Origin of the sequence: Kitasatospora sp. MAP5-34 (assembly GCF_029894335.1) — a bacterium.
In the GTDB taxonomy this organism is placed as follows: domain Bacteria; phylum Actinomycetota; class Actinomycetes; order Streptomycetales; family Streptomycetaceae; genus Kitasatospora.
The window spans coordinates 57672-104902 of sequence record NZ_JARXZC010000027.1 but is presented as its reverse complement, the minus strand read 5'-3'; the positions used below and the strand labels follow the sequence as shown (position 1 = coordinate 104902).

At 70.9% G+C, this 47231-nt stretch carries 40 protein-coding genes, 2 tRNA genes and 1 pseudogene; 6 read left to right on the top strand and 37 right to left on the bottom strand.

All coding sequences use genetic code 11. The features are described 5' to 3' along the window. From P3T29_RS21820 to P3T29_RS21805, 4 genes and pseudogenes are all read right to left on the bottom strand, one after another. Positions 1-200: pseudogene (locus tag P3T29_RS21820) on the bottom strand (hypothetical protein); the annotation flags it as partial. 16 nt (positions 201-216) lie between these two features. After that, positions 217-846 (bottom strand): nicotinate-nucleotide adenylyltransferase, encoded by a 630-nt coding sequence (gene nadD, locus P3T29_RS21815; RefSeq protein ID WP_280718243.1) that lies wholly within the window; start codon positions 844-846, stop codon positions 217-219. A gap of 84 nt (positions 847-930) precedes the next feature. Beyond that, positions 931-1077, bottom strand: coding sequence for a hypothetical protein (locus P3T29_RS21810; protein ID WP_280718242.1), 147 nt, complete (start codon positions 1075-1077; stop codon positions 931-933). A 144-nt stretch (positions 1078-1221) separates the two neighbouring features. Then, positions 1222-1368 carry a hypothetical protein gene (locus tag P3T29_RS21805; RefSeq protein WP_280718241.1) on the bottom strand — a complete coding sequence of 49 codons (147 nt, stop codon included), beginning with the start codon at positions 1366-1368 and terminating at the stop codon, positions 1222-1224. 206 nt (positions 1369-1574) lie between these two features. Here P3T29_RS21805 and P3T29_RS21800 point away from each other — a divergent pair, with 206 nt between their 5' ends. Beyond that, a complete protein-coding gene (locus tag P3T29_RS21800) occupies positions 1575-2624 on the top strand; it encodes a M48 family metallopeptidase (RefSeq protein WP_280718240.1) in 1050 nt (349 codons plus the stop codon). Positions 2625-2652: 28 nt separating this feature from the next. On the opposite strand, the gene P3T29_RS21795 is transcribed toward P3T29_RS21800, so the two are convergent. From P3T29_RS21795 to P3T29_RS21690, 22 genes are all read right to left on the bottom strand, one after another. Continuing rightward, positions 2653-3720 carry a hypothetical protein gene (locus tag P3T29_RS21795; protein WP_280718239.1) on the bottom strand — a complete coding sequence of 356 codons (1068 nt, stop codon included), beginning with the start codon at positions 3718-3720 and terminating at the stop codon, positions 2653-2655. 295 nt (positions 3721-4015) lie between these two features. After that, positions 4016-4600 (bottom strand): hypothetical protein, encoded by a 585-nt coding sequence (locus P3T29_RS21790; protein ID WP_280718238.1) that lies wholly within the window; start codon positions 4598-4600, stop codon positions 4016-4018. Between the two features lie 75 nt (positions 4601-4675). Beyond that, positions 4676-5983, bottom strand: a complete 1308-nt coding sequence (locus P3T29_RS21785; RefSeq protein WP_280718237.1) for a glutamate-5-semialdehyde dehydrogenase — start codon at positions 5981-5983, stop codon at positions 4676-4678. Positions 5984-6083: 100 nt separating this feature from the next. After that, a complete protein-coding gene (locus P3T29_RS21780) occupies positions 6084-6578 on the bottom strand; it encodes a hypothetical protein (protein ID WP_280718236.1) in 495 nt (164 codons plus the stop codon). A gap of 86 nt (positions 6579-6664) precedes the next feature. Further along, positions 6665-7801: a glutamate 5-kinase gene (gene proB / locus P3T29_RS21775; protein ID WP_280718234.1), complete on the bottom strand. Its 1137-nt coding sequence runs from the start codon at positions 7799-7801 to the stop codon at positions 6665-6667. Between the two features lie 199 nt (positions 7802-8000). Then, a complete protein-coding gene (obgE, locus tag P3T29_RS21770) occupies positions 8001-9473 on the bottom strand; it encodes a GTPase ObgE (protein WP_280718233.1) in 1473 nt (490 codons plus the stop codon). A gap of 152 nt (positions 9474-9625) precedes the next feature. Continuing rightward, positions 9626-9883: a 50S ribosomal protein L27 gene (rpmA, locus tag P3T29_RS21765; protein ID WP_280718232.1), complete on the bottom strand. Its 258-nt coding sequence runs from the start codon at positions 9881-9883 to the stop codon at positions 9626-9628. Positions 9884-9899: 16 nt separating this feature from the next. After that, complete coding sequence (gene rplU, locus P3T29_RS21760) at positions 9900-10214, bottom strand: 50S ribosomal protein L21 (protein ID WP_280718231.1); 315 nt, start codon at positions 10212-10214, stop codon at positions 9900-9902. 223 nt (positions 10215-10437) lie between these two features. Beyond that, positions 10438-13989, bottom strand: coding sequence for an Rne/Rng family ribonuclease (locus P3T29_RS21755; protein WP_280718230.1), 3552 nt, complete (start codon positions 13987-13989; stop codon positions 10438-10440). A gap of 425 nt (positions 13990-14414) precedes the next feature. After that, on the bottom strand, positions 14415-15179 hold the full coding sequence (locus tag P3T29_RS21750) for a TIGR03936 family radical SAM-associated protein (protein WP_280718229.1): 765 nt from the start codon (positions 15177-15179) through the stop codon (positions 14415-14417). 283 nt (positions 15180-15462) lie between these two features. Then, entirely contained in the window at positions 15463-16086 is a 624-nt protein-coding gene (locus tag P3T29_RS21745; protein WP_280718228.1) for a hypothetical protein, read from the bottom strand. A gap of 201 nt (positions 16087-16287) precedes the next feature. After that, the gene (locus P3T29_RS21740) at positions 16288-18213 is read right to left on the bottom strand and encodes a TIGR03960 family B12-binding radical SAM protein (protein ID WP_280718227.1); all 1926 of its coding nucleotides are present in this window, start codon (positions 18211-18213) and stop codon (positions 16288-16290) included. Between the two features lie 63 nt (positions 18214-18276). After that, positions 18277-19476: a rod shape-determining protein RodA gene (gene rodA, locus P3T29_RS21735; RefSeq protein WP_280718226.1), complete on the bottom strand. Its 1200-nt coding sequence runs from the start codon at positions 19474-19476 to the stop codon at positions 18277-18279. After that, complete coding sequence (mrdA, locus tag P3T29_RS21730; RefSeq protein WP_280718225.1) at positions 19473-21692, bottom strand: penicillin-binding protein 2; 2220 nt, start codon at positions 21690-21692, stop codon at positions 19473-19475. The genes rodA and mrdA overlap by 4 nt, the downstream gene beginning before the upstream one ends. A gap of 13 nt (positions 21693-21705) precedes the next feature. Further along, positions 21706-22362 (bottom strand): rod shape-determining protein MreD, encoded by a 657-nt coding sequence (gene mreD, locus P3T29_RS21725; RefSeq protein ID WP_280718224.1) that lies wholly within the window; start codon positions 22360-22362, stop codon positions 21706-21708. A 2-nt stretch (positions 22363-22364) separates the two neighbouring features. After that, positions 22365-23306 carry a rod shape-determining protein MreC gene (gene mreC / locus P3T29_RS21720; RefSeq protein ID WP_280718223.1) on the bottom strand — a complete coding sequence of 314 codons (942 nt, stop codon included), beginning with the start codon at positions 23304-23306 and terminating at the stop codon, positions 22365-22367. Positions 23307-23444: 138 nt separating this feature from the next. After that, positions 23445-24470, bottom strand: coding sequence for a rod shape-determining protein (locus tag P3T29_RS21715; protein WP_104820811.1), 1026 nt, complete (start codon positions 24468-24470; stop codon positions 23445-23447). A 375-nt stretch (positions 24471-24845) separates the two neighbouring features. Beyond that, the gene (gene ndk, locus P3T29_RS21710; RefSeq protein WP_280718222.1) at positions 24846-25259 is read right to left on the bottom strand and encodes a nucleoside-diphosphate kinase; all 414 of its coding nucleotides are present in this window, start codon (positions 25257-25259) and stop codon (positions 24846-24848) included. A 199-nt stretch (positions 25260-25458) separates the two neighbouring features. Then, on the bottom strand, positions 25459-25794 hold the full coding sequence (locus tag P3T29_RS21705) for a DUF4233 domain-containing protein (RefSeq protein ID WP_280718221.1): 336 nt from the start codon (positions 25792-25794) through the stop codon (positions 25459-25461). Further along, positions 25795-27162, bottom strand: a complete 1368-nt coding sequence (locus P3T29_RS21700) for a folylpolyglutamate synthase/dihydrofolate synthase family protein (RefSeq protein WP_280718249.1) — start codon at positions 27160-27162, stop codon at positions 25795-25797. It abuts the gene before it with no gap. A gap of 152 nt (positions 27163-27314) precedes the next feature. Continuing rightward, a complete protein-coding gene (locus tag P3T29_RS21695; protein ID WP_280718220.1) occupies positions 27315-27848 on the bottom strand; it encodes a hypothetical protein in 534 nt (177 codons plus the stop codon). 523 nt (positions 27849-28371) lie between these two features. Continuing rightward, positions 28372-31014, bottom strand: a complete 2643-nt coding sequence (locus P3T29_RS21690; protein ID WP_280718219.1) for a valine--tRNA ligase — start codon at positions 31012-31014, stop codon at positions 28372-28374. Positions 31015-31205: 191 nt separating this feature from the next. Between P3T29_RS21690 and P3T29_RS21685 the strand changes: the two genes are divergently transcribed. Next, a complete protein-coding gene (locus P3T29_RS21685; RefSeq protein ID WP_280718217.1) occupies positions 31206-32003 on the top strand; it encodes a hypothetical protein in 798 nt (265 codons plus the stop codon). Positions 32004-32084: 81 nt separating this feature from the next. Here the strand turns inward: P3T29_RS21685 and clpX are convergent, their stop codons facing one another. From clpX to P3T29_RS21655, 6 genes are all read right to left on the bottom strand, one after another. Beyond that, the gene (clpX, locus tag P3T29_RS21680) at positions 32085-33374 is read right to left on the bottom strand and encodes an ATP-dependent Clp protease ATP-binding subunit ClpX (protein WP_280718216.1); all 1290 of its coding nucleotides are present in this window, start codon (positions 33372-33374) and stop codon (positions 32085-32087) included. Between the two features lie 305 nt (positions 33375-33679). Further along, entirely contained in the window at positions 33680-34336 is a 657-nt protein-coding gene (locus tag P3T29_RS21675; RefSeq protein WP_280718214.1) for an ATP-dependent Clp protease proteolytic subunit, read from the bottom strand. A gap of 55 nt (positions 34337-34391) precedes the next feature. Beyond that, entirely contained in the window at positions 34392-34997 is a 606-nt protein-coding gene (locus P3T29_RS21670) for an ATP-dependent Clp protease proteolytic subunit (RefSeq protein WP_280718248.1), read from the bottom strand. A 283-nt stretch (positions 34998-35280) separates the two neighbouring features. Continuing rightward, positions 35281-36675, bottom strand: coding sequence for a trigger factor (gene tig, locus P3T29_RS21665; protein ID WP_280718213.1), 1395 nt, complete (start codon positions 36673-36675; stop codon positions 35281-35283). A gap of 238 nt (positions 36676-36913) precedes the next feature. Further along, positions 36914-38395 (bottom strand): MDR family MFS transporter, encoded by a 1482-nt coding sequence (locus P3T29_RS21660; RefSeq protein ID WP_280718212.1) that lies wholly within the window; start codon positions 38393-38395, stop codon positions 36914-36916. 276 nt (positions 38396-38671) lie between these two features. After that, positions 38672-38745: transfer RNA gene (locus tag P3T29_RS21655), tRNA-Pro, on the bottom strand. A gap of 174 nt (positions 38746-38919) precedes the next feature. On the opposite strand from P3T29_RS21655, the gene P3T29_RS21650 reads away from it, so the two are divergent. Continuing rightward, positions 38920-38993: transfer RNA gene (locus tag P3T29_RS21650), tRNA-Gly, on the top strand. A gap of 141 nt (positions 38994-39134) precedes the next feature. Continuing rightward, positions 39135-39911: a DUF6348 family protein gene (locus P3T29_RS21645; RefSeq protein WP_280718211.1), complete on the top strand. Its 777-nt coding sequence runs from the start codon at positions 39135-39137 to the stop codon at positions 39909-39911. Positions 39912-40019: 108 nt separating this feature from the next. Here P3T29_RS21645 and P3T29_RS21640 read toward each other — a convergent pair whose 3' ends face one another. Further along, the gene (locus P3T29_RS21640) at positions 40020-40214 is read right to left on the bottom strand and encodes a hypothetical protein (protein WP_280718210.1); all 195 of its coding nucleotides are present in this window, start codon (positions 40212-40214) and stop codon (positions 40020-40022) included. Positions 40215-40707: 493 nt separating this feature from the next. Next, entirely contained in the window at positions 40708-41853 is a 1146-nt protein-coding gene (locus P3T29_RS21635; protein WP_280718209.1) for a PP2C family protein-serine/threonine phosphatase, read from the bottom strand. Positions 41854-42079: 226 nt separating this feature from the next. On the opposite strand from P3T29_RS21635, the gene P3T29_RS21630 reads away from it, so the two are divergent. Continuing rightward, the gene (locus tag P3T29_RS21630; RefSeq protein ID WP_280718208.1) at positions 42080-43360 is read left to right on the top strand and encodes a GNAT family N-acetyltransferase; all 1281 of its coding nucleotides are present in this window, start codon (positions 42080-42082) and stop codon (positions 43358-43360) included. A gap of 37 nt (positions 43361-43397) precedes the next feature. On the opposite strand, the gene P3T29_RS21625 is transcribed toward P3T29_RS21630, so the two are convergent. Then, positions 43398-43883 (bottom strand): ribose-5-phosphate isomerase, encoded by a 486-nt coding sequence (locus tag P3T29_RS21625; protein ID WP_280718207.1) that lies wholly within the window; start codon positions 43881-43883, stop codon positions 43398-43400. Between the two features lie 123 nt (positions 43884-44006). Continuing rightward, on the bottom strand, positions 44007-44609 hold the full coding sequence (locus tag P3T29_RS21620) for a biotin transporter BioY (RefSeq protein WP_280718206.1): 603 nt from the start codon (positions 44607-44609) through the stop codon (positions 44007-44009). Between the two features lie 418 nt (positions 44610-45027). On the opposite strand from P3T29_RS21620, the gene P3T29_RS21615 reads away from it, so the two are divergent. Further along, positions 45028-46326, top strand: coding sequence for an amino acid permease (locus P3T29_RS21615; RefSeq protein ID WP_280718247.1), 1299 nt, complete (start codon positions 45028-45030; stop codon positions 46324-46326). Between the two features lie 65 nt (positions 46327-46391). Here the strand turns inward: P3T29_RS21615 and P3T29_RS21610 are convergent, their stop codons facing one another. After that, on the bottom strand, positions 46392-47027 hold the full coding sequence (locus tag P3T29_RS21610) for a DsbA family protein (protein WP_280718205.1): 636 nt from the start codon (positions 47025-47027) through the stop codon (positions 46392-46394). Positions 47028-47231: the final 204 nt, after the last annotated feature.

The following is a 47231-nucleotide window of genomic DNA, read 5'->3' as shown; positions in this document are numbered from 1 at the left end:
TCGTAGACCGGCTGCTGGTACGGGTCCTGGTACTGGCCCTGCGGCTGCCCATGGGGGTCCCCCCAGCCGGAGGCTGGGGGATGGTCGTACTGCTGCGCGTACTGCTGCTGCTCGTAGCCGGGCTGCTGCGGCTGGTACGGGTACTGCTGCGGGCGGTAGCCCTCGCCGTCCGGTCCGCTGTGGTCTGCCGTTCCGGTCACGCCGTCCCTCCCGGGATCAGGGCTGGGCCGGCGCGTAGAGCGCCCGCTTGTGGATGTAACGGACCACGCCGTCCGGGACGAGGTACCAGACGGGCTCGCCCTTGGCGACACGCATCCGGCAGTCCGTGGAGGAGATGGCCAGTGCGGGTACCTCTATCAGCGAGACCCCGCCCGCCGGAAGGCCCGCGTCCGAGAGGACGTGCCCGGGGCGGGTGCAACCGATGAAGTGGGCGAGCGAGAAGAGTTCCTCGGAGTCGCGCCAGGTGAGGATCTGGGAGAGGGCGTCCGCGCCGGTGATGAAGAACAGGTCGGCGTCCGGGTGGAGGGCGTGCAGGTCGCGCAGCGTGTCCACGGTGTAGGTCTGGCCCTGACGGTCGATGTCGATCCGGCTCACCGAGAACTGCGGGTTCTCGGCGGTGGCGATGACCGTCATCAGGTAGCGGTCCTCGGCGGGGGTGACCTCCAGGTGGCTCTTCTGCCACGGCTGCCCGGTCGGCACGAAGATCACCTCATCGAGGTGGAACGCGCTCGCCACCTCGCTCGCGGCAACCAGGTGCCCGTGATGGATCGGGTCGAACGTGCCGCCCATCACGCCGAGGCGCTTCTTCTTCACCGGTGCGCCGGGGGTCTCGGCCTGCTGTCCCATGCCGCGATACCTTACGCGACGTCCATTACGGCAGGGAAAGGCAGGCCGAGCGCTCCTGGCCGGGCCGGTCGGCCCGGGTGCGGCTCAGCGGTCGCGGTTGAAGCGCGTGGTCACGTAGAGCAGCAGCAGCAGGATGAAGAGCGCGGAGCCGCCGGTCAGGAACGGGTTCAGGCTCTCGTGGTTGCCGCCCTCGGCGATCGAGGACAGGGCGGGCAGGACGTGATGGCTCATGGTCGGCGGGACCTTCTCGGCTCGGGTGAGGGACCAGGACGCGGGCCGTGAGGCTCGCGGGCTCATCGTACGGGTGAGGCCACCGCAACCGCGCGGCGGCCCACCGCGTCTGACCCGGCGTAGAGAACCCGGGAGCGGGCGCCGTCAGTTGTCGCGGCCGGCCCGGACCAGGATCCAGCCGAGCAGGCAGACGCCGACGATCGACGAGATCACGATGATTCGCAGGAACAGACCGGGACCAGGACCGCTGGAGATCGGCGCAGCCAGGTTGACAAGGGTGTGGGTGGACATCGGTGGGACTCCTCGGTCTGGCGCTGTCTGTCCGGTGGAGCCAGCGTAGACCGGGGCGTACCGGACACCGGACAGCACCCCCGGGCGTACGGTGTCCGGCGGGGACGAGTACGCACGGACAGTCGTTGTAGCGATGTCGTTGTAGCGATACAGCACCGGGGGCCGGCCTGAGCCGGAGCCGCCGTCGACCAGGAGGCACTCAGACCATGACCGACACGACGAAGAAGAACAGCCCGAGCCGTCGCCGCCAGCAGTTCCCCGGGATCTCCACCCGGGCCTGGGAACACCCCGCCGACCGCTCCGCGCTGGTCGCCCTGCGCAAGCTGTCGGGCTTCGACGAGATCCTGCGCAAGCTGGCCGGGCTGGTCTCCGAGCGCAGCGTGCGGCTGATGTTCCTGGCCACGGCGGTGCGGACCTCGGAGCGGCAGTTCCCGGAGCTGCACGCGATGGTCCGCGACGCGGCGTACGTACTCGACCTGAAGAAGGTCCCCGAGCTCTACGTGACGCAGGACCCGACGGTCAACGCGATGTGCATCGGCATGGACACCCCGATCATCGTGGTGACCAGCGGTCTGGTCGACCTGCTCGACGAGGAGGAGCTGCGGGCGGTGATCGGCCACGAGGTCGGCCACGCGATGTCCGGGCACGCGGTGTACCGGACGATGCTGCTGATCCTCACCAACATCGCGGGCCGGATCGCCTGGATCCCGCTCGGGAGCCTGGCCATCACCGCCGTGATCACCGCGCTCAAGGAGTGGTTCCGCAAGGCCGAACTCTCCTGCGACCGCGCCGGGCTGCTGGCCGGCCAGGACCTGCAGGCGTCGATGCGCGGGCTGATGAAGCTCGCGGGCGGTCACAACCTGGCCGAGATGAACGTGGACGCCTTCCTGGAGCAGGCCGAGGAGTACGACAAGGCCGGTGACCTGCGTGACGGCGTACTGAAGCTGCTCCAGGTGCTGCCGCAGACCCACCCCTTCGCGGTGGTCCGGGTGGCCAAGCTGAAGAAGTGGGCGGAGAGCGAGGAGTACCGCTCGATCCTGGCCGGGGCCTACCCGCGTCGCGCCGACGACCCCGACACCTCGGTCGGTGAGCAGTGGAAGGCCGCCGCCGACTCGTACTCGAAGTCCGTCAAGGAGAGCAAGGACCCGCTGATGGGCCTGCTCCGCGATGTCGCGGGCGGTGTCGGCAACGTGGGCGGCAAGCTCCGCGACACCTTCGCGGGCAGCGGCCGCACCCCGGGCGACGACAACAGCTGACCGCCGGCCTGCCTACCCGGTGATCGAGTTACCCGGTGATCGAGCCGAGCGTGCCGCAGAGTTGCCAGGCCGGGCGGGAGTGGTCGCCGGGGCTGACGGCGGGCGCCGGTGAGGCCGGCGGCACCGGGGCGGGGGCGGCGAGGACCGGCTGGAGGTAGTCCGCCTGCCGGCTGCCACAGGCCGTCGGGCCCGCCTGCACGACGGAGTCGACCAGGCGGGCCCGACCGGCGCCGAGATCGGTGCGGTCGAATTCGAAGCGCAGTTCCCGGCGGACGGAGAACAGGTCGACCGGGGCGGAGCCGTCCGTCCCGGCGGGCCGTAGCGCGTAGACGAAGGTGTGGTCGGTGGTGATCTCCAGCGTGCCGCTGTCCGCCTCGGTGACCTGCATGGACCCGGCGACCTTGACGTTGCCGGCCGCGAGCGCGACCTGACCGGGGTCGAAGCGCACCAGCCAGCCGGTGGCGGCGTGGTGCTGGTCGTCGCGCGGGTCGGCGATGCTCTGGTCGTACTGCGCCTGCTCACCGGGAGTGATCAGGGTGCGCACCACGCTCGTCTCGCCCTGCACCAGCTCGGCCGGGGTGAGCGCGGAGGCCACCAGGAACTGCTGGGCGGTGTTCAGGGCCTTCGCCACCTCAGGCTTGGTGAAGTGGGCCGTCGCCGAGGCCGCCGGAACGCCCAGACCGGCGGCACCGTCGGCGTAGCCGGCGGGCAGCCGGGCGAAGGGGTTCTTGGTGTCCGGGACGGCGGTGACGGGCGAACTCGGGGCGAGGGCGACCAGGCTGACGGTCAGTTGGTTCCCGGTGGGCTGGGCGCTCAGCCGGCGCGGTGAACTCACCCCGAAGTACACGGCGGCCGCGAACGCCATCGCGACGAGCAGCAGCAGTACCACGGCCTGCCGGGGCAGCGTACCGAGCGGCCCGAAGAAGATCCGGGGGCGGACAGCCCTGGTGTACTGGCCGCCGAGCCGCTCGCGGGCCGACAGTTCCTGGATCCGGGCCGCACGGACGAACGACTCGTCGAAGACGACGGCCCCGTACTCGTCGTCGTTTCCGGCACCGTCGGGCGTCCCCTCCGGAGGCTCACGCGGGTCACCCATACCACCAGAGTAAGGCGGGGGTACGGCCGCTACGAGAGTCCCGGCACAACTTCCGCAGACCGGCGGCCCGTCGCGTCCCACTAGGCCCTGTCTGACAATTCCCGTCGGATCAGCGCGCGGCGTTGGGCGCCCGCCTGGGCGTGCCGGCGGATCGGCCTCGTACTCGGTCGTACGTGGCTGATCCGCCGGTGCGTCCAGGCGGGATGGCTGGGGGTACCTCCCGGCCGAAGGCTGGGGGCGCGCCGTGCGCCCGGCGGGAATTGTCAGACAGGGCCTAGGCCCTCACGTCACTCCGTCACCCGGGCAGCAGCACCATCGGAGAGGCCGACGGGCTCACCTGGGCGCCGGTGCTGCTGGCTCCGGTCTCCGGCCTGCGCGGCGACTCGGTGGCTCCGCCGCCGACGCCCCGGTAGATCGCCGCGACGGCCACCGCGACCAGGCTGACGCCCATCACCACGGCCAGCACCAGGGCGACCGGCCGGTGCCAGCGCTGGTGCGCGACCCGGCGGCCGCTCCCCCGCCGGACGGCCTCGTACCGGGCCGCACGCCCCCAGCGGGAGCGCCGCCAGGCCCGGCCGGGGCGGTGCCCGCCGGACCACGGGTCGGAGTACAGGCGGTCGTCGTCGAAGCCGCTTGGGTGCGGGCGCAGCTCCAGCGGCAGCCCGTCCGCCCCGGACACGTCGTAGCTCCGGGCGAGCGCGGAGGTGTCCGGCTCGAATCTGGCCTCGGCGGCGGCGAGCTGTCGCTCGCCGGCGCTCGGCTCGTGCACGGCCGCAGACCGGACGAAAGCCTCGTCGAAAACCACGGTGGCGAACTCGTCGTCCGCATCACCGTGGTCGGCGCCGTCGGAGTACGGCAAGCCCCCCACATCCTCAGCCACGGGATTCAGCGTATTACCGGGCGGGCGTTTTGTCTGTGGCTCCCACCATTTGCCGGTCGCTCCGTGACCGACCGGTCAGGAGCCGACGGTCTGCGTCGCCTCGTCCCGGACGTGGCCGTCGCCGGTGACGATGTACTTGCTGGAGGTCAGCTCCGGCAGGCCCATCGGGCCACGGGCGTGCAGCTTCTGGGTCGAGATGCCGATCTCGGCGCCGAAGCCGAACTCACCCCCGTCGGTGAACCGGGTGGACGCGTTGACGGCCACGGTGGCGGCATCGACCAACTGGGTGAACCGGCGGGCGGCGGCCTGCGAGGTGGTCACGATCGCCTCGGTGTGCCCGGAGGACCAGCGGCGGATGTGCGCGACGGCCGCGTCCAGCGACGGGACCACGGCGGCCGCGAGGTCGTACGAGAGGTACTCCGTCTCCCAGTCCTGCTCGGTGGCGGGGACGACGGTGGCGCCGGTGCCCTCGGCGGCCTTCAGGACGGCCTCGTCGCCGTGCACGGTGACCCCGGCCCCGGCCAGCGCGGCCAGCGCGAGCGGCAGGAACTCCTCGGCGACGTCCTGGTGGACGAGCAGGGTCTCGGCGGAGTTGCAGACGCTGACCCGCTGGGCCTTGGAGTTGAGCAGGATGCCGACGGCCATCGCCAGGTCGGTGTGGGCGTCCACGTAGACGTGGCAGTTGCCGGTGCCGGTTTCGATCACCGGGACGGTCGAACCTTCGACGACCGTACGGATCAGCGAGGCCCCACCGCGCGGGATCAGCACGTCGACCAGGCCGCGGGCGCGCATCAGCTCCTGCACCGAGTCGCGGCTCTCACCGGGGACGAGCTGGATCACGTCGGCGGGCAAGCACGCCCCGGCCACCGCGTCCCGCAGCACGGCGATCAGCGCGGTGTTGGAGCGGTACGCGGAGGCCGAGCCGCGCAGCAGTACGGCGTTCCCGGACTTCAGGCAGAGCGCGGCGGCGTCGACGGTGACGTTGGGGCGCGCCTCGTAGATGATGCCGACCACGCCGAGCGGCACCCGGACCTGGCGTACGTCCAGCCCGTTGGGCAGCGTGTAGCCGCGCAGCACCTCGCCGACCGGGTCGGGCAGGCCCGCCACGTCCCGGACGTCGGAGGCGATCGCCGCGACCCGCTCCTCGGTGAGGGTGAGCCGGTCGATCACCGACTCGGCGGTGCCGGCCGCGCGGGCCCGCTCCACGTCCTCGGCGTTGGCGGCCGTGATCTCCGCGCTCCGGGCGACCAGCGCGTCGGCGATCGCCAGCAGCGCCGCGTCCTTCACCCTGCGCGGCAGTGGGGCGAGCTCGGCGGCCGCCTCACGGGCACGGCGCGCGACGGCGAGGACGGGGCTCTCGGTGGTGGCCTGGTTGCTGGTCATGCCGGAAAGGGTAGCGACTTCGCCGCTCACCCACGGCTCGCATGTCACCCGGTGAGATCGCGGTGGCCGCTGGGGGCGCGCGCCCCTGGCCGTGGTCGACTCAGTACGGCTCCACGCCACCCAGCCTCGGCGGTGGATCACTGAAGCCCTCGGCGACCCGCTTGTGGTACGTCGGGCGGTCCACCACCTCGAGGCCGACGATCTCCCACGGCGGTAAGTTCGCCGTCACCTTGTGCTCGCCCCAGAGCCGCAGGGCTATCGCCGCCGCGTCGTGCAGGTCGCGGGCCTGCTCCCAGTAGCGGATCTCGGCATGGTCGGCGGCATAACGGGCCGTCAGGAAGAACGAGTGGTCGTGCGCCAGACGCTCCAACCCGGCGCGCAGCTCGGCCAGCGGCGTGACCTTCCCCGCGACGCTGAGCACCACGTGCCAGAGCCGGGCCTGGTCCGCCTCCACGCCCGCCGTGGCGTGGTTCAACTCCCTTACCGCGTCCGGCTGCCCCTCTACCGGGCCGCCCTCGTCACGCCCGCCCGCGATGCTGGTAAGCCTCCGCTGGGGCGGCTGCCCGGGCAGCGCTCCCTGGCGCCTGCGTCCCACCGGCTGCCTCCTGTTCGGCGACGTCGTGTCCGGGGTCGGCCGCAGCTCGGCCCCACCCCCGAGGGCGGACCCCTCGGGGCCGCGCGTCAGCCCCGCAGGACGACCAGGTCGTCGCGGTGGATGACCTCGCGCTCGTACGCGGCACCGAACTCCTGGGCCAGGTCTCGGGTGGACCGGCCGAGCAGACGGGGCAACTCCCTCGCATCAAAGTTGACCAGTCCACGGGCCACGATGTGGCCGTTTTCGCCAAGAAGGTCCACCGGATCGCCTGCGGCGAAGTCCCCGTCGACCCGGGTGACCCCGGCGGGCAGCAGCGACTTCCGGCCCGAGACCACCGCCTCGACCGCTCCCGGGTCCAGCTGGAGGGCGCCCCGGGGGCTGCTGGCGTGCTCCAGCCAGAGCAGCCGGTCGGCGGACCGGCTGCCGGTCCGCAGGAAGAGCGTGCCGGTCGGCCGGCCCGCCAGCGCGTCGGCGGCCTGGCTGGCGGCGGTGAGCACCACCGGGATGCCCGCGCCGGTGGCGATCCGGGCCGCCTCGACCTTGGTGACCATGCCGCCGGTGCCGACGCCCGCCTTGCCCGTGCTGCCGATCTCGAGGCCCTCGAGGTCGTGCGCGCCGCGCACCTCGGCGATCCGGCTGGTGCCGGGCTTGCTCGGATCGCCGTCGTAGAGGCCGTCCACGTCGGAGAGCAGGATCAGCAGGTCCGCCCGGACCAGGTGCGCCACCAGCGCCGCCAGCCGGTCGTTGTCGCCGAACCTGATCTCAGCGGTGGCGACGGTGTCGTTCTCGTTGACGATCGGCATCGCGCCCATCGCCAGCAGCTGGTCGAGGGTGCGGTAGGCGTTGCGGTAGTGGGCCCGGCGGCTGGCGTCCTCGGCCGTCAGCAGCACCTGGCCGACCCGTACGCCGTACCGGGCGAAGGAGGCCGTGTAACGGGCCACCAGCAGGCCCTGGCCGACGCTCGCGGCCGCCTGCTGGCGGGCGAGGTCCGGCGGGCGCTTCTCCAGGCCGAGCGGCGCCAGCCCGGCGGCGATCGCACCGGACGAGACCAGCACGATCTCCGGGGCGTCCGGCCTGGTCCGGGCCTTGGCGAGGGCGTCCACCAGCGCGTCCACCCGGTCCGCGTCCAGCCCGCCGGCGGCGGTGGTGAGCGAGGAGGAACCGACCTTGACGACGATCCGCCGTGCGATCAGGACCTCCTGACGCAGTGTCCGATCGGTCATCAGTGTCCTCCGCTGGTGCCAGGGGCGGGCCCGCCGGACCGTAATGTACGCGATCCGACCAGGTCACGTGCGGGGCGCTCGGCGACTGGACGCCCGCGCAACCGGAACCACCGAGGGGCGCGAGGCCCTGCTCGACGCGGTTCGTCGAGCAGGGCCTCGCGCCCCCGTTGTGGCTGATCAGATGCCTACCGGTGGACTCTTAGTCCTCTTCGTCGATCTCGACGGCCTGGCGGCCGCTCGACATGGCCTCGAACGCGAGGTACTCGGTCTCGGCCGCGTCGCGCCCCTTCTCCTTGTCCCGGCGGCGGTCGACGGCCGGGCGGTGGGTCTCCAGGCGGTGGTCCTCGCCACGGCGGCCGAGCATCTCGGCACCGGCGGCCATCGTCGGCTCCCAGTCGAAGACGACCGCGTTCTCCTCCGCACCGATGATGACGGTGTCGCCCTCCTTCGCCCCGATCTTCCAGAGCGTGTCCTCGACACCGAGCCGGTTGAGCCGGTCGGCGAGGTAGCCGACGGCCTCGTCGTTGGAGAAGTCGGTCTGGCGGACCCAGCGCTCGGGCTTGAGGCCGCGCACGCGGAACGCGCCGTCCTCCTCGGTGACGGTGAAGCCGGCGTCGTCGACGGCCGTGGGCCGCAGGACGATCCGGGTCGCCTCCTCGATCGGCTTGGCGGCGCGGGCCTCGGCGACGATCTGCGCCATCGCGTAGTTCAGCTCGCGCAGACCGGAACGGGAGGCCGCAGAGACCTCGAAGACCCGGTAGCCGGCCTCCTCCAGGGAGGCGCGGGTGATGTCGGCCAGGTCCTGGCCGTCCGGCACGTCCACCTTGTTGAGGGCGACGATCCGCGGACGGTCGTCCAGGCCGCCGTACTGCGACAGCTCGTCCTCGATGGTCTCGAGGTCGGTGAGCGGGTCACGGCCCGGCTCCAGGGTCGCGCAGTCCAGCACGTGGACGAGGACGGTGCAGCGCTCGACGTGGCGCAGGAACTCCAGGCCGAGGCCCTTGCCCTGGCTGGCGCCCGGGATCAGGCCGGGGACGTCGGCGATGGTGTAGATGGTGTCGCCGGCGGTGACCACGCCGAGGTTGGGGATCAGGGTGGTGAAGGGGTAGTCCGCGATCTTCGGCTTGGCGGCCGAAAGGACCGAGATCAGCGAGGACTTGCCCGCGCTCGGGTAACCGACCAGCGCGACGTCGGCGACGGACTTGAGCTCCATCACGATGTCGCGGGCCTCGCCCGGCTCGCCGAGCAGCGCGAAGCCGGGGGCCTTGCGGCGGGACGACGCGAGCGCCGAGTTGCCCAGGCCGCCACGGCCGCCGGCGGCGGCGATGAAGCTGGTGCCGTGGCCGACCAGGTCGGCCAGCACGTTGCCCTGCCGGTCCATGACGACGGTGCCGTCCGGCACGGGCAGGATCAGGTCGCCGCCGGTGGAGCCGGTACGGTGACCGCCCGCGCCCGGCTTGCCGTTGGTGGCCTTGCGCTTGGGCGAGTGGTGGTACTCGAGCAGGGTGGTCACCTGGGCGTCGACGAGGAGGATGACGCTGCCACCCTCACCACCGTTGCCGCCGTCGGGACCGCCGAGCGGCTTGAACTTCTCCCGGTGCACGGAGGCGCAGCCATGGCCCCCGTTACCCGCGGCGACGTGCAGCTCGACGCGGTCCACGAAGGTGGTCATTGGATGTGCCTCCAGAGCGAAGAAATGGGGTCAGGGCTGACAAACCGCCCCGGGGTAAAGCAGGAAGGGCGGACCGGCCCCCCGAATAGAACAGGGGTTCCGGCCCACCCTCCCAGAATCTCGCCGTTGCCGCTGATGCGGCGTCAGGAAGATCAGGCCTCGACGGCCACGATGTTGACGACCCGACGGCCACGGTGCGTGCCGAACTGGACCGCGCCGGCCTTCAGCGCGAACAGGGTGTCGTCGCCGCCACGGCCGACATCAGCACCCGGGTGGAAGTGGGTGCCACGCTGGCGGACGAGAATCTCGCCGGCGCTGACGACCTGGCCGCCGAAGCGCTTCACGCCGAGGCGCTGGGCGTTCGAGTCACGGCCGTTGCGGGTAGAGCTTGCGCCCTTCTTGTGTGCCATCTCGCTATCCCCTTACTTACTTCGCGGAGTCGATGCTGGTGATGCGGACGGCGGTGTGACGCTGGCGGTGGCCCTGGCGACGACGGTAGCCGGTCTTGTTCTTGTAACGAAGGATGACGATCTTCTCACCCTTGGTGTGGTCGACGACCTCGGCGTGAACCTTCACACCGGCGAGGACCCACGGGTCGGAGGTGACGGCTTCGCCGTCGACGACCAGGATGGTCGAGAGCTCCACCGAGTCACCCGGCTTGACGTCAACACGGTCGATCTCCAGCACGTCGCCAACGGCGACCTTGTGCTGGCGGCCGCCGGCGCGAACGATCGCGTACATGCGGTACCTGCTTTCCTTGCTCGGTCGGAACTCTCGATGCCAGCCGCTGGGTACGGACACAGCGGCCTCCCCCAGCCTCGGCCGTGAGGCCTGAACCAGGAGGTGATGTGCTCGGGAGCATGGCGTAGACACGCCAGAGGTCAAGAATACGGAACAGCCGCCTCGGGGGCAAACCGGCCCGTACGTACCCGGGGCGGGCGGCTGCCCGCCCCGGGTGATGGGCTTACTCAGCCGCCGAATCACCCTCGGCGGCCGCGGCCTTCTTGGCCGCCGCGCTCGTCCGCTTGGTGGCGGGCTTGCGGGCGGTGGTCTTCTTGGCCGCTGCCGTGGTCTTGGCGGCGGTAGCGGCGGTCTTCTTGGCGGCGGCCTTGCGCGGAGCCCGCTTCTTCGGCGCGGGCGCCTCGGCCTCCGGCTCGGTCTCGACCACGGGCTCGGCAGCGTTGCGCTCGCCGGCGGCCGCCAGGGCCGCCGCGACGGCAGCCTCGGCACGGGCCTGCAGCACCACGATCTCGGCCTCGCCGGGCGAACCGGCGGGGGCGGTCGCCTTGCGCACCGCGCGGCGGCGGACCCGGCCACCGGCGGCCGGTGCGGCCACCGTCTCGACCGGCGCGGGCTGCGCCCCGGGCGCGGCCTCGGCGACCGGAGCCGCCTCCGGCTCGGCCACTGGTTCCGCAACCGGCTCGGGCTCGGTGATGACGATCTGGAGCTGCTCGCCGTTCGAGATGATCTCGAACTCCTCGTGCTCCTCGTGTTCGTCGTGCTCCTCGTGCTCGTCCAGCTCATCGACCGGCTGGGCGGCCTGCGGCTCCTCGCCACCGGCACCACCCTTGCCCCGGCGACGGCGCTTGCCGCCCGAGATCTGCTCGCCCGAGGTGCCCACCGAGCCACCCCCGCCACCGGGGGCGGTCGGCTGCTCCATGTGCACGATCACGCCACGGCCGTTGCAGTGCACGCAGCTCTCGGAGAAGGACTCCAGCAGGCCCTGGCCGACCCGCTTACGGGTCATCTGCACCAGGCCCAACGAGGTGACCTCGGCCACCTGGTGCTTGGTCCGGTCCCGGCCCAGGCACTCCAGCAGACGGCGCAGCACCAGATCCCGGTTGGACTCCAGCACCATGTCGATGAAGTCGATCACGATGATGCCGCCGAGGTCGCGCAGCCGCAGCTGGCGCACGATCTCCTCGGCCGCCTCGATGTTGTTCCGGGTGACGGTCTCCTCGAGGTTGCCGCCCTGGCCGACGAACTTGCCGGTGTTGACGTCGACCACGACCATCGCCTCGGTCCGGTCGATGACCAGCGAACCGCCGCTCGGCAGCCAGACCTTGCGGTCCAGCGCCTTCATCAGCTGCTCGTCGATGCGGTACGTGGCGAACACGTCCACGTCGGAGGTCCAGCGCTGCAGGCGCTCGGCCAGGTCGGGGGCCACGCCGCCGACGTACTCGTGGATGGTGTTCCACGCCTCGGTGCCGGAGACGATGACCTTGGTGAAGTCCTCGTTGAAGATGTCGCGGACGACCCGGACGGTCATGTCCGGCTCGCCGTAGAGCAGCGCCGGGGCGTTGCCGGTGGTGGCCTTCTTCTGGATCTCTTCCCACTGCTGCTGCAGGCGCTGCACGTCACGCGTCAGCTCGTCCTCGCTCGCGCCCTCGGCGGCGGTGCGCACGATGACGCCCGCGTCCTCGGGGACGATCTTCTTGAGGATCTGCTTCAGGCGGGCGCGCTCGTTCTCGGGCAGCTTGCGGCTGATGCCGGTCATCGAGCCCTCGGGCACGTAGACCAGGTAGCGGCCGGGCAGCGAGATCTGGCTGGTCAGGCGGGCGCCCTTGTGGCCGATCGGGTCCTTGGAGACCTGGACCAGCACGGACTGGCCGGACTTCAGCACCGACTCGATCCGGCGCGGGCCGCCGTGGCCGCCCAGCGCACCGAAGTTGACCTCACCGGCGTAGAGCACCGCGTTGCGGCCCTTGCCGATGTCGACGAAGGCGGCCTCCATCGACGGCAGCACGTTCTGGACCTTGCCCAGGTAGACGTTGCCGACGTACGAGGTGGCCTGCTCCTTGTTGACGTAGTGCTCGACGAGCACGCCGTCCTCCAGGACGCCGATCTGGGTGCGCTCGCCGTTCTGGCGGACGACCATCACGCGCTCGACCGACTCACGGCGGGCCAGGAACTCGGCCTCGGTGATGATCGGCACCCGGCGGCGACCCAGCTCACGGCCCTCGCGGCGGCGCTGCTTCTTCGCCTCCAGACGGGTCGAGCCCTTGATGGACTGCACCTCGTCCGGGTCGAAGGACGGCTCGGTGGAGCGGCGGCGCGGCTCGCGGACCTTGACGACCGTACGGACGCCGTCCTCGGTGGTCTCGGCGGCCACCTCGACGCCACCGGCCTCACCGCTGCGACGACGGCGACGGCGACGGCGGCGCGACGACGCCAGGCCACCAGCCAGGTCGTCCTCGTCGTCCTCGTCTGCGGACTCCTCCACGGGCTCCTCGACGACCTGCTCGGCCTCGACAGGCGCCTCGGCCTCGAACTCCTCGGCCTCACCGCGACGGCGGCGACGGCCACCCCGGCGACGGCGGCGCGAAGGACGGTCGTCCTCCCAGTCGCCCTCGGCCTCGGGGCCGGTGGTGACGGCGGCGGTGGGCTCCTCGGCGGCCACCGGCTCGGCGACCGGAGGGGCGGTGACCGGCGGCGCCACCGGCGCGACGACGGCGGCGGGCTGGGCGGCCTGCGGGGAGACCGGCTGTGCTGCGGCGGTCTGCGGGGCGGTGGCCCGGCGCGAGCGCTTGGCCGGCTCCTTCGCGGCAGCGGCCTCGGCGCGGTTCTGCGGCTGCACCCGGACCGGCTGACGGCCGGTGCGACGGCGACGGCCGACGCCGCTGTACTCGAACTCGTCCTCGGGCGCGGCCTCGGCGACCGGCGCGACGGCCGGGGCAGCCTTGGCGGCGGGAGCCGTCCGGGCGGTGGACGGCGCCTGCACGGCCGGGGCGGCCTGCGGAGCGGCGGCGGCCGGGGCGGCGGGTGCCGTGAACGGCGCCGGCTCCTGGAAGACCGGGGCCTGGAAGATAGCGGTGGACGGACGGACCGCACGGCGGCGGGCGCGGGGCGCCGGAGCGTCCTCAGCGACCGGTGCGGCGGCGACCGGCGGCGCGGGGGCGACCTCGGGCTGCGGCGCCTCGACGGCGGCCTCGGGCTCCTCCTCCGGGGTCTCCTCGACCACGACGGGGGCGGGCTCGACCACGCGGCGCGAGCGGCGGGTCCGGCGAGCGGGCGCCTCCTCCGCGACGGGGGCGACGGGCTCGGCCGGAGCGGCCGGAGCCTCGGCGGCGGGGGCCTCGGCGGGCTCCGGCGCACCCGCCGGGGACTCGGCGCGCTTACGGGTACGGCGGGCCCGGACCGGCTTCTCGGCGGCCGGCTCGGCCGGCGCCTCGACAGGCTCCACGGGAGCGGCGGGGGTCACGGGGGCCGTCACGACGACCTCGGTGGCCTCCGGCGTACCGGCCGGGGACTCGGCGCGCTTACGGGTACGGCGAGCGCGGACCGGCTTCTCGGCGGCCGGCTCGGCCGGCGCCTCGACAGCGGTCGCGGGGGTCTTCTTCTCGGTGGGCTGGGCCTCGGCCGGCACCACGGTCTCCGCTGCCTCGGCGGCAGCGCCCTGCGGCGTACCGGCCGGGCGGGAGACCGCCCGGCGACGACGGCGCGGCGGTGCGGCTCCGTCGGTATCGGTGGTGGCGGTCCCTGCCGCAGCCTGCTGCGGTTCGGTGTTCTCGAGCATGCGGGTGGATCTCCCGTCAGGCCCCCGGGCTCCGCATCCGGGCACGGCGCGGCACCTGTGTTCCGGTCGGACGCGAGAATTCGCGGGCCGACTTCCACGGTGTCGCCGTGCGGACGCGAGGCCGCACAGGGGCTCGTAGTCTCGCTCGGCGCCCCGCACGGTGCGGGGTGTCGAAAGTCTTCTGGTGCTGAACCAGTTCTTCTAAGTTTTCAAAGCCGGGCCGACCCCGAACCGGATGGCTGCCGGAGGGGTTCCTCGGGCCACCGACCATCCGGGTCGACGGGCCACAAGGGGGCTGGCCTGCGTTCGACGGCGCTCGCTCCCCTGGGGAGCCGCGGGGGCCTGGCGAGCCGAGGCCCGGAGTTCGCTCCGAGCCCCGCTCGCCTCCCGCTAGGCGGACGCAGGTGCGCGCAGCCCTGCGGCCGCTAGAGGCCTGCCGGGGCCGCGGCGCGGTCGAGCGCCAGCGGGTCGGTCACCGTGCCGGACTCCTCGTCGAGCGGCCCCTGCGCCAGCCTGGTCACCTCAGCGGGGACCGGCGGCGCCAGGTCGGCCGTTGCACGGAGACCGGACAAAACGTCGTCGGGTCGTACGGCGGGTGTGACGTGTCGTACTACCAGCCGCAGTATCGCACAGGGATTGCCCGAACGAACATCGGCGGCACCTTCCGTGCCGGTGTCGTTACCATCGCCGACCTGCGACGGGAGGAGTTCGAGAGCCGCCACAGCACCGCGCGCGTCGAAGACCCGCAGGCCGTTCTTGGTCTGGCGCTGCACCTCCACCTGCTCGGCGGCGAGAAACGCGGCCACCGCGCGGGCGGCGTCAGCAGGCTCGACGGAGTCCAGGCGGACCTGCCACTCCGAGGCCTCCAGACGCTCGACGAAGTTCGGTGTCCGGACCTCGACGGCGTCGGTGATGTCCAGACCGATCGGCATCGACTCGTCGAGCTGCGCGCGCAGCGCCTCCGGGTCGCGGAACTCGGCGAGGCCGATCTCCAGGTACTCGGCCTCGCTGGCCACCCCGGTCGGGGCGGCGTTGGCGTACGAGACCTTGGGGTGCGGGGTGAATCCCGCCGAGTAGGCCATCGGGACGGCCGAGCGGCGCAGCGCGCGCTCGAAGGCCCGCTGGAAGTCACGGTGACTGGTGAAGCGCAGACGGCCACGCTTGGTGTAGCGGAGACGGATGCGCTGCACCGTCGGCGCAGGCGGCGGACCGTCGGGCGTGCGGCGTGCCAGAGTCGCTCAGTCCTTAGTTAAAGGTGTCCCCGTCCGGTCGGCGCGTAGTGGCTCTGGCCGGACTCTGTCAGGACAAGGGTACGCGCTGCGACTCACCCTCTCGCCTCCGAGCACTTTGACCCGGTGCCGACGCTCGCCCTCCTTGCCCGGCATCGGGCAGGAGGGGGCCACCCTCCGGCGCTCCTTCGTCGCTAGTCGGTCGTCCCTTTCGGCACCGGCGCACTCTTCGGCTCGGGGGGTGTCACCCGAGCAGCGCCCGCCGGACTTCCCGCAGCACCCGCCCGGCCTCCGCCTTCACCAGCCACCACACCTCACGCCGCACCCACCGGCACGGCCGCACCACCACGAAGCGCCAGACCCGCCGGCCGAGACACCAGGCCCAGACGATCGCCCGGCCGATCTCGCGCAGCACGGGGAACAGCGCCGTACGCCAGATCCACACCGAGGGGATCACCAGCAGGTACCGCCCCAGCCAAGCCGCCGCCCGCCCGACCGGCGCCAGCACGTACCGGTACAGCGCACGCACTGGGACGACCACCAGGTACCCGAACAGCCACTCGGCAGCGATCAGCACCGCCCGACCGACCGGCGCGAGCACCACCCGGTACAGCCACCGCAGCGGCGCGACCACCAGCACCCGACCGATCGGCCCGAGCACATACCGCCCCAGCATCACCAACGGCCACACGAACACCCCGTACAGCACCAGGCCGACCATCCGCCCGACCCAGTCCACCAGCACCCCGACCGGCCGCAGCACGACAGCCAGCAACTCCCACACGAACCGCACCGGCACCACGACCACCAACGCGACCGCCCGCACCACCCCGGTCAGGCACCCTGCGGGCTCCCGCTCACCAGTCACACGTTCCCCCGTGAATACCCGTCAGTCGATCGAACCCGGCTCCATCAGCCAACGGGCCTTCAGCTCGGCGTGCTTCGCGATCGTCTCGAAGTCGCGATCGTAGTGCAGCACCGTCAGCCCGTGATCCGCAGCCCGGCCACCACGAAGAGCACGAACGTCCCCGGTCGGGCATGGCCAACCGGGGACGTTCGATCTATCGGGCTACTTGACGACCGTCAGCGGCAGCAGCTTGACGCCGGTCGGGCCGATCTGGATCTCGGTCTGCATCTGGGGGCACACGCCACAGTCGAAGCAAGGCGTCCAGCGGCAGTCCTCGACCTCGACCTCTTCGAGCGCGTCCTGCCAGTCCTCCCAGAGCCAGTCCTTGTCGAGGCCGCTGTCGAGGTGGTCCCAGGGGAGGACCTCCTCGTAGGTGCGCTCGCGGGTGGTGTACCACTCGACGTCGATGCCGGTGCCGGCCAGGCCCTTCTCGGCGGCGGACATCCAGCGGTCGTAGGAGAAGTGCTCGCGCCAGCCGTCGAAGCGGCCGCCGTCCTCGTAGGCCGCCCGGATGATCTTGCCGGTACGGCGGTCGCCACGGGAGAGCAGGCCCTCTACGATGCCGGGCTTGCCGTCGTGGTAGCGGAAACCGATGTTCTTGCCGTATTTGCGGTCCTGGCGGATCGCGTCGCGCAGCTTGCCGAGGCGGGCGTCGGTGGCCTCGGCGGAGAGCTGCGGCGCCCACTGGAACGGAGTGTGCGGCTTGGGGACGAACCCGCCGATCGACACCGTACAGCGGATGTCGTTCTGGCCGGTGACCTCGCGGCCCTTCTGGATGACGTTCTTCGCCATCTCGGCGATCTGCAGCACGTCCTCGTCGGTCTCCGTCGGGAGGCCGACCATGAAGTACAGCTTCACCTGGCGCCAGCCGTTGCCGTACGCGGCGGCGACGGTGCGGATCAGGTCCTCCTCCGACACCATCTTGTTGATCACCTTGCGGATGCGCTCACTGCCCCCCTCGGGGGCGAAGGTGAGGCCCGAGCGGCGGCCGTTGCGGGTCAGCTCGTTGGCGAGGTCGATGTTGAAGGCGTCCACGCGGGTGGACGGGAGGGAGAGGCCGATCTTGTCCTCGGTGTAGCGGTCGGCCAGGCCCTTGGCGATCTCGCCGATCTCGGTGTGGTCCGCGCTCGACAGCGAGAGCAGGCCGACCTCCTCGAAGCCGGTCGCCTTGAGACCGCGCTCGACCATCTCGCCGATGCCGGTGATGCTTCGCTCCCGTACGGGACGCGTGATCATGCCGGCCTGGCAGAAGCGGCACCCACGGGTGCAGCCTCGGAAGATCTCGACGGACATCCGCTCGTGCACCGTCTCGGCGAGCGGGACCAGCGGCTGCTTGGGGTAGGGCCACTCGTCCAGGTCCATGACGGTGTGCTTGGAGACCCGCCACGGCACGCCCGGGGCGTTCGGCACGACGCGGGCGATCCGGCCGTCGGCCAGGTACTCGACGTCGTAGAAGCGCGGGACGTACACACCGCCGGTCTTGGCGAGGCGCAGCAGCACCTCGTCACGGCCGCCGGGCCGGCCCTCGGCCTTCCAGGCGCGGATGATCTCGGTGATGTCGAGCACGGCCTGCTCGCCGTCGCCGATCACCGCGCAGTCGATGAAGTCCGCGATCGGCTCGGGGTTGAAGGCGGCGTGGCCGCCCGCGAGCACGATCGGGTCGTCGATGGTGCGGTCCTTGGACTCCAGCGGGATGCCCGCGAGGTCCAGGGCGGTGAGCATGTTGGTGTAGCCGAGCTCGGTGGAGAAGGAGAGCCCGAACACGTCGAACGCCTTGACCGGGCGGTGCGCGTCCACCGTGAACTGCGGCACGCCGTGCTCGCGCATCAGCGCTTCGAGGTCCGGCCAGACGCTGTAGGTGCGCTCGGCGAGCACGCCCTCGCGCTCGTTGAGCACCTCGTACAGGATCATGACGCCCTGGTTGGGGAGCCCGACCTCGTAGGCGTCCGGGTACATCAGCGCCCAACGGACGTCGCAGGCGTCCCAGTCCTTGACGGTCGAGTTGAGCTCGCCGCCGACGTACTGGATCGGCTTCTGGACGTGCGGGAGGAGGGCCTCCAGGCGTGGGAAGACCGATTCGACTGTCATGTGACTGGGAACCTAACGACGTGAAAAGGGTGACCCTCAAGAGTAGCCGAGGGCCGGAAGTGCTCAGGTTCCTATCGGTCGCTGCGAGCGCACCGACTGCAACAGCCCCACCGCGATCCAGACCGCGAACATCGAGGACCCGCCGTAGGAGACGAACGGCAGCGGGATGCCCGCGACCGGCATGATGCCGAGCGTCATGCCGATGTTCTCGAAGGCCTGGAAGGCGAACCAGGCGATCACCCCGCCGGCCAGCACCGTCCCGTACAGGTCGGTGGCCTGCCGGGCGATCCGGCAGGCGCGCCAGAGCACCACGCCGAGCAGCAGGATCAGGGTGATGCCGCCGAGGAAGCCGAGTTCCTCGCCCGCGACGGTGAAGACGAAGTCGGTCTGCTGCTCGGGGACGAACTGGCCGGTGGTCTGGGTGCCGTGGAACAGGCCCATGCCGGTCAGCCCGCCGGAGCCGATCGCGATCCGGGCCTGGGCGGTGTTGTAGCCCACACCCGCCGGGTCGAGGGCGGGGTTGGCGAAGGCGGCGAAGCGGTCGATCTGGTACTTGCTGAGCACGCCGAGCTGCCAGATCGCCGCCGCGCCGCCGGAGCCGGCGACCAGCAGGCCGAAGACCCAGCGGTTGGGGGCGCCGGAGGCCAGCAGGATGCCCATGATGGTGACGGCCATCACCATCACCGAGCCGAGGTCGGGCATCAGCATCACGGTGCCCATCGGGATCGCGGCGATCACCAGGGCCTGGAAGACGCTCTTGTCGCCGGGCATCTCCCGCTCGCCCGCGTCGACCCGGGCGGAGAGCACCACGGCCATCCCGAGCACGATCGCGAGCTTGGCGAACTCGGCCGGCTGGAGCGAGAAGCCGCCGCCGAACTGGATCCAGGAGTGCGCGCCGTTGACGCGCGACCCGAGCGGGCTGAGCGCGGTGACCAGTATCACCAGTACGGCCAGGTAGAGGACGGGCACGGCGGTGCGCACCCGGCGTACTCCTATCAGCACCGTGACTGCGCAGAGCACCAGCCCGATCAGCAGGTTGGTGAGGTGCCGGTAGAGGAAGTACTGCGGGTCGCCGTGGGTCAGTGAGTCGCGTCCCCGGGTGGCCGACCAGACCAGCAGCGAGCTGCCGAGGGAGAGCGCCAGCGCGGCCAGGATCATGATCCAGTCGAGCCGTCGCAGCGGGGAGTCCTTGGCCAGCGCCCGGGCGACCGAGCCGCGCTGCGGGGAGAGCCGGACGGGCCGGTACGAGCCGTAGGAGGTCATGCCCGGCCCCTTCCGTTGACACTGCCGCTGACGCGGGCGGGTTCGAGGGCGGCGGGCAGGGCCAGGTAGCCACCGGAGGTACCGGCCGGCTGGACCGGGTCCAGGAAGGTCGCCTGGGCGAGGACGGCGGTGCCGTCGGGGTTGAACTTGGGCAGGTCGGTCTGCGGCTTGGGCAGCAGGGCCTTGCCGGTGTCCACGTTGCCCTTGTCGTCGACGCCGTACAGCGCCTGGTAGATCCGGCGGACGGCGTCACCGGAACCGCCGGAGCCGGTGCCACCCTGGCTGATCGTCATCACGACGGCGTAGTCGGCGCTGTAGGTGGTCAGCCACGAGGTGGTCTGCTTGCCGTAGACCTCGGCGGTGCCGGTCTTGGCGTGCAGCTCGATCTTGCCCTGCGGCCAGCCCGCGCCCGCGAACTTCCAGGCGGCGGTACCGCTGGTGATGACGCCCGCGGTGGCCTGGTCGATGTACTGCAGGGTCTTGTCGTCGTCGGGCAGCTTGCCGTCGACGTGCGGCGCGATGTCCCGGACGAGTTGTCCGCTCGGGCTCACCACGGCCTTGGCGATGGTCGGGCGGTAGAGCGTGCCGCCGTTGGCCAGCGCCGAGTAGATCCGGGCCATCTGGACCGGGGTGACCAGGGTGTCGCCCTGGCCGATGGCGTAGTTGACGGCGTCACCGGCGCGCATCTGGTAGCCGTCGATGCAGTTCTCGCGGGCGATCTGGTCGGCGTATGCCTGGCCGCCCTTCGCGGCCTGCGCGCACCAGGCGTCCTTGTTGCTGTCGTAGAACGACTGCTTCCACTGCCGGTCGGGCACCCGGCCGGTCACCTCGGCCGGCAGGTCGATCCCGGTCTTGGCGCCGAGGCCGAACTGGTGGGCGGTCTTGAAGAACCAGTCGCCGGGGTTGGCCTTGGGCTTGATGCCGCCGTCCTGCACCCACTGGTCGTACGCGAGACCGTAGAAGACGGTGTCGCAGGAGATCTCGAGGGCCTTCTCCAGGCTGATGTCGCCGAAGCTCTCGCCCTCGAAGTTCTTGAACTCGCGGCCGCCGATGGTCATGCTCGGCGGGCAGGAGTAGTGCCCGTCCAGCGAGTAGCCGGCCTGGACGGCGGCGGAGGTGGAGACCACCTTGAAGGTCGAGCCAGGTGCGGACTGACCCTGTATGGCCCGGTTCAGCAGCGGGTAGTTGGAGTCCTGGTTGGTCAGCGACTGGTAGTCGTTGGCGGAGATGCCGCCGACCCAGAGGTTGGGGTCGTAGGTCGGGGCACTGGCCATCGCGATGATCCGGCCGGTGTGGACGTCCATCACCAGGGCCGCGCCCGAGTCGGCCGCGAAGGGCTGGTTGGTCACCGTGTCGACCGTCTTGCGGGCGTCCGACATCGCCTGCAGCAGGTTGTCCTCGACGGACTTCTGCACCCGGGCGTCGATGCTGGTCACCAGGTTGTTGCCGGGCTGCGCGGGGGTGCCACCGGCACTGCCGATGACGCGGCCGAGGTTGTCGACCTCCAGCTTGTCGACCCCGGTGGTGCCGCGCAGGTCGTTGTCGTAGACGGATTCGAGCCCCGCGCGGCCGACCTGGTCGGAGGGCAGGCGGCGGTCCCGGCCGGTCTTGTCGGCGGACTTGGAGACCTCGTCGTCCGTCACCGGCGAGAGGTAGCCGAGCACCTGGGCGGCGTTGGCGCCGTCGGGCAACGGGTACTGGCGGACGGCGGTGGGCTGCGCGGTGACGCCGGGGAAGTCCTCGCGGCGTTCCATTATCTGCATCGCCTGCTGCGTGGTGGCCTGCTGGGTGACCGGGATCGGCTGGTACGGCGAACCGTTCCAGCACGGCTGCGGGGTCTTGGCGTCGCAGAGCCTGACCTTCTCCTGGACGTCCTTCGCGGGCACCCCGAGCACGTCGGCGAGCCTGCTCAGGACGGCCTTGCCGTGGTCCTTCTGCTGCAGCAGCGAGGTACGGCTGACCGAGACGACCAGCTTGGTCTGGTTGCCCGCCAGCACCCGGCCCGAGGCGTCCAGGATCTCGCCCCGGATCGCCGGTTCGACGACCTCGCGGATGTGGTTGCCCTGGGACTTGGCGACGTACTGGCTGCCGGTCCGGATCTGCAGGTACCAGAGCCGTCCGCCGAGGGTGGCGAGCAGCGAGAGCACCAGGATCTGCAGGACCACCAGACGGATCGTCACCCGGCGGGTGCGACCGGTCTCCGGGATATTACTCACGTGTCGTCGCTCCTCAGGGGCGCTTGGCCAGGCCGGGCACTCGCCTGCGCCGACCGAACGCCGTCCGGCCGTACGAAGGAAGCGGCGAGGCCTCGCGGGTGGTCCGGTAACGGGACAGGCTGCCGAGGCCTGAGCCGCCGGTATCGCCCGTCTCGGCGGCCATCGGGTCGCGGTCGAAGCGGCGCGCCAGCAGCATCACGGCGGGGACCACGAACGGCGCCAGCAGGACGTCGTACAGCAGGGCGCTGAACACCAGCCCGGTCAGGCCGACATGGCGGGCGGCGGTGTCACCGACCAGGGCACCGACCATCGCGTACAGCACGGTGGAGACGACGGCGGCACCGGCCACCACCACCAACGCGCTGACTGCGGAGCGTTGCCGGCCGCCCTCGGGGCGCAGCAGGCCGGTGGCGTAGCCGACCAGGCAGAGCACCAGCGCGTAGCGGCCGATGGCGTGGTCGGACGGCGGTGCGAGGTCGGCGAGCAGGCCGGCCGAGAAGCCGACCAGGCAGCCGCCGGACGGCCCGTACACCAGGGCCAGGCCGACCACGATCAGCATCAGCAGATCGGGGGTGGCGCCGGGCAGTTGGAGCCGGCCGAGCACGCTGACCTGGAGCACCAGGCCGAGCAGGACCAGGACGGCGGAGAGCAGGACGCGGGTCGGTCGCATGGTCAGTTCCCCCCTGTGGGACTGGCGGGTGGAGCGGCCGCGACGGGGGCCGACTGGGCGGCGGCGGGCGGGGCCGAGGCCGCCGGGGCGGGCGGCAGCACGGAGTCGCGCGGGTCGGTGCGCGGCGGGACGACCACCACGCCGACCAGGTCGAGCCGGGTGAACTGGACGAAGGGCTCGACCAGGACGGTCTTGGTCAGCTCGCCGGGCGTCGCCTCGACCGTGACCACCTTGCCGACCGGCACACCCGCCACGAACGGGCGGCCGCTCTGCGAGCCGAAGGTGACCAGCCGGTCCCCCGGCTTGACCTGGGCCTTGCCGTTGAGCAGCGAGACCCGCATCGGGCCGGTGCCCTGGCCGTTGGCGAAGCCGATCTCGCCGGAGCCCTCCAGCCGGGTGCCGGCGGTGAAGCCCGGGTCGGTGGCCAGCAGGACGGTCGCGGTGGTCGGGGCGACGGTGGTGATCCGGCCGACCAGGCCCTGACCGTTGATCACGGTCATGTCCCGGGTCAGGCCGTCGTCGCTGCCCGCGTCGATGGTGATCGTCCAGGAGAAGGCCTGGGCCGCGCCGATCGCGATGACCTGGGCGGCCTTGATGGTGTAGCCCCCGGCGCCGGCGGTGCGGAGCAGCTCGTCCAGCTGCTTGGTGCGGCCGGTCGCGGTGTCGGAGGAGGCGACCTGCTGGCGCAGGTCGGTGTTCTCGCGGGTGAGCTGGTCCCGCTGCCGCTGGTGGTTGCTCGCGTCCCGGACCGCCCGGACCGTCTCGGCGACCGGGGCGACGGCCCCGGACGCAGCCCGCTCGACCGGTCCGAGGAGGCTTGCGGCAGTCCGCCTGGCACCTCCGAGCGGCGAGCTCTCGCCGCCCTTGATATCGACGGTGATGAGCGCGAAGGCCACTGCGACCAACAGGATCAGCAGTAGCCGGCTCTCTCGGGTGTCCCTCACGGTGCTGGAGCTGCCCCTTCAGTTCCGGACCTCCCGCCCCGCGCTGTTCCGAGCGCGGGGCGGGGACCGTTCAGTTGAAAGACTGACTGTCTGCAGGTATTGACGCCTCAGGTATCGACGCCTCAGGTGCTGCGGGTGTTAACGCCGTGGCTGGGCGTCGAGTACCTGCTGGAGCGCCTCGAACTCCTCGACGCACTTGCCGGAGCCGAGCGCGACGGAGTCGAGCGGGTTCTCCGCGATGTGGATCGGCATGCCGGTCTCGCGGCGCAGCCGCTCGTCCAGGCCGCGCAACAGGGCGCCGCCACCGGTGAGCACGATGCCACGGTCCATCACATCGCCTGCCAGCTCGGGCGGGCACTGGTCGAGCGTGGTCTTCACCGCGTCGATGATGGAGTTGACCGGCTCGTCGATGGCCTCGCGGACCTCGGCGGCGGAGATCACCACGGTCTTCGGCAGACCGCTGACCAGGTCGCGGCCACGGATCTCGGCGTGCTCGTCCTTCTCGCCCTCCAGACCGAAGGCGGAGCCGATGCTCATCTTGATCTGCTCGGCGCTGCGCTCACCGAGCAGGAGCGAGTACTCCTTCTTGATGTGCTGCACGATCGCGTTGTCCAGCTCGTCACCGGCCACCCGGATGGACTGCGCGGTGACGATGCCGCCGAGCGAGATGACGGCGACCTCGGTGGTGCCGCCGCCGATGTCCACCACCATGTTGCCGGTGGCCTCGTGGACGGGCAGGCCCGCACCGATCGCGGCGGCCATCGGCTCCTCGATGATGTGCACCTGACGGGCACCCGCCTGCGAGCTGGCCTCGATCACGGCACGGCGCTCCACCCCTGTGATGCCGCTGGGCACGCAGACCACGACCCGGGGGCGGGCCAGGTAACGGCGGCGGTGGATCTTCAGGATGAAGTAGCGGAGCATCCGCTCGGTGATCTCGAAGTCGGCGATCACGCCGTCCTTGAGCGGCCGGATGGCGACGATGTTGCCGGGCGTACGCCCGATCATCTTCTTCGCCTCGGAGCCGACCGCCAGAATGCCACCGGTGTTGGTGTTCACGGCGACGACGGACGGCTCGTTGAGGACGATCCCCTTGCCCCTGACGTACACCAGCGTGTTGGCAGTGCCGAGGTCGATCGCCATGTCACGGCCGATGAACGACAGGTTGTTGGCCATGGGGTGTGGAGTGCCTTCCCGGGCTCGAAGTCATCAGATGGCGGGGAGTTGGGCGGACGTCAGCCGATCAGCCGTACCGGGCCCATGAGTTGTGCCCATCGTAGCCACGCGCCGGTCAGCTCGAACGCGACGTCCGGCATACGCCCATTGTCCGGGGTGCGGCTGCATCTCCCTGGATTGGGACGCCGTGTCGGCGGATCGAGTTCCGTATTTGAGGATCAGAATCTCACGCGGTTAATTCGTTCGGCGCCACCTGGTCGGGCCGGAGCCCGGCCCGACCTAGGCACGGTCGTTCACGCGTACGAGGTACCGCGTGCGCAGTGACATGTGCGCAGTGACGTGTGCGAGCTCAGGCGTGCGAGCTCAGGCGTGCGACGGGAAGAAGATCTTGATCTCGCGCTCTGCGGAAGCCTCGGAGTCGGAGGCGTGGATCAGGTTCTCGCGGGTGATGGTGGCGAAGTCACCACGGATGGTGCCGGGGCCGGCCTGCAGCGGGTCGGTCGCACCGGCCAGCGCGCGGATGCCCGGGACGACGTTCTCACCCTCGACGATCAGCGCGAGCGACGGACCGGAGGTCATGAACTCCAGCAGCGGCTCGTAGAACGGGCGGCCGAGGTGCTCCTCGTAGTGCTGCTCCAGCGTGGCGCGCTCGAACGTACGCAGCTCGACGGCGGCGAGCCGCCAGCCCGCCTTCCGCTCGATCCGGCTGATGATCTCGCCGGCCAGGCCGCGCTTGACGGCGTCGGGCTTGAGCAGGACGAGAGTGCGCTGGGACACGGTGCGGCTCCTGAGGATGCGGTACGGCATGGTGTATGCGGCTACCTCGAAGGTTACCTTGCGTGAGCAGCACATCAGTGCGGCCGGCGCTCCGCGCGGAGAGCAACCAGAGCAGGGGCGTGGGGAACGGCGCGCGCAACCGTGCACGTACGTCGTGCCCTGGTCGCGCAGTTCCCCGAGCCCCTGGTGGGTGCATGGCTCAGGCGGTCTGTGCCGCTCGCGCTGCCTTGATCTCGTCGATCTTGCGGCCGTAGTGGACCGAGGACCACCAGAGGCCGGCGAAGACCGCGCCGAGGACGAACATGGTCGGGAGGATGAAACCGCTGGCGATCAGGCCGATCTGCAGGGCCCAGCCGACCGTCACCGCGCCCGGGCGGCTGAGCGCGCCGCAGAGCAGGATGCAGAGCACCATGGCCGGCCCGCTGACGGCCCAAATGGTGGCCGTGGAGACGTCGGTGAGCCGCATCGCCACCAGGGCGGCGAACAGCAGGAGCAGGACCTCGCCGATGAGGGTCGAGGAGCAGAGCGTGCGCATTTACTTCCTCCCGAGCAGCAGGCGTGCCTCGCCCACCGTGATGACCGAGCCGGTGACCAGGACGCCGCAGCCACCGAGGTCGCCATCCTCCTCGGCCAGGGTGACGGCGGCGTCGATCGCCTCGTCCAGCCGGAGTTCGACCTGCACCCGGTCCTCGCCGAAGATCTCGACCGCCGTCGCCGCCAGCTGGTCGACCGGCATCCGTCGGTGGGTGGAGTTCTGGGTGATGACGACCTCGGCGAGCAGCGGCTCGAAGGCCGACAGCAGGCCCGACACGTCCTTGTCCCCGCTGGTGGCGATCACGCCGACCAGCTTGGTGAAGCCGAAGGACTCGTTGATCGCGGCGACCGTGGCCTCGGCGCCGGCCGGGTTGTGGGCGGCGTCCAGCAGGATGGTGGGGCTGCGGCGGACGACCTCCAGCCGGCCCGGCGAGCTGACGCCGGAGAACGCCTGCCGCACCTTGTCGATGTCGAGCTTGCCGCCCCGCGCACCGCCGACGCCGAAGAACGCCTCGACGGCGGCCAGCGCCAGAGCGGCGTTCTGCGCCTGGTGCTCACCGTGCAGCGGCAGGAAGATGTCCTCGTAGTCCTCGCCGCCCAGGCCGCGCAGCGTCAGCAGCTGCCCGCCGATGGCGACCTCGCGGTGCCGGACGCCGAACTCCATGCCCTCGCGGGCCACGGTGGCGTCCACCTCGACCGCGCGCTTGAGGATGGTCTGCGCGGCGTCCAGCTGCTGCTGCGCGACGACGGCGATCGCGCCCGGCTTCATGATCCCGGACTTCTCGACCGCGATCTCGCCGGTGGTGTTCCCCAGCTTGTCGGTGTGGTCGAGGGAGATCGGGGCGATCACGGCGACGTCCGCGTCGATCACGTTGGTGGCGTCCCAGGAGCCGCCCATGCCGACCTCGACCACGGCGACGTCCACCGGGGCGTCGGCGAAGGCCGCGTACGCCATCGCGGTGAGCACCTCGAAGAAGGAGAGCGCGACGGGCTGCTGCTCGTCCACCATCCGGAGGTAGGGCTCGATGTCGCGGTAGGTCTCGACGAACTGCTCGGCGCTGATCGGCGTGCCGTCCAGGCTGATCCGCTCGGTCACCGACTCGACGTGCGGGCTGGTGTAACGGCCGGTGCGCAGCTCGAAGGAGTTGAGCAGCTGCTCGACCATCCGGGCGGTGGAGGTCTTGCCGTTGGTGCCGGTGATGTGGATCGAGGGGTAGGAGCGCTGCGGGGACCCGAGGATGTCCATCAGCGCGGCGATCCGGTCGAGCGAGGGCTCCAGCTTGTTCTCCGGCCAGCGCTGGGCGAGCGCGGCCTCCACGTCGGACAGCTCCGCCACCGGCTCGGCGGGGTCTGCGTTGGTGGGGCGGATCGTGTACGGGTTCTGCTCGGCCTTGTCGCTCACGCCCCCAGTCTACGGAGCGGCGACGAGGGGTGGATCCCGGGCCTGCCGCCCGGCACGCCCACCGGCGGCCGATCAACCGCAGCAAGGGGCCCCGGTAATGTGCGTGAGCCCCCGGCCCGCTAGGACTGCCGGGCCTCCGGGATCCCGGAGGCCCGGCCCGTGCGGCCGCCGTGGCGGCGCCGCAGCTCCGCCGCGATCTCCTCCGCTTCGCCCTCGGGGAGCAGCGGCAGCATCATCGCGACGGCCTGCAGCAGACCGCCGAGCAGGTAGGTGGTGTCCGCCGTGGCCGCGACCACCGCCCGGACGGTGCCGACATCGCCGTCGCCGACCGCCTCGACCAGCCGGGCGACGTCCACCGTCTCCTCGTCGACATCCACCATCGAGGTGTCCCTCGGGGCCCGGTTCGCCATCGCCCGCAGCACCCGGTCGCCGACCTCGGGTGCGTACGCCTTGCGGACGGCCTCGGCAGCGATCCAGACCAGCAGCGTGGTGGCCTCGCGCTCGACCTGCTCCTCGAAGAGCAGCTCGAGCTCCTGGTCGAAGGCCAGCTGGTTCCCGTGCCGGAAGGCGAGCAGCAGGGTCGCCGCCCGGGCCTTGGCGGCCTCGACCGCCTCCGCAGGCAGTTCGTCGGCCAACTCCTTGGTCACCACCATGCCGTGCCCTCCCGTCAGTCGCCACCACTGCCGAACTCCTGCTCACCGTACACAGTGAAACTGCAAGTTCCGGTGAACGCGCGCGTGTAACAGGCCGAGATAATCGGCGCGAGTTCAAGCTCGCGCCATTAGCCTCGAATGGTGTGTCGGCCCGACCCGGTATCGCCACCCGTCCCCGCACACCCAGCAGGTCAGCGGCCACGGGCGGGCTCCCCGCCGCTCGCGTTTGAATCTCTTGGTACGCATCTGCCATACGCAAGGGATCGTGCGGGAATTCGGCCGAACGGGCTATCAGGAACTGCGGATAGCCCGTCGAATAGCAGTGCCTCCGTTATTCAACTCCCTCTTCCCGTAAGGCCAGAAGGCCAGAAGGCCACAAGGCCGGAACGTCTGAACCTCTCAACGCCTCAACGCCTGAAGCCCTCAACGCCTGAACGCTTACCCGCCGGGCGGAGAAACGCCGAGGGCCGCACCCCGCCCGGAGACGGAGTACGGCCCTCGAAACCCCTCGGAACTACGGGCGTCAGCCCTGCGGCAGGGCGGCCAGCTGGGCGGTGATCCGGGCGATGTCGGCCTCGGCAGCCTCCTGACGGCCACGGATCTTGGCCACCACGTCGTCCGGCGCCTTGGCGAGGAAGCCCTCGTTGCCGAGCTTGGCGGTGGTCTGGGCCTTCTCCTTCTCGGCGGCCGCGAGGTCCTTGGCGAGGCGCTTGCGCTCGGCCGGGACGTCGATGGTGCCGGAGAGGTCCAGGGCCACCGTCGCGCCCGCGACCGGGAGCGAGGCCGTCGCCGAGAAGCCCTCCTCGGGGAGGGTCAGGCGCAGCAGCGAGCGGATCGCGTCCTCGTGGACGGCCAGCGGCGTGCCGTCCAGGTCGAGGGTGGCGGGCACCTTCTGGCCGGGCTTGAGGCCCTGGTCCGAGCGGAACCGGCGGACCTCGGTGACCACCTGCTGGAGCGTGGCGATCTCGGCCTCGGCGGCGTCGTCCCGGCGGGCCGGGTCGGCGACCGGCCAGTCGGTGACGACCAGGGACTCGGCGCCGGTGAGCGTCGTCCACAGCGTGTCGGTGACGAACGGGACCACCGGGTGGAGCAGACGCAGCGTCACGTCCAGCACCTCGCCGAGCACCCGGCGCGCGGCGTCGGCCTGCGGGCCGCCCTTGGCCAGGGTGGTCTTGGAGAGCTCGACGTACCAGTCGAAGACCTCGTCCCAGGCGAAGTGGAACAGGGTGTCCGAGAGCTTGGCGAACTGGTAGTCGTCGTAGAGCGCGTCGGTCTCGGCGACGGTCGCGTGCAGGCGGGAGAGGATCCAGCGGTCGACCGCCGTCATCTCCTCGGGCGCCGGCAGCGGGCCCTCCACCGTGGCGCCGTTCATCAGGGCGAAGCGGGTGGCGTTCCAGATCTTGTTGCAGAAGTTGCGCGAGCCCTGGACCCAGTCCTCGCCGATCGGCACGTCGGCGCCGGGGTTGGCGCCACGGGCCAGCGTGAAGCGGACGGCGTCGGCGCCGTAGGCGTCCATCCACTCCAGCGGGTCCACGGCGTTACCGGAGGACTTGGACATCTTCTTGCCGAACTGGTCACGGACCAGGCCGGTCAGCGCGATGGTGTGGAACGGCGCCTGGCCGTCCATCGCGTACAGGCCGAACATCATCATCCGGGCCACCCAGAAGAAGATGATGTCGTGGCCGGTGAGCAGCACGTCGGTGGCGTAGAACTTCTCCAGGTCCGGCGTCTGCTCGGGCCAGCCCAGGGTCGAGAACGGCCACAGGCCGCTGGAGAACCAGGTGTCGAGGACGTCCGGGTCCTGGTGCCAGCCCTCGCCGGCGGGCGGCTGCTCGCCGGGGCCGACACAGACGACCTGGCCCTCGGGGCCGTACCAGACCGGGATCCGGTGGCCCCACCAGAGCTGGCGCGAGATGCACCAGTCGTGCATGTTGTCGACCCAGCTGAAGTAGCGGCCCTCCAGCTCCTTCGGGTGGATCTGCACCCGGCCGTCGCGGACGGCGTCGCCCGCCTCCTTGGCCAGCGGCTCGACCTTGACCCACCACTGCAGCGACAGGCGCGGCTCGACGATGGTGTGGCAGCGCGAGCAGTGGCCCACGGCGTGCATGTAGGGCCGCTTCTCGGCGACGATCCGGCCCTGCTCGCGCAGTGCTCCGACGACGGCCGAGCGGGCCTCCAGCCGGTCCAGGCCGAGGAAGGGGCCGTGCACGGTGATGGCGCCGTGCTCGTCCATCACGGTCAGGTTGGGCAGGTTGTGCCGCTGGCCGATCGCGAAGTCGTTCGGGTCGTGCGCCGGGGTCACCTTGACGGCGCCGGTGCCGAACTCGGGGTCGACGTGGGTGTCGGCGACCACCGGGATGCGACGGTCCGTCAGCGGCAGCGCGATGGTACGGCCGATCAGGTGCGCATAGCGCTCGTCGTCCGGGTGGACGGCGATCGCGGTGTCGCCCAGCATCGTCTCGGCGCGGGTGGTGGCGACCACGATCGAGTCGTCGCCGTCGCCGTAGCGGATGGAGACCAGCTCGCCGGGGCTGTCCTCGTGCTCGACCTCGATGTCGGAGAGCGCGGTCAGGCAGCGCGGGCACCAGTTGATGATGCGCTCGGCACGGTAGATCAGGCCGTCGTCGAAGAGCTTCTTGAAGATGGTCTGGACGGCCGTCGAGAGGCCCTCGTCCATGGTGAAGCGCTCGCGGGACCAGTCCACGCCGTCGCCGAGACGGCGCATCTGGCCGAGGATCTTGCCGCCGTAGTTCTCCTTCCACTCCCAGACCTTCTCGACGAAGGCCTCCCGGCCCAGGTCGTGGCGGGAGAGGCCGGACTCGGCGAGCTGCTGCTCGACCCGGTTCTGGGTCGCGATACCGGCGTGGTCCATGCCCGGCAGCCAGAGCGTCTCGTAACCCTGCATCCGCTTACGGCGCGTCAGGGCGTCCATCAGGGTGTGCTGGAAGGCGTGGCCCAGGTGCAGGGCGCCCGTGACGTTCGGCGGCGGGATGACGATGGTGTACGCGGGCTTGTCGCTCTTGGCGTCGGCGGTGAAGTAGCCGCGGTCCACCCAGCGCTCGTACAGCGCGCCCTCTACCTCCGCCGGGGCGTAGGTCGTCGGGAGGGTGGCTGCGTCGTCCCCGGGTCGTGTGCTCTCGGGGCGCTGGTTCGTGGTGTCGGTCACGACGCACAGTTTACGTATGCCGGGGGGCCTGTTACGAACCGGTTCTTCACCCGCCGGGCGCAGGTCATCCGGACGGCGTCGCAGCCGGGTGCGGTAGCGTGCCCCGATGTTCGTACGGTCATACGTGCGGACTGTTCGGACCGATACGCACTGACATGCCGCTTCCGAGCGGCGGGGGAGAACAGCGACCGATGTACGGCCAGGGTCAGCAGAATCCGCAGGGTCAACCGCAGCAGCCGCCCCAGTACGGTCAGCCGCCGCAGCCGCCGCAGTACGGCGCGCCGCAGCAGCCGTACGGAGCTGTCCCGCCGCAGGACGGGGCACCCGGCTTCCCGCCGCCGGCGCCCGGGTACGGCGGCGGCGAGGCGTACCCGGGTGCGTACGGCTATGGGCAGCCGGTGAAGAAGTCCCGCAAGACGCTCTGGATCGTGCTCGGAATCATCGGCGGTGTCGTGCTGCTCGGGGGCGCCGCGCTGGTTCTGCTGGTCGCCAATGTCGCGGCGAAGACCGGGAACAACAAGCTCGTCGCCCCGGCCGCGTTCCACGGCACCCAGCTCGACAACACCAGTGCGACGGCCTCCAAGATGCAGAGCTCGATGGCCGGCGCCCTGGGTTCCGGTGACGGCAGCTGGCACCCCACCCCGGTGACCGGCTTCTACCCGAGCGCCGACCACCAGCAGGCCGTCATCTTCGTAGGTGCCTACGGCAACCTCCTGCTCCCGAAGAAGGAGATCGACGCCACCTTCACCGGCATGACGACATCCGGTGGCACCCTGACCGGGCGGCACAGCGTCGACGCCGGCCCGAAGGGCGGATCGATGGACTGCGGCAAGATGTCGACCACCGGGCAGGAGTTCGGCGTCTGCGTCTGGGCCGACGGCAGCGGCCTCGGCATGATCATGGAGTTCACCGCCAACAAGCCGGCCGACCTGGACAAGACCGCGGCCGACACCCGGGAGATTCGTCAGCTCGCCGAGCTCCCGAAGTAAGGAAGCACGCCGACGCCGAAGGGGCCCGCACCAGTTGGTGCGGGCCCCTTCGGCGTATCCGGCATCGCGCCTGACAGAGACTCAGGCGCTCTTCTCGCGCCGCTCCCGCTTGATCATGTCGCGCGGGACGAGCGTCGGGATCGCGTGCTTGGAGACCACGTCACCGGTGACGACCACGCGGGCGACGTCCTGACGCGAGGGCACCTCGTACATCACGGACATCAGCACCTCCTCCATGATCGCGCGCAGACCGCGGGCGCCGGTGCCGCGCAGGATCGCCTGGTCGGCGATGGCCTCCAGCGCGTCCTTGCTGAACTCCAACTCCACGCCGTCGAGTTCGAACAGCTTGCGGTACTGCTTCACCAGCGCGTTCTTCGGCTCGGTGAGGATCTGCAGCAGCGCCTCGCGGTCCAGGTTGTGCACGCTGGTGATGACGGGCAGTCGGCCGATGAACTCGGGGATCATGCCGAACTTCACCAGGTCCTCCGGCATGACCTGCCGGAAGTGGTCGCTGGAGTCGCTCTCGCGCTTGCTGCGGATCGTCGCGCCGAAGCCGATGCCCTTGGCACCCGCGCGGCCCTCGATGATCCGCTCCAGACCGGCGAACGCGCCGCCCACGATGAACAGCACGTTCGTCGTGTCGATCTGGATGAACTCCTGGTGCGGGTGCTTGCGGCCGCCCTGCGGGGGCACCGACGCCGTCGTGCCCTCCAGGATCTTCAGCAGTGCCTGCTGGACACCCTCGCCGGAGACATCGCGGGTGATCGACGGGTTCTCGCTCTTGCGGGCGACCTTGTCGATCTCGTCGATGTAGATGATCCCGGTCTCGGCCTTCTTGACGTCGTAGTCGGCGGCCTGGATCAGCTTGAGCAGGATGTTCTCGACGTCCTCGCCGACATAGCCCGCCTCGGTCAGCGCCGTGGCGTCCGCGATGGCGAACGGCACGTTCAGCATCCGGGCCAGCGTCTGGGCGAGCAGCGTCTTGCCGGAGCCGGTCGGGCCCAGCAGCAGGATGTTGGACTTGGCCAGCTCGATCGCGTCCTCGCGGCCGTTGCCGCCGCTGCGGCCCGTCTCACCGGCCTGGACACGCTTGTAGTGGTTGTACACCGCCACGGACAGCGACTTCTTGGCGAGGTCCTGGCCGACGACGTACTGGTCCAGGAACTCGTAGATCTCGCGCGGCTTCGGGAGCTCTTCGAAACGGACCTCGGAGGTCTCGGCGAGCTCCTCCTCGATGATCTCGTTGCAGAGGTCGATGCACTCGTCGCAGATGTACACGCCTGGCCCGGCGATCAGCTTCTTCACCTGCTTCTGCGACTTGCCGCAGAACGAGCACTTGAGCAGGTCGCCACCGTCTCCGATGCGTGCCACGAGGTGCTTCCCCTTCGCCAGGGGCCCCGCGGGGGTTCCGGGGCCTGGTGCTGTGGACCGACTCGCCGTCGGCGGTCGGTCTCGCTATCCGACGGTACTCTGCCGAGCCGGTCAATCCGCCGTCTTCGGCAGGTCTGCCGTACGCCCTGGGCGAATTGATACCGAACAGATGCCGTCTCGCAGGGGTCCGGGACGCTGTGGGCGCCGCCTTCCCCTACTGGAATTGTGCCGGGTCGAGGGCCCGACCGGAATGGAGCGGGGCGGGGCGTATGTCACGTACGCCCCGCCCCGGGGAGCCGCCGGTGTCAGTCGGTCAGCGAGGTCTTGCGGGTGGAGATGATCTGGTCGATCAGCCCGTACTCGAGGGCCTCCTCGGCCGTCAGGATCTTGTCGCGCTCGATGTCCTCACGGACGGTGGCGAGGTCGCGGTTGGAGTGCTTCGACAGCATCTCCTCCAGCTGCTCGCGCATCCGGAAGATCTCCTTGGCCTGGATCTCCAGGTCGGAGACCTGGCCACGGCCCGTCTCGGTGTACGGCTGGTGGATCAGGATCCGGGCGTTCGGCAGCGCCATCCGCTTGCCGGGGGTGCCGGCCGCGAGCAGCACGGCGGCGGCGGAGGCCGCCTGGCCCATGCAGACCGTGGTGATGTCGGGCTTGACGTACTGCATGGTGTCGTAGATCGCCGTCAGCGCCGTGAAGGAGCCACCGGGCGAGTTGATGTACATCTGGATCTCGCGATCCGGGTCCATCGACTCCAGGCAGAGCAGCTGGGCCATGATGTCGTTCGCCGAGACGTCGTCCACCTGCGAGCCGAGGAAGATGATGCGCTCCTCGAACAGCTTGGCGTACGGGTCGTACTCGCGAACGCCCTGCGAGGTGCGCTCGACGAAACGCGGAACGATGTACCGGCCCTCTGCGCGGGCGCCGTAGTACTCGCCGCGGGGCGTCTGGGGGGTGTTCATGAGGTGTTCTGTCCTCCGAAGCGTACGGTCGGGTTCAGTCTGCTGCCGGCTGCGGTCAGGCGCCGGTGCCGCCGCCGCCGGGGACGTCCGCGGCGCTGTGCATGATCGAGTCGATCAGGCCGTACTCCTTGGCCTGCTCCGGGGTGAACCAGCGGTCACGGTCGGAGTCGGCGGTGATCCGGTCGAAGCTCTGGCCGCTGTGGTGCGCGATCAGCTCCGACATCCGCTTCTTGGTGCGGAGCAGCTGCTCGGCCTGGATCCGGATGTCGGTGGCGGAGCCGCCGAGACCGGCCGAGGGCTGGTGCATCAGGATGTTGGCGTTCGGCAGCGAGAAGCGCTTGCCCTTGGCACCGGCGGTGAGCAGGAACTGGCCCATCGAGGCCGCCATGCCCATCGCGATCGTCACCACGTCGTTCTTGATGTACTGCATGGTGTCGTAGATCGCCATGCCCGCGGTGATCGAGCCGCCAGGGGAGTTGATGTAGAGGTAGATGTCCTTTTCCGGGTCGGCGGCCAGCAGCAGCAGCTGGGCCGTGATCCGGTTGGCGATGTCGTCATCCACCTGCGTGCCGAGGAAGATGATGCGCTCGTTGAGCAGCCGGTTGTAGACCTGGTCGCCCAGGCCGCCGAGCACGTCACCAGCGGCGGCGTGCGGCGCCATCAGGCCAGGCATCTGCATCTGCGGGAACGTCACTTAGCCACCTGCTCAGTCGATTTGAAGGCCGACCTGCGGCCGTCGCTTTGTCGCACAGTTCTGGGATATCACTGCGCCCTACCCGCGAAACGAAGTCGCGGTGTCGCTGTCTAAGGACCCTAACGCGCAGGCAGGGCCGCAGAATCCCCCACGCAGAACTGTTCGCTGTGAGCGCAGGGTCAGCGGGAGAGCACAGCGGGCCCGGACACCATGGGTGCCCGGGCCCGCTGCTGAGGTGCGACTACGAGGATCAGGCCTCGGCGCCGGTCTCCTCGGCCGGGGCGGCGGCGGCCTCGACCGTCTCGCCCGACTCGTCGGTCTCGTCGTCCTCGAAGGAGACGGCCTCACCGTTGGTGTCGGTGACCTTGGCGGCCTCGACGACCAGCGCGAGCGCCTTGCCACGGGCGACCTCGCCGACCAGCAGCGGCACCTGGCCACCCTCGACGACCTGCTGCGCGAACTGGTCCGGCGTCAGGCCGGAGCCGGCGGCACGGCGGATCAGGTGCTCGGTCAGCTCCTGCTGGTCGACCCCGATCTCCTCCTTGCCGACGATCTCGTCCAGGACGAACTGGGTCTTGATGCCCTTCTTCGCCTGCTCCTCGGTCTCGGCGTCGAACTCCTCGCGGGTCTTGCCCTGGGTCGCGAGGTAGGTGTCGAGGTTCAGGCCCATCGGCTCGAGCTGGTGGTGCTCGAGGTTGTGGCGACGGGTCTCGACCTCGTCCTTGAGGAGCTTCTCCGGGTAGTCCATCTCGACCAGCGTCAGCAGCTGGTCGAGGACCCGCTCCTGGGCCTGGGTCGCCTGGTCGAACTCACGCATGCGCTCCAGGCGCTTGCGGGAGTCGGCCTGCAGCTCCTCCAGGGTGTCGAACTCGCTCGCCAGCTGGGCGAACTCGTCGTCCAGAGCGGGCAGCTCCTTCTCCTGGACGGCCGTCACGGTGACGGTGACCTCCGAGGTCTGGCCGGCCTGGGTGCCGCCCTTGAGCTCGGTCTCGAAGGTCTTGGACTCACCGGCGGACAGGCCGACGACGGCCTCGTCGATGCCGTCCAGCAGGCGGCCGGAGCCGATCTCGTAGCTCACGCCGGTGGCGGTGCCGTCCTCGGGGACCTCACCGTCGACCTTCGCCTCGAGGTCGACGACCACGACGTCGCCCTCGGCGGCGGCGCGCTCGACGTCCTTGACCGAGGAGAAGCGCTCGCGCAGCTGCTCCAGGGACTTCTCGACATCCGCGTCCTCGACCACGATCGGGTCGACGACGACCTCGATGGCGGCGAAGTCCGGGAGGGAGATCTCCGGACGGACGTCGACCTCGGCGGTGAACTTGAGGTCACCGCCGTCGACGAGGCGCTCGACGCCCTCGATGTCCGTGATCTCGGGCTGTCCGAGGACCTCGATCTTGCCCTCGTCGACGGCCTGCGTGTAGAAGCGCGGCAGGGCGTCGTTGACGGCCTCCTCCAGCACTGCGGCACGGCCGAAGCGCTGGTCGATGACGCGGTTCGGGATCTTGCCCTTACGGAAGCCCGGGACCGAGACCTGCTGGTTGATCTTCTTGTACGCCGCGTCGAGGCTGGGCTTGAGCTCCTCGAAGGGCACCTCGACGGTGAGTCGAACCCGAGTGGGGTTCAGAGTCTCGACGGCGCTCTTCACGGTTGGGTCTCCTAGGGGCTTGCGGTCAGGTTGTCTCCGCCTGGCCGGCTCGGCCGAGTGGCCGGGTCGATCGGGCGAGACGGGCGATGGGCGGTTGGAGCTGCATCTCCCGTACGGGGGTGGACGGTGAGCTTGACTCCTCGCCCTCGGGCGGCTGACCTGCGTGCATACCGCAGGCACTACCGCCAGCGGCCCATCCTACCGGTACCACGAAAGGCGGACGCCCGGACGCCGCTGATCACGGTGTCGCGGCGGCCTCGGACTCCGTCCCCGGGGCCGCCGCCGCGGCCCTGCGCATGGTGGCGGCAGCGTCCGAATCCCGGACGAACAGCGCTGTCACAGCGGCCACGAGGGCCAGCGCGGCGGCCACCAGGAAGGCCGCCCGGTAGGCCGCGAGGTTCGCCGTGGGCGTACCTCCGGCCGTGCTGGTGACGGTCCCGACCGTCGCCAGCACCGTCCCGAGGACCGCCACCCCGAGAGCCGAGCCCAGCTGGCGCTGCGCGTTGTAGAGCGTCGAGGCCGCGCCGGTGGACCGTTGCGAGACGCCCGCGAAAGCCGCCGTCTGCGAGGGCATGAAGACGTGCGCCATGGCGAAACCCGTGACGAAGAGCAGCCCCCGGACGGCCCACAGGTTGCTGCCCGGACCGATCGTCGCCATCAGGGCGAGGCAGCTCGCGACCACCACGGCCCCGGTGGCGAGCAGCCGGCGCGGGCCGAAGCGCGGGTACAGCCGTCCGGCGACCTGCGAGGCGATCATCACGCCGACCGCCTCGGGGAAGACCATCAGCCCGCTGTGCAGGGCGTCCATGCCGAGGCCGTCCTGCATCAGCAGCGGGAAGAGGTAGAGCATCCCGAGGAAGGCCGCGCCGGAGAAGAGCGAGAGCAGGTTGGCCGTCCGGAAGATCCGGTCGCGGAACAGCCGCAGGTCGAGCATCGGCTCGGGCCGGCGGAGCTCCACCAGCACCAGGGCCACCAGCGCGGCCAGTCCGGCCCCGCCCGAGGCCAGGATCCGCGTACTCCCCCAGCCCTGCCCGGCGCCCTCGGCGAGCGCGTACATCGTCAGGCCGAACCCGGCCGCCGAGAGCAGGAAGCCCGCCGCGTCGAAGCGGCCGACCCGCTCGGTGCGGTTGTCGGGAAGGCTGCGGTAGTCGGGGAGGTGGGCCAGGCCGAAGACGAGCGCCAGGACGCCGATCGGGACGTTGACGATGAAGACCCAGTGCCAGGACCAGCTGTCCACCAGCCAACCGCCGAGCACGGGACCTGCCGCCGGTGCGACGGCGGTCGGGAGCATCAGCACGCGGGTGGCGCGCATCCGCTCCTCCTGCGGGAAGGCCCGGAAGAGCATGGTCATCCCGACCGGGGTGAGCAGACCGCCGGCCGCGCCCTGGAGGATCCGATAGGCCGTCAGCTGCCCGAGGCTGTCGGCACTGCCGCAGAGCAGCGAGGCGACGGTGAAGAGCGCCAGCGCGCCCAGGAAGACCCGGCGGGTGCCGTAGCGGTCGCCCAGCCAGCCGGAGAGCGGCACGAAGACGGCGAGCGTGACCAGGTAGCCGACGTTGACCACACCGACCGAGGCCGGGTCGACGTGGAACTGGCGGCCGATCGAGGGGAGCGCCACGTTCACGATCGTGGTGTCCATGATCGACATGAAGAGCGCGGCGACGAAGACCACGCCGACGGCGGCCTTGGGATCAAGCCGGGGGCGGTCGGCGAAAGGCATACGGGCTCACATCTTCTTCGGGGCTGCTGGGTCTGAGGGCGCTGAGTCTGATGGCCGCTGGGTCGGCTGGGTACGGCCGGGTACGGCTGGAAAGCCTTACCGTCCAACCGCAACACTTGGTGAACGATCAACATTCCAGCTTGCCCGGCCGCACCCGAAACGCCGGACAGTGCCCCGAACCACAGTGCCCCGAACCGCCAACGTCCCCCACGCTCCCGACAGGTACCCCGGAACGCCAACAGGGCCCCGTCCGTCGGACGAGACCCTGCCGCACTGTCGGGGTGACCGGATTCGAACCGACGGCCTTCCGCTCCCAAAGCGGACGCGCTACCAAACTGCGCCACACCCCGTGGTGCCGAGAGGAAGCGTACACGTCGGCCGGGCCCGGGCGGCCGTAATATGGACGGCCGTCGGACATGCCCGGGATCGAAAGTGGTGTGCGGGCAACCGGCCCGACCAGGTACGCTGTTCCCGTCCTCGCAGCCGGAAACGGCCGGGGGTGGTCTGTGCTCAGGCACAGCCCTGCGGGTGTAGCTCAATGGTAGAGCCCCAGTCTTCCAAACTGGCCACGCGAGTTCGATTCTCGTCACCCGCTCCAACTCTTCGGCCCCCGGTCGGCGATGACTTCGCCGACCGGGGGCCGAAGTCGTTCCACCCGCCCGTTTCCCGCTGGGGCCGCAGGCCGATACTCTCGCTCGCGTTCGAAGTTCGACTCTTTATTCGACCGAGGAGCCCGCCCGTGCGTCCGCAGGACCGACTGGCCGTCATACAGCGCAGCGTGGTCCGCGAAATGGCACGGTACGGCCAGCAGTTCACCGTGGACGGCGAGGTCGTCAGGGGCCCGGGCACCACGGCGGTGGCGGTCCGTGAGCATCCCGGGGACGACGGCGGGGGCCACGTCGACCTGGGGTTCGTCCTTCAACTCGGCCGGGCGGACGGCCCGGTGGTCTGGGACTGCGCGGCCGGCCTCGGCAAGACCGAGGAGGAGCAGCTCGACAACGCCGTCAAGATGTGGGCGACCACCACCGCGGCCACCGTGGTGGAGCTGCAGGAGCACTCCGGCGAACACGGCGACCACTACCGGCACCCCGGACTGCCGGGTCGGCACGCGGTCCAGGGCCCGGCGGCGGTCTTCGGGTTCGGCAGCGAGCAGCTGGCCGGCTGGCTCGCCGATCACCAACTGCTGCCCGCGCTGGCCGACGCACTGCATCCGGAGCTGACGGCGCCGCACGTCAACGGCGTCAAGCTGTTCCTCGGCGGCAAGGCCGGTGACGACATCGCGGAGGTCCGGGTCAACGGGGAGGTCTCGGAGGCCGCCTCGGCGGCGCTGCGCGCCCTGCCCTGGCCGCGCGGCGAACGCCTCTGCTGGGCCCGGCTGTTCATCCTGCTGGTGGACGAGGGCAGCCCGGAGCCCGAGCCGGACGCACAGTCGGCGGCGCCCGCCCCGGTCTACTCCCGCACACCCCGGCGCGGGTTGCTCAGCCGCTGGTGGCAGGCCCTGCGCGCTGGTCAGTGACGGCACGCCGACCGGCCCGGCAGATCAGCCGACCCATCGGCTGGCCCCATCGGCTGCCCCCAGCAGCGGACCTCATCGGCCGACCCCTTCGGCCGATCCGGGAACGCGTCAGCTGACCACGGAGGAGATCGTCTTCGCCATCTGGTTCAGGAAGTCATGGATGGGCGTCGCGGCCGTGGACTGGCTGACCATGAAGCCGAAGAGCGCGGCGAGAACCGCGTGACTGAGCTTCATCTGCTTGTTGCGGATGAAGATGACGACGATGACGCCGAACAGGAACAGCGCGGAGACGGAGAGGCCCACCCGAATTCACTTCCTCATTCTTTCGTAGCGAGGCTGCGTTACGGAGCACCGTGGTGGAACCCCGTGGCGACGCCCCCGCGCCCAGCTGCGGCACGGACGGTCTCGGGCAGAGTCCGGCCGTTCACACCGGAACCGGGGTACCTGGCTGCACCGCGGCACCTGCCGCGAGCCGCATGTGGTGCCCCCCATTCGCCGAGTGCCGACCAGCCCCGCCCGGACTCAGTGTGGTCGTTCGTGCCGACTGCGTAAAGGACTTGCTGGAAGCCCGGCACGAAGATCCTGCGATGTGAGACGAATTTCCGCCGACCGAGACGATAGCGCAAGGCTGCTGACGGAGTGTCGGCAGGGGCGGTTTGACCGGCCGCTGGGCGGGCCGTCGGCCCGGTCGGGGTCGGTCCTTCGGCGGCGTAGACGAAGCGTCAGGAATGGCCGAAGATCACCACCCGGACTTGACATATGCCAACCGGGGCCGACCCGCGCAGTCGCCGGCGGCTTACTGCCGCCAGAGCAGCAGGACCGCCCGGTCGTCGTTGACGTCCTTGGCCACCGTCTCGATCAGCTTGACCGCCGCACCCCGGTTGCCGCCGACCAGGAGCGACCTGGCGACCAGCCGGTCCGCCTCGCCCATCAGCCGGTCCATCCCCTCCGAGAGGTCCCGGCCGGGGATCTCCACCATGCCGTCGGTGCAGAGCATCAGCACATCACCCCGGTTCAACCGCCCCCGGACGCCCTCGAACTTGGCGCCGTCGTAGATCCCCAGCAGCGGGCCCTCCACCGACTCCTTGACCTCCCAGCGGCCGGCGCCCGAGAGCCGCTGCATCCCCGGCAGGTGACCCGCCGACAGCAGCTCGTACTCGCCGGTGTCCAGATCCAGCACCAGATGGACGGCGGTGGCGAAGCCCTCCTCCCACTCCTGGCGCAGCAGGTAGCCGTTGGCGGCGGGCAGGAACTCGTGCGCGGGCAGCGAGCCGAGCAGCCCGCCGAAGGCACCGGAGAGCAGCAGGGCGCGCGAACCGGCGTCCATGCCCTTGCCGGAGACGTCCGCGAGGACGGCCTCCAGCACCCGCCGGCCCGGCCCGGTCCGGGCGGCGACCACGAAGTCCCCGGAGAAGGACTGGCCGCCGGCCGGGCGCAGCGCCATGTCGGCGTACCAGCCCGCAGGCAGGTCGGGCACCCTGCTCTGGACCCGCAGCCGTTCCCGCAGGTCGAAGAGCATCGAGCCGCCGCCGCGCCAGGGCACGCCGACCCGGCTGCGGAACTGGGCGAGCATCAGCCCGGCCACCCCGACCGCGCCGACCACCAGGGCCGCACCGGGGGTGACGCCGAAGACGTAGGTGTCGGGACGGTCGCTGGCGACCCGCTCGCCGGTGTGGATCAGCGACTCGGCGGAGAGGCCGAGCGCGGCGGCGGCGTACAGCAGCACCAGCGTGCCGGGCCGGAGCAGCAGGGAGCCGGCGAGGATCGGCAGGACCAGCGCGGTGGGCGGGACCCAGGCGGGGATCCAGATGTTGAGCAGGACCAGCAGCGGGACGAGCACCAGGAACCCGGCGAAGGCGAGCCAGTCCGAGGCGTCACCACGGAAGTAGTCCACCCCGGTTCGGCGCAGCCTTCGCCGGGCCCGGTAGAGCCGCGCTCGCAACCGGGCCGTCCAGGGATCCTGAGCCGCTGTCGCGGCAGGTCCCGTCGCACTCGTCCGGGGCCGTGAGCCCGGCGTGCTGCCAGCCATGGGCTCTGACCTTATCCACCGTCACGGGTCGCCGTCGACGGGGCGGACGGTGTCGGCCGAGATCTTCGCCGCCGACATCTCGGAGCCGACGCCGCAATTCGGTCGCGATTGTCCCGGAGCTGGTGATAGCTGTTGGCATATGACTGCCGATGCTGCCGCTTCCGACACCTCGCCCCTTCGCGCACCGACCATCCGCACACTGAACCCAGCGGAGTGGGACACCTGGTACCGCGCTCTGGAGATCGCCTTCGGCGGTCGGGAGGAGGAGCCGGAGGAGCGCGGGCTCTGGCGCGAGCTGTCCGACGTCGACCGTGCGCTGGCGGCCTGGGACGGTCCGGCGGTGGTCGGGGGCGCGGGGGCGTTCAGCTTCGGGATGGCGGTGCCCGGGGGCGCGGTGCTGCCCACGGCGGGCGTGACGATGGTCGGCGTGCTGCCGACGCACCGTCGGCGCGGCCTGCTGACCGCGCTGATGAGCCGTCAGCTGGACGACATCCACGAGCGCGGCGAGGCACTGGCGGTGCTCACCGCCTCGGAGCCGGCCATCTACGGGCGGTACGGCTACGGCCTCGGCACCTGGCGGCTGTCACTGACCATCCCGCGCGGAAAGGTCCGGGTACACTCCCCCGGCGACGCCGCCGTCCGACTGCGGCTGGCCGACCCGGCGGAGAGCAGCCCGGCCTGCGAGCGGCTGTACGCGTCCCGGGTGCCGCTGCGGCCGGGCATGCTGGAGCGCCGACCGGGCTGGGAGCGGCTCCCGCTGCTGGACGCGCCCGGCTCGCGCGGCGGCTACTCCCCGCTGCAGTGCGTGCTGGCCCAGGACAGGGAGAGCGGGCGCCTGCTCGGCTACGCCCGCTACGCGGCCAACGTGGCGTGGGGCCCGACAGACATCCCGGGCGGCACGGTGAAGGTCCGCGACGTGGAGGCGGAGTCGCCGCAGGTGTACGCGGCGCTCTGGTCCTTCCTGCTCGACCTCGATCTGACCGAGACCGTCACGATCCGCAGCCGCCCGGTCGACGACCCGCTGCTGCACCTGGTCTCGGACCCGCGCCGCCTGGAGCCCCGCCTCAGCGACTCGCTCTTCGTCCGACTGGTGGACGTCGGCGCGGCCCTGCGGGAGCGCGGCTACGCGGCGCCGGTGGAGGTCGTCCTGGACGTCACCGACGAGTTCTGCCCGTGGAACACCGGCCGCTGGAAGCTGCACAGCGGCGGCCCGGGCAAGGGCGCGTCCTGCGAGCGGACCGCCGAGTCGGCGGAACTCGCCCTGAACGTACGGACGTTGGGCTCGGCCTATCTGGGCGGGACGACGCTGGCGGCCCTGGCGGCCGCCGGGCGGGTGACCGAACTGCGCCAAGGGGCGCTGGCCGAAGCCTCGCGGGCCTTCGCGTCGGACATCGCACCCTGGCTGCCGCACGGATTCTGACGATCCGTACGGCAGCTCCTGAGCTCCTGGCGGAAGGTCAGCCCTGCGGGTGGTGGGCCGGGATGGGCGGCAGCTCGCCGGTGGTCTCGTACTCGCTGAGCATCTCGATCCGGCGGGTGTGCCGGGGCTCGCCGCTGTACGGGGTGTTGAGGAAGATCTCGACGAACTTGGTCGCCTCGTCCTCGGTGTGCATCCGGCCACCGATGGAGATCACGTTGGCGTTGTTGTGCTCGCGGCCGAGCGAGGCGGTCTGCTCGCTCCAGGCGAGCGCAGCCCGGACGCCCTTGACCTTGTTGGCGGCGATCGCCTCGCCGTTGCCCGAGCCGCCGATCACGATGCCCAGCGCCTCGGGGTCGGCGGCGGTGCGCTCGGCGGCACGCAGGCAGAACGGCGGGTAGTCGTCCTCGGCGTCGAGGATGTGCGGCCCGCAGTCGACCGGCTCATGGCCGGCCTCCTTCAGCCACTGGACGAGGTGGTTCTTGAGGTCGTATCCGGCATGGTCGGAACCCAGGTACACGCGCATGCGGAAAGTGTTGCACGTGCTCCGGTTGCACCACCAAAGGGGCGCGGGGAACTGCGCGAGATCGGCGGGCAACGACCTGTGCCCTCCCGCTTTCGCGCAGTTCCCCGCGCCCCTGGCACTGCCTCAGCGTCGGCCGAGGAGCTTCCAGGTGAGCGGGAGGGCGCCCATGGCGACGAGTACCTTGAGGCCGTCGCCGACCAGGTAGGGGTAGAGGCCGAGGTCGGCGGCCTTCGCGAGCGGGACGTGCAGGGAGGCTGCCAGGTACGGCACGCCGACCGCGTAGATCGCCAGGTTGCCGAGCACCATGGCCACGGCGGTGCGCAGCGGGCTGCGGTCCGCGCCGCGCCGGGCCAGTGCGCCGGTCAGGCCCGCCGCCAGGACGAAGCCGAGCACGTAACCGAGGCTCGGCATCGCCCAGCCGGAGCTGCCGGCGGCGAACCAGGGCAGGCCGGCCATCCCGGCCAGCAGGTAGAGGCCGAGCGAGGCGATGCCCCGCCGGGTGCCGAGCGCGGTGCCGACCAGCAGGGCGGCGAAGGTCTGGCCGGTGACCGGCACCGGGGAGCCCGGGACGGTGACGGACAGCTGGGCCGCAAGCCCGGTCAGCGCCGCGCCGCCGGCCACCAGCGCGAGTTCGCGGGCCTGGCTGCCGAGCCGCCCGGCCGCGCGCGGAAGCAGGTCGGCGAGGACCGGGGTGGACGGTACGACGGTGGCGGTGGCCGTGGCCATGAGCGGGTCTCCAGTTCTGACACGACTAGTTCTGACACGACTAGTTCTAGTACGGCGCGTTCTGGCGCGGCGCGTTCTGGCGCGGCGCTTCGGTGATCAGTTGCGAACCTACGCGGTGGGACGTGCCCGCACGGCATCGTCCCCGACAAAGCGTCAGCCCCCGGACTTGTCGGATTCAACCTTCCATCGGTCCGATGCGTACGGATCAGGTCACTTTCGGTCACATCAGTGTCCGTATACCGAGCTTTGCTCGCACTGACCACGAACCGTGTCGAATAGTGGACAGCTCCCCACGCTATTCGTACAGTCTGGATCCGCCCTGATGTCGACCCCCACCACTCAGCAGCCGCCTGCGCCCACGGACCAGGCGTCCGGCGGCCGGCAGCTGAGCCACGGCCTCAAGCAGCGTCACCTCTCGATGATCGCGCTCGGCGGGGTGATCGGCGCCGGGCTGTTCGTCGGCTCGGGGGCCGGCATCGCCGCCGCCGGACCGTCCATCGTGCTCGCCTTCGCCGCCTCCGGGCTGCTGGTGATGCTGGTGATGCGGATGCTCGGCGAGATGTCGGCGGCCCGTCCTGCCAGCGGATCGTTCTCGGTGCACGCCGAGAAGGAGATCGGCCCGTGGGCGGGGCTGACGGTCGGCTGGATGTTCTGGACGCTGCTCTGCGTCGGCGTGGCGGCGGAGGCGATCGGCGCGTCGCACGTGATGGCCGCCTGGTTCCCCGGCGTGCCGTCAGCCGTCTGGGTGGGCCTCTTCATGGTCTTCTTCTGCGCCACCAACCTGGCGGCGGTGAAGAACTTCGGCGAGTTCGAGTTCTGGTTCGCCGCGATCAAGGTCACCGCCATCGCGGCCTTCCTGGTGATCTGCGTCCTCGCCGTCCTCGGCCTGCTGCCCGGCACCTCCGCCCCCGGCGCCGCCAACCTGACCGGCCAGGGCGGCTTCTTCCCGAAGGGCAGCGCCGGTCTGGTCACCGGCCTGCTGGCCTCGGTGTTCGCGTACGGCGGCCTGGAGACCGTGACGATCGCCGCCGCCGAGTCCGAGAACCCCCGCCGCAGCGTGGCGACCGCCGTCCGCACCGCGATGTGGCGGATCGCGCTCTTCTACGTCGGCTCGATGGCGGTCATCGTGACCCTGGTGCCGTGGAACGACCCCGCAGTGGTCAAGCAGGGCCCGTACGTCGCGGTGCTGAGCAGCCTCGGCATCCCCGGCGCGGCCCAGCTGATGAACGTGGTGGTGCTTATCGCGCTGCTCTCCGCGATGAACGCCAACATCTACGGCTCCTCGCGGATGGCGTACTCGCTGGTCCAGCGCGGCCAGGGCCCGCGCGTGCTCGCCAGGGTGAGCAGCGGGGTGCCGCGCCCGGCGGTGCTGGCCTCGTCGGCGTTCGGCTTCCTCGCGGTACTGCTGAGCTACTGGTGGCCGACCACCGTCTTCAACTGGCTGCTCAACATGGTCGGCGCGGCCGTGCTGGTGGTCTGGGCGTTCATCGCGGTGGCGCAGCTGCGGATGCGGCGGCGGCTGGAGCGCGAGGCGCCCGAGCTGCTCACCGTGCGGATGTGGCTCTTCCCGTACCTGACCTGGGCCGCGCTGGCCGCGATCCTCGGGGTGCTCGCCCTGATGACCCTGGACGCCGACAACCGCATCCAGCTCTACTTCACCGCCGGTCTCACGGTGGTCCTCTCGGCGATCGGCCTGCTGAAGCAGCGCACCCGGTAAAGCAGCGCACCCGGTAAAGCGGTAGGGGCGCGAGGCAGCGCCCCGCGCCCCTACCAGCGGGCCTGTTACTCGAAAGACGGTTTGGCCGTCCGGGTCCGCTTGATCTCGTAGAAGCCGGGCGTCGAGGCGACCAGCACGGTGCCGTCCCAGAGGCGGGCGGCGGCCTCGCCGCGCGGGATCGGGGTGACCACCGGGCCGAAGAAGGCGACCCGGTCGCCGTCCGGGCCGTCCACCGCGATGACCGGGGTGCCGACGTCCTGGCCGACCAGCGTGATGCCCTCGGCGTGCGAGGCGCGCAGGGCCTCGTCGTACGCGTCGCTGTCGGCGGCGTCCGCCAGCTCGACCGGCAGGCCGGCCGCCACCAGCGCGGCCTCGATGGTCGAACGCTCGTTGGGCAGAGCCTGGTTGTGGAAGCGGGTGCCCAGCTCGGTGTAGAGCGGGCCGAGCACCTTGTCACCGTGCGCCTGCGCGGCGGCGATCAGCACGCGGACCGGGCCCCACGCCTTGGCCATCGCCTCGCGGTACTGCTCGGGCAGGTTCTCGTTGTGCTCGTTCAGCACGGCCAGGCTCATCACGTGCCAGCGGGTGTCCACCGGGCGGAGCTTCTCGACCTCCAGCATCCAGCGCGAGGTCATCCAGGCCCAGGGGCAGAGCGGGTCGAACCAGAAGTCGGCGATCTTGCGGGAATCGGCAGTGGTCACGTGACTGCGTCCTTCTGTCGGTACGAACGGGCTGTCGGTACGAACGGGCTGTCGGTACGAACGGGCTGTTGCTTCAGCAACTAACGCCACGGGCGCGGCCCGCATTCCGGACCGGCGGAACAGCCGAACAGGTGCAATGGCACGGCCTGCGGTGCGTGAAAGGATGCTGCGGGAAAACCTCCCACCGCTCAACCCCACCGCAGA

Coding starts and splice junctions, on each gene's coding strand:
- nadD (WP_280718243.1), bottom strand. CDS start 846: ATGGGACAGCAGGCCGAGACCCCCGGCGCACCGGTGAAGAAGAAGCGC.
- P3T29_RS21810 (WP_280718242.1), bottom strand. CDS start 1,077: ATGAGCCATCACGTCCTGCCCGCCCTGTCCTCGATCGCCGAGGGCGGC.
- P3T29_RS21805 (WP_280718241.1), bottom strand. CDS start 1,368: ATGTCCACCCACACCCTTGTCAACCTGGCTGCGCCGATCTCCAGCGGT.
- P3T29_RS21800 (WP_280718240.1), top strand. CDS start 1,575: ATGACCGACACGACGAAGAAGAACAGCCCGAGCCGTCGCCGCCAGCAG.
- P3T29_RS21795 (WP_280718239.1), bottom strand. CDS start 3,720: ATGGGTGACCCGCGTGAGCCTCCGGAGGGGACGCCCGACGGTGCCGGA.
- P3T29_RS21785 (WP_280718237.1), bottom strand. CDS start 5,983: ATGACCAGCAACCAGGCCACCACCGAGAGCCCCGTCCTCGCCGTCGCG.
- proB (WP_280718234.1), bottom strand. CDS start 7,801: ATGACCGATCGGACACTGCGTCAGGAGGTCCTGATCGCACGGCGGATC.
- obgE (WP_280718233.1), bottom strand. CDS start 9,473: ATGACCACCTTCGTGGACCGCGTCGAGCTGCACGTCGCCGCGGGTAAC.
- rpmA (WP_280718232.1), bottom strand. CDS start 9,883: ATGGCACACAAGAAGGGCGCAAGCTCTACCCGCAACGGCCGTGACTCG.
- rplU (WP_280718231.1), bottom strand. CDS start 10,214: ATGTACGCGATCGTTCGCGCCGGCGGCCGCCAGCACAAGGTCGCCGTT.
- P3T29_RS21755 (WP_280718230.1), bottom strand. CDS start 13,989: ATGCTCGAGAACACCGAACCGCAGCAGGCTGCGGCAGGGACCGCCACC.
- P3T29_RS21740 (WP_280718227.1), bottom strand. CDS start 18,213: ATGACAGTCGAATCGGTCTTCCCACGCCTGGAGGCCCTCCTCCCGCAC.
- rodA (WP_280718226.1), bottom strand. CDS start 19,476: ATGACCTCCTACGGCTCGTACCGGCCCGTCCGGCTCTCCCCGCAGCGC.
- mreD (WP_280718224.1), bottom strand. CDS start 22,362: ATGCGACCGACCCGCGTCCTGCTCTCCGCCGTCCTGGTCCTGCTCGGC.
- P3T29_RS21705 (WP_280718221.1), bottom strand. CDS start 25,794: ATGCGCACGCTCTGCTCCTCGACCCTCATCGGCGAGGTCCTGCTCCTG.
- P3T29_RS21695 (WP_280718220.1), bottom strand. CDS start 27,848: ATGGTGGTGACCAAGGAGTTGGCCGACGAACTGCCTGCGGAGGCGGTC.
- P3T29_RS21685 (WP_280718217.1), top strand. CDS start 31,206: ATGTACGGCCAGGGTCAGCAGAATCCGCAGGGTCAACCGCAGCAGCCG.
- P3T29_RS21675 (WP_280718214.1), bottom strand. CDS start 34,336: ATGAACACCCCCCAGACGCCCCGCGGCGAGTACTACGGCGCCCGCGCA.
- P3T29_RS21670 (WP_280718248.1), bottom strand. CDS start 34,997: ATGGCGCCGCACGCCGCCGCTGGTGACGTGCTCGGCGGCCTGGGCGAC.
- P3T29_RS21660 (WP_280718212.1), bottom strand. CDS start 38,395: ATGCCTTTCGCCGACCGCCCCCGGCTTGATCCCAAGGCCGCCGTCGGC.
- P3T29_RS21630 (WP_280718208.1), top strand. CDS start 42,080: ATGACTGCCGATGCTGCCGCTTCCGACACCTCGCCCCTTCGCGCACCG.
- P3T29_RS21625 (WP_280718207.1), bottom strand. CDS start 43,883: ATGCGCGTGTACCTGGGTTCCGACCATGCCGGATACGACCTCAAGAAC.
- P3T29_RS21620 (WP_280718206.1), bottom strand. CDS start 44,609: ATGGCCACGGCCACCGCCACCGTCGTACCGTCCACCCCGGTCCTCGCC.
- P3T29_RS21615 (WP_280718247.1), top strand. CDS start 45,028: ATGATCGCGCTCGGCGGGGTGATCGGCGCCGGGCTGTTCGTCGGCTCG.